Source organism: Streptomyces sp. NPDC045778 (genome assembly GCF_056431945.1).
This window is the reverse complement of record NZ_JBWKJZ010000008.1, coordinates 56,101-109,631: the sequence shown is the minus strand read 5'-3', so window position 1 is coordinate 109,631 and position 53,531 is coordinate 56,101. Positions and strand designations below refer to the sequence as shown.

Annotated in this window: 62 protein-coding genes (2 of these 62 only partly in view); 29 read left to right on the top strand and 33 right to left on the bottom strand. The window is 73.9% G+C overall.

The genetic code is table 11. The annotated features are described in order from the left end of the window. The 4 genes from AC07GB_RS12920 to AC07GB_RS12905 form a co-directional block, all read right to left on the bottom strand. Nucleotides 1–163, bottom strand: partial view of an RNA polymerase sigma factor gene (locus AC07GB_RS12920; protein WP_478844524.1) — the 5' end (the start) only. It extends 419 nt beyond the left edge of the window; only the first 163 of its 582 coding nucleotides appear in the window; it begins with the start codon at nt 161–163; its stop codon lies off the left edge, out of view. Beyond that, nucleotides 141–419: a hypothetical protein gene (locus tag AC07GB_RS12915; RefSeq protein WP_478844522.1), complete on the bottom strand. Its 279-nt coding sequence runs from the start codon at nt 417–419 to the stop codon at nt 141–143. The genes AC07GB_RS12920 and AC07GB_RS12915 overlap by 23 nt, the downstream gene beginning before the upstream one ends. Before the next feature lie 223 nt (nt 420–642). Then, on the bottom strand, nt 643–909 hold the full coding sequence (locus tag AC07GB_RS12910) for a hypothetical protein (RefSeq protein ID WP_478844520.1): 267 nt from the start codon (nt 907–909) through the stop codon (nt 643–645). Between the two features lie 131 nt (nt 910–1,040). Next, a complete protein-coding gene (locus AC07GB_RS12905) occupies nt 1,041–1,553 on the bottom strand; it encodes a DUF6174 domain-containing protein (protein WP_478844518.1) in 513 nt (170 codons plus the stop codon). Between the two features lie 465 nt (nt 1,554–2,018). Here AC07GB_RS12905 and AC07GB_RS12900 point away from each other — a divergent pair, with 465 nt between their 5' ends. The 6 genes from AC07GB_RS12900 to AC07GB_RS12875 all read left to right on the top strand — a co-directional run bounded on the left by AC07GB_RS12900 (nt 2,019) and on the right by AC07GB_RS12875 (nt 7,550). After that, a complete protein-coding gene (locus tag AC07GB_RS12900; RefSeq protein ID WP_478844516.1) occupies nt 2,019–2,591 on the top strand; it encodes a GNAT family N-acetyltransferase in 573 nt (190 codons plus the stop codon). 106 nt (nt 2,592–2,697) lie between these two features. Continuing rightward, nucleotides 2,698–3,159: a hypothetical protein gene (locus AC07GB_RS12895; RefSeq protein ID WP_478844514.1), complete on the top strand. Its 462-nt coding sequence runs from the start codon at nt 2,698–2,700 to the stop codon at nt 3,157–3,159. 149 nt (nt 3,160–3,308) lie between these two features. Continuing rightward, a complete protein-coding gene (locus AC07GB_RS12890; protein ID WP_478844512.1) occupies nt 3,309–3,737 on the top strand; it encodes a hypothetical protein in 429 nt (142 codons plus the stop codon). A gap of 139 nt (nt 3,738–3,876) precedes the next feature. Then, nucleotides 3,877–4,962 (top strand): PLP-dependent cysteine synthase family protein, encoded by a 1,086-nt coding sequence (locus AC07GB_RS12885; RefSeq protein ID WP_478844510.1) that lies wholly within the window; start codon nt 3,877–3,879, stop codon nt 4,960–4,962. Nucleotides 4,963–5,012: 50 nt separating this feature from the next. Then, a complete protein-coding gene (locus tag AC07GB_RS12880) occupies nt 5,013–6,239 on the top strand; it encodes an MFS transporter (RefSeq protein WP_478844845.1) in 1,227 nt (408 codons plus the stop codon). Between the two features lie 81 nt (nt 6,240–6,320). After that, on the top strand, nt 6,321–7,550 hold the full coding sequence (locus tag AC07GB_RS12875) for a DUF1015 family protein (RefSeq protein WP_478844508.1): 1,230 nt from the start codon (nt 6,321–6,323) through the stop codon (nt 7,548–7,550). A gap of 45 nt (nt 7,551–7,595) precedes the next feature. On the opposite strand, the gene AC07GB_RS12870 is transcribed toward AC07GB_RS12875, so the two are convergent. Continuing rightward, the gene (locus tag AC07GB_RS12870) at nt 7,596–7,958 is read right to left on the bottom strand and encodes a DUF4180 domain-containing protein (protein WP_478844506.1); all 363 of its coding nucleotides are present in this window, start codon (nt 7,956–7,958) and stop codon (nt 7,596–7,598) included. A 107-nt stretch (nt 7,959–8,065) separates the two neighbouring features. On the opposite strand from AC07GB_RS12870, the gene AC07GB_RS12865 reads away from it, so the two are divergent. Beyond that, nucleotides 8,066–8,542 carry a hypothetical protein gene (locus tag AC07GB_RS12865; protein WP_478844504.1) on the top strand — a complete coding sequence of 159 codons (477 nt, stop codon included), beginning with the start codon at nt 8,066–8,068 and terminating at the stop codon, nt 8,540–8,542. Nucleotides 8,543–8,665: 123 nt separating this feature from the next. Here AC07GB_RS12865 and AC07GB_RS12860 read toward each other — a convergent pair whose 3' ends face one another. Continuing rightward, complete coding sequence (locus AC07GB_RS12860) at nt 8,666–9,247, bottom strand: snapalysin family zinc-dependent metalloprotease (protein WP_478844502.1); 582 nt, start codon at nt 9,245–9,247, stop codon at nt 8,666–8,668. A 425-nt stretch (nt 9,248–9,672) separates the two neighbouring features. After that, entirely contained in the window at nt 9,673–10,293 is a 621-nt protein-coding gene (locus AC07GB_RS12855; RefSeq protein ID WP_478844500.1) for a TetR/AcrR family transcriptional regulator, read from the bottom strand. Nucleotides 10,294–10,451: 158 nt separating this feature from the next. Here AC07GB_RS12855 and AC07GB_RS12850 point away from each other — a divergent pair, with 158 nt between their 5' ends. After that, complete coding sequence (locus tag AC07GB_RS12850) at nt 10,452–11,087, top strand: DUF2867 domain-containing protein (protein WP_478844498.1); 636 nt, start codon at nt 10,452–10,454, stop codon at nt 11,085–11,087. A 14-nt stretch (nt 11,088–11,101) separates the two neighbouring features. Here the strand turns inward: AC07GB_RS12850 and AC07GB_RS12845 are convergent, their stop codons facing one another. The 3 genes from AC07GB_RS12845 to AC07GB_RS12835 all read right to left on the bottom strand — a co-directional run bounded on the left by AC07GB_RS12845 (nt 11,102) and on the right by AC07GB_RS12835 (nt 15,933). Further along, nucleotides 11,102–12,640, bottom strand: a complete 1,539-nt coding sequence (locus tag AC07GB_RS12845; RefSeq protein ID WP_478844496.1) for an ATP-dependent DNA ligase — start codon at nt 12,638–12,640, stop codon at nt 11,102–11,104. Between the two features lie 77 nt (nt 12,641–12,717). Beyond that, on the bottom strand, nt 12,718–14,070 hold the full coding sequence (locus AC07GB_RS12840) for a carboxyl transferase domain-containing protein (protein ID WP_478844494.1): 1,353 nt from the start codon (nt 14,068–14,070) through the stop codon (nt 12,718–12,720). A 105-nt stretch (nt 14,071–14,175) separates the two neighbouring features. Next, complete coding sequence (locus tag AC07GB_RS12835) at nt 14,176–15,933, bottom strand: sigma factor (RefSeq protein WP_478844492.1); 1,758 nt, start codon at nt 15,931–15,933, stop codon at nt 14,176–14,178. A 180-nt stretch (nt 15,934–16,113) separates the two neighbouring features. On the opposite strand from AC07GB_RS12835, the gene AC07GB_RS12830 reads away from it, so the two are divergent. Next, entirely contained in the window at nt 16,114–16,527 is a 414-nt protein-coding gene (locus AC07GB_RS12830) for an SsgA family sporulation/cell division regulator (protein ID WP_478844490.1), read from the top strand. 172 nt (nt 16,528–16,699) lie between these two features. Then, nucleotides 16,700–17,431 (top strand): siderophore-interacting protein, encoded by a 732-nt coding sequence (locus tag AC07GB_RS12825; protein WP_478844488.1) that lies wholly within the window; start codon nt 16,700–16,702, stop codon nt 17,429–17,431. A gap of 37 nt (nt 17,432–17,468) precedes the next feature. Here the strand turns inward: AC07GB_RS12825 and AC07GB_RS12820 are convergent, their stop codons facing one another. From AC07GB_RS12820 to AC07GB_RS12800, 5 genes are all read right to left on the bottom strand, one after another. Further along, the gene (locus AC07GB_RS12820; RefSeq protein WP_478844843.1) at nt 17,469–18,467 is read right to left on the bottom strand and encodes a Gfo/Idh/MocA family protein; all 999 of its coding nucleotides are present in this window, start codon (nt 18,465–18,467) and stop codon (nt 17,469–17,471) included. 14 nt (nt 18,468–18,481) lie between these two features. Then, nucleotides 18,482–19,690, bottom strand: coding sequence for a D-alanyl-D-alanine carboxypeptidase family protein (locus AC07GB_RS12815; RefSeq protein WP_478844486.1), 1,209 nt, complete (start codon nt 19,688–19,690; stop codon nt 18,482–18,484). A gap of 277 nt (nt 19,691–19,967) precedes the next feature. After that, entirely contained in the window at nt 19,968–21,143 is a 1,176-nt protein-coding gene (locus AC07GB_RS12810; RefSeq protein WP_478844484.1) for a carboxylate-amine ligase, read from the bottom strand. A 149-nt stretch (nt 21,144–21,292) separates the two neighbouring features. After that, entirely contained in the window at nt 21,293–21,775 is a 483-nt protein-coding gene (locus tag AC07GB_RS12805; RefSeq protein WP_478844482.1) for a GNAT family N-acetyltransferase, read from the bottom strand. 180 nt (nt 21,776–21,955) lie between these two features. After that, nucleotides 21,956–23,176, bottom strand: a complete 1,221-nt coding sequence (locus AC07GB_RS12800; protein ID WP_478844841.1) for an MFS transporter — start codon at nt 23,174–23,176, stop codon at nt 21,956–21,958. A gap of 167 nt (nt 23,177–23,343) precedes the next feature. Here AC07GB_RS12800 and AC07GB_RS12795 point away from each other — a divergent pair, with 167 nt between their 5' ends. From AC07GB_RS12795 to AC07GB_RS12785, 3 genes are all read left to right on the top strand, one after another. Next, on the top strand, nt 23,344–24,117 hold the full coding sequence (locus AC07GB_RS12795) for an AraC family transcriptional regulator (protein ID WP_478844480.1): 774 nt from the start codon (nt 23,344–23,346) through the stop codon (nt 24,115–24,117). A gap of 176 nt (nt 24,118–24,293) precedes the next feature. Next, the gene (locus AC07GB_RS12790) at nt 24,294–24,719 is read left to right on the top strand and encodes a peptidase inhibitor family I36 protein (protein WP_478844478.1); all 426 of its coding nucleotides are present in this window, start codon (nt 24,294–24,296) and stop codon (nt 24,717–24,719) included. A 74-nt stretch (nt 24,720–24,793) separates the two neighbouring features. Beyond that, nucleotides 24,794–25,387, top strand: a complete 594-nt coding sequence (locus AC07GB_RS12785; RefSeq protein WP_478844476.1) for a helix-turn-helix domain-containing protein — start codon at nt 24,794–24,796, stop codon at nt 25,385–25,387. A 55-nt stretch (nt 25,388–25,442) separates the two neighbouring features. On the opposite strand, the gene AC07GB_RS12780 is transcribed toward AC07GB_RS12785, so the two are convergent. Both AC07GB_RS12780 and AC07GB_RS12775 read right to left on the bottom strand, forming a co-directional pair. Continuing rightward, nucleotides 25,443–26,360 carry a S1 family peptidase gene (locus AC07GB_RS12780; protein WP_478844474.1) on the bottom strand — a complete coding sequence of 306 codons (918 nt, stop codon included), beginning with the start codon at nt 26,358–26,360 and terminating at the stop codon, nt 25,443–25,445. Nucleotides 26,361–26,663: 303 nt separating this feature from the next. After that, entirely contained in the window at nt 26,664–27,422 is a 759-nt protein-coding gene (locus AC07GB_RS12775; RefSeq protein ID WP_478844472.1) for a TetR/AcrR family transcriptional regulator, read from the bottom strand. A 130-nt stretch (nt 27,423–27,552) separates the two neighbouring features. Between AC07GB_RS12775 and AC07GB_RS12770 the strand changes: the two genes are divergently transcribed. The 3 genes from AC07GB_RS12770 to AC07GB_RS12760 all read left to right on the top strand — a co-directional run bounded on the left by AC07GB_RS12770 (nt 27,553) and on the right by AC07GB_RS12760 (nt 30,055). Next, on the top strand, nt 27,553–28,530 hold the full coding sequence (locus AC07GB_RS12770; RefSeq protein ID WP_478844470.1) for an ATP-binding cassette domain-containing protein: 978 nt from the start codon (nt 27,553–27,555) through the stop codon (nt 28,528–28,530). 10 nt (nt 28,531–28,540) lie between these two features. After that, nucleotides 28,541–29,266: an ABC transporter permease gene (locus tag AC07GB_RS12765; protein WP_478844839.1), complete on the top strand. Its 726-nt coding sequence runs from the start codon at nt 28,541–28,543 to the stop codon at nt 29,264–29,266. Between the two features lie 156 nt (nt 29,267–29,422). After that, the gene (locus tag AC07GB_RS12760; protein WP_478844468.1) at nt 29,423–30,055 is read left to right on the top strand and encodes a GNAT family N-acetyltransferase; all 633 of its coding nucleotides are present in this window, start codon (nt 29,423–29,425) and stop codon (nt 30,053–30,055) included. 97 nt (nt 30,056–30,152) lie between these two features. Here the strand turns inward: AC07GB_RS12760 and AC07GB_RS12755 are convergent, their stop codons facing one another. Both AC07GB_RS12755 and AC07GB_RS12750 read right to left on the bottom strand, forming a co-directional pair. After that, entirely contained in the window at nt 30,153–31,019 is an 867-nt protein-coding gene (locus tag AC07GB_RS12755; RefSeq protein WP_478844466.1) for an AraC family transcriptional regulator, read from the bottom strand. A gap of 30 nt (nt 31,020–31,049) precedes the next feature. After that, nucleotides 31,050–32,000, bottom strand: coding sequence for a LysR family transcriptional regulator (locus tag AC07GB_RS12750; RefSeq protein WP_478844464.1), 951 nt, complete (start codon nt 31,998–32,000; stop codon nt 31,050–31,052). Nucleotides 32,001–32,090: 90 nt separating this feature from the next. On the opposite strand from AC07GB_RS12750, the gene AC07GB_RS12745 reads away from it, so the two are divergent. Together AC07GB_RS12745 and AC07GB_RS12740 are read left to right on the top strand one after the other, a co-directional pair. After that, nucleotides 32,091–33,461 (top strand): aspartate aminotransferase family protein, encoded by a 1,371-nt coding sequence (locus AC07GB_RS12745; RefSeq protein ID WP_478844462.1) that lies wholly within the window; start codon nt 32,091–32,093, stop codon nt 33,459–33,461. Nucleotides 33,462–33,580: 119 nt separating this feature from the next. Beyond that, nucleotides 33,581–34,141 (top strand): DinB family protein, encoded by a 561-nt coding sequence (locus AC07GB_RS12740; protein ID WP_478844460.1) that lies wholly within the window; start codon nt 33,581–33,583, stop codon nt 34,139–34,141. A gap of 82 nt (nt 34,142–34,223) precedes the next feature. On the opposite strand, the gene AC07GB_RS12735 is transcribed toward AC07GB_RS12740, so the two are convergent. Together AC07GB_RS12735 and AC07GB_RS12730 are read right to left on the bottom strand one after the other, a co-directional pair. Then, nucleotides 34,224–34,715 carry a glutathione peroxidase gene (locus tag AC07GB_RS12735; RefSeq protein WP_478844458.1) on the bottom strand — a complete coding sequence of 164 codons (492 nt, stop codon included), beginning with the start codon at nt 34,713–34,715 and terminating at the stop codon, nt 34,224–34,226. 10 nt (nt 34,716–34,725) lie between these two features. Beyond that, complete coding sequence (locus AC07GB_RS12730; RefSeq protein ID WP_478844456.1) at nt 34,726–35,550, bottom strand: ABC transporter permease; 825 nt, start codon at nt 35,548–35,550, stop codon at nt 34,726–34,728. Nucleotides 35,551–35,660: 110 nt separating this feature from the next. Here AC07GB_RS12730 and AC07GB_RS12725 point away from each other — a divergent pair, with 110 nt between their 5' ends. From AC07GB_RS12725 to AC07GB_RS12705, 5 genes are all read left to right on the top strand, one after another. Then, a complete protein-coding gene (locus tag AC07GB_RS12725; protein ID WP_478844454.1) occupies nt 35,661–36,746 on the top strand; it encodes an S-(hydroxymethyl)mycothiol dehydrogenase in 1,086 nt (361 codons plus the stop codon). Further along, complete coding sequence (locus AC07GB_RS12720) at nt 36,746–37,393, top strand: MBL fold metallo-hydrolase (RefSeq protein WP_478844452.1); 648 nt, start codon at nt 36,746–36,748, stop codon at nt 37,391–37,393. Before AC07GB_RS12725 ends, AC07GB_RS12720 begins: the two co-directional genes overlap by 1 nt. A 105-nt stretch (nt 37,394–37,498) precedes the next feature. Then, entirely contained in the window at nt 37,499–37,891 is a 393-nt protein-coding gene (locus tag AC07GB_RS12715) for a GNAT family N-acetyltransferase (RefSeq protein ID WP_478844837.1), read from the top strand. Between the two features lie 139 nt (nt 37,892–38,030). Further along, nucleotides 38,031–38,747 (top strand): DUF2470 domain-containing protein, encoded by a 717-nt coding sequence (locus AC07GB_RS12710; RefSeq protein ID WP_478844450.1) that lies wholly within the window; start codon nt 38,031–38,033, stop codon nt 38,745–38,747. Nucleotides 38,748–38,851: 104 nt separating this feature from the next. Next, nucleotides 38,852–39,445, top strand: coding sequence for an isochorismatase family protein (locus tag AC07GB_RS12705; protein ID WP_478844448.1), 594 nt, complete (start codon nt 38,852–38,854; stop codon nt 39,443–39,445). 76 nt (nt 39,446–39,521) lie between these two features. Here the strand turns inward: AC07GB_RS12705 and AC07GB_RS12700 are convergent, their stop codons facing one another. The 6 genes from AC07GB_RS12700 to AC07GB_RS12675 all read right to left on the bottom strand — a co-directional run bounded on the left by AC07GB_RS12700 (nt 39,522) and on the right by AC07GB_RS12675 (nt 44,994). Next, nucleotides 39,522–40,475: a 2-dehydropantoate 2-reductase gene (locus tag AC07GB_RS12700; RefSeq protein ID WP_478844446.1), complete on the bottom strand. Its 954-nt coding sequence runs from the start codon at nt 40,473–40,475 to the stop codon at nt 39,522–39,524. 117 nt (nt 40,476–40,592) lie between these two features. Then, entirely contained in the window at nt 40,593–41,726 is a 1,134-nt protein-coding gene (locus AC07GB_RS12695; protein ID WP_478844444.1) for a lactonase family protein, read from the bottom strand. A gap of 201 nt (nt 41,727–41,927) precedes the next feature. Continuing rightward, nucleotides 41,928–42,863: an AraC family transcriptional regulator gene (locus tag AC07GB_RS12690; protein WP_478844442.1), complete on the bottom strand. Its 936-nt coding sequence runs from the start codon at nt 42,861–42,863 to the stop codon at nt 41,928–41,930. Between the two features lie 55 nt (nt 42,864–42,918). Continuing rightward, a complete protein-coding gene (locus AC07GB_RS12685) occupies nt 42,919–43,845 on the bottom strand; it encodes an NADP-dependent oxidoreductase (protein ID WP_478844440.1) in 927 nt (308 codons plus the stop codon). Between the two features lie 570 nt (nt 43,846–44,415). After that, entirely contained in the window at nt 44,416–44,652 is a 237-nt protein-coding gene (locus AC07GB_RS12680) for a hypothetical protein (RefSeq protein ID WP_478844438.1), read from the bottom strand. Between the two features lie 111 nt (nt 44,653–44,763). Continuing rightward, nucleotides 44,764–44,994: a hypothetical protein gene (locus tag AC07GB_RS12675; protein ID WP_478844436.1), complete on the bottom strand. Its 231-nt coding sequence runs from the start codon at nt 44,992–44,994 to the stop codon at nt 44,764–44,766. A 77-nt stretch (nt 44,995–45,071) separates the two neighbouring features. On the opposite strand from AC07GB_RS12675, the gene AC07GB_RS12670 reads away from it, so the two are divergent. Together AC07GB_RS12670 and AC07GB_RS12665 are read left to right on the top strand one after the other, a co-directional pair. Then, a complete protein-coding gene (locus tag AC07GB_RS12670) occupies nt 45,072–45,407 on the top strand; it encodes a hypothetical protein (RefSeq protein WP_478844434.1) in 336 nt (111 codons plus the stop codon). Nucleotides 45,408–45,481: 74 nt separating this feature from the next. Continuing rightward, the gene (locus AC07GB_RS12665) at nt 45,482–46,168 is read left to right on the top strand and encodes a TNT domain-containing protein (protein WP_478844835.1); all 687 of its coding nucleotides are present in this window, start codon (nt 45,482–45,484) and stop codon (nt 46,166–46,168) included. A 303-nt stretch (nt 46,169–46,471) separates the two neighbouring features. Here the strand turns inward: AC07GB_RS12665 and AC07GB_RS12660 are convergent, their stop codons facing one another. The 3 genes from AC07GB_RS12660 to AC07GB_RS12650 all read right to left on the bottom strand — a co-directional run bounded on the left by AC07GB_RS12660 (nt 46,472) and on the right by AC07GB_RS12650 (nt 47,697). Then, on the bottom strand, nt 46,472–47,002 hold the full coding sequence (locus AC07GB_RS12660; RefSeq protein ID WP_478844432.1) for a GNAT family N-acetyltransferase: 531 nt from the start codon (nt 47,000–47,002) through the stop codon (nt 46,472–46,474). Nucleotides 47,003–47,044: 42 nt separating this feature from the next. Then, complete coding sequence (gene rpmF, locus AC07GB_RS12655) at nt 47,045–47,215, bottom strand: 50S ribosomal protein L32 (protein WP_478844430.1); 171 nt, start codon at nt 47,213–47,215, stop codon at nt 47,045–47,047. 116 nt (nt 47,216–47,331) lie between these two features. Continuing rightward, the gene (locus AC07GB_RS12650) at nt 47,332–47,697 is read right to left on the bottom strand and encodes a DoxX family protein (RefSeq protein WP_478844428.1); all 366 of its coding nucleotides are present in this window, start codon (nt 47,695–47,697) and stop codon (nt 47,332–47,334) included. A gap of 109 nt (nt 47,698–47,806) precedes the next feature. Between AC07GB_RS12650 and AC07GB_RS12645 the strand changes: the two genes are divergently transcribed. The 4 genes from AC07GB_RS12645 to AC07GB_RS12630 all read left to right on the top strand — a co-directional run bounded on the left by AC07GB_RS12645 (nt 47,807) and on the right by AC07GB_RS12630 (nt 50,699). Continuing rightward, nucleotides 47,807–48,322: a cupin domain-containing protein gene (locus tag AC07GB_RS12645; RefSeq protein WP_478844861.1), complete on the top strand. Its 516-nt coding sequence runs from the start codon at nt 47,807–47,809 to the stop codon at nt 48,320–48,322. Then, nucleotides 48,208–48,486, top strand: a complete 279-nt coding sequence (locus tag AC07GB_RS12640) for a helix-turn-helix domain-containing protein (RefSeq protein WP_478844426.1) — start codon at nt 48,208–48,210, stop codon at nt 48,484–48,486. Before AC07GB_RS12645 ends, AC07GB_RS12640 begins: the two co-directional genes overlap by 115 nt. Nucleotides 48,487–48,657: 171 nt before the next feature. Further along, on the top strand, nt 48,658–49,491 hold the full coding sequence (locus AC07GB_RS12635) for a MerR family transcriptional regulator (RefSeq protein ID WP_478844424.1): 834 nt from the start codon (nt 48,658–48,660) through the stop codon (nt 49,489–49,491). Then, on the top strand, nt 49,488–50,699 hold the full coding sequence (locus tag AC07GB_RS12630) for a glycosyltransferase (protein ID WP_478844422.1): 1,212 nt from the start codon (nt 49,488–49,490) through the stop codon (nt 50,697–50,699). Before AC07GB_RS12635 ends, AC07GB_RS12630 begins: the two co-directional genes overlap by 4 nt. A 69-nt stretch (nt 50,700–50,768) precedes the next feature. Here the strand turns inward: AC07GB_RS12630 and AC07GB_RS12625 are convergent, their stop codons facing one another. From AC07GB_RS12625 to AC07GB_RS12615, 3 genes are all read right to left on the bottom strand, one after another. Further along, nucleotides 50,769–51,797, bottom strand: coding sequence for a glutathione S-transferase family protein (locus AC07GB_RS12625; RefSeq protein WP_478844420.1), 1,029 nt, complete (start codon nt 51,795–51,797; stop codon nt 50,769–50,771). Further along, nucleotides 51,794–52,039 carry a hypothetical protein gene (locus AC07GB_RS12620; protein WP_478844418.1) on the bottom strand — a complete coding sequence of 82 codons (246 nt, stop codon included), beginning with the start codon at nt 52,037–52,039 and terminating at the stop codon, nt 51,794–51,796. The genes AC07GB_RS12625 and AC07GB_RS12620 overlap by 4 nt, the downstream gene beginning before the upstream one ends. 80 nt (nt 52,040–52,119) lie before the next feature. After that, nucleotides 52,120–53,531 carry the 3' portion of a cytochrome P450 gene (locus AC07GB_RS12615; protein ID WP_478844833.1) on the bottom strand. Its footprint extends 94 nt past the window's final position, so the window shows 1,412 of its 1,506 coding nt (coding positions 95–1,506); its start codon lies beyond the right edge, outside the window; the stop codon is at nt 52,120–52,122.

Below are 53,531 nucleotides of genomic sequence, written 5' to 3'. Positions count from 1 at the left end.
CCTGCGCCTCGCTCCAGGAAGCTCCGTGGAACAGCAGGAACCGCACCAGGGCCGGGTACTCCGTCTCGTGCAGTTCCTCGGCCAGCTCCCGCCCGGGCAGCGCGACCGTGTCGGCCTCCAGGGGCCGCGGCGGGCTCAGCTCAGCGCTCGCGGTCTCCTCCACGACGGCCACCCCCGATCGCCGGGGCCGAGGGACGGCCAGGACGCGCCGCGACCCGGGGGGGCGCGTGCCGCGCCGTGGCGACGACCTGTATGTCATGGCCGTCGCGGGACTCCCGCAGCGACGCCCACGGGGCGGCGCAGCGCACCCGCTCGGTCAGGGCCTCCTGGGTGATGCGTGCCAGCTCCACCTCCCTGCCGAGCCACTGGCGGACTGTCTTCACCACGCCGCTGACGACACTGACGAGCACTGTCGTCACTGCCCCGGCCACCACAGGATCCACGCGCGTGCCCTTTCTCGTCCCCGCGCCGCCACCGCGCGGCGCCGCACGCTCAACAGTGGCGTTGTAGCGGAGAGTTGTGACATGGCGCTGGTCACCTCACGGTGGCGCCTGAAGGCGCGGGGCGACGAGGGGCGGGAGGCTGGCACACGAAACGCGGCGCCCCAGTCTCCTGGGGCGCCGCGTCGTCGCGCGCGGGACGTCAGAGAGCGCCCGCGCCCTTCGCGACCTCACTGGCCTTGCCCGCGGCCCTGGTGGCGTCGGCCTTCTTCAGCTTCCCCGCGGTCTCGTCCACGGTGCCGACGACCTTCTTCACGTCGACGGCGTCGAGCGGGGTCTTGTTCCCGGTGACGGCGGTGTCCAGCAACTGCTGTCCTCCGCCCAGCGGTTCGGCGGCGACGGCGGGAGTCACGGCCCCGAGGGCCAGCGCGACGCCGACGACACCGACGGCGGCCTTGGCGATCTTCACGATCGTTCTTCCTTCCCGGCAGCGGCGGCCTGCGGAATACGACGGCCATGCCGTCGGAGCGTCAAGGTCGGACACTCATCTCGCCCTGCCGCAACACGTAACACCTCCTCGACCGGAAAGGTGACCGTTCGTCACCCGTTCGGCTCTGCTGCGCCGAGCGTCCTGTAGGCGCTGATGACGTACAGGGCCTCGTCGTCGATCGCGGCCTTCTCCCAGTCCAGGGTGATCCGCTTCGGGTGTCCGTCGGCCGCGTACTCGACCTCGGCCGTGTGCGCCTTCTCGCGCCTGGCCTGTTCTGCCTCCTTCAACAGCTCACCGATAGTGGGTACTTGGCCGGGCAGGTCCTTGACGACGCGACGCCCGCTGTCGTCGAGGCCGACCGCCTCGCGCACCTTCCCGTCGCGCACCGTGACGCGGAAGGTCCCGATGAGGGACCGCTCCCCCTCACCCGACCTGAGCGTGTACGCGTAGAAGGAAGGCTCCTTCCAGCCGGTGCCGCCCGTCGACGGGTCGGGCGCGGGCCGCGCCTTCGTCACGTATCGGGAGGGCTCGTCCCCACAGGCGGCGGTCGTGCCCAGCACCCCCACGACCAGGACGGCGGAAGCCAGGAAGCGGACGGGAAGACGAGGGTGTGCGGCGGTCATGTCGGCCCTTTCGACGACGGATACCGCTATGACGCCGACAGGGCGGGGAACGTTCGAAGCGCGCGCGGGGTGGTGCCGCCGGGCGTACGGCGGTGACCGGGCCTTGCCCGGTCACCGCCCTGCACGCCGTGTCCGCCGCCGACGTCATCCGTACCCACGGCCTGGGCCCCAGCACCTGTGAGCGACCCGAGCCGCGCGAGCGGGGTGGCGGCGCGCGGGCGCGACAGCGCGGCTGTGCTGTCCGCAACCACTCGAAACTGACAGCCGTAGGCCTTTCTACCGGCTCCGCGAGAGGCCGCCCGTGCCCGCGCGGAGCCTTTCTCTGCCCGCTTGTGACCGGGAGAGAGCCCTCGCCCCCGGTGTTCAGCCGGGCGGGGGGACCGGCGCGCGGCGGACAACTGCCCGTTCCGGCTTGCAGTTCGCCCGTATCGTGCCCGTCTGCCGGTGGCATGACATCGTGGGCCCATGGTCATCAAGGTGCGCCCGGCGTCGGCCTTCGAGGACGTCCGCACGCTGCTCGGCCCGAAGTCGCCGGGGGCGAACGTCTGCTGGTGCCTCAGCTACCGCATCCCCTCCAAGCTCAACAACGAGCTGCGCGGCCCCGCCCGGGGCGAGTACGTCGCCGAGCTGTGCCGCGCCGACCCGCCGCCCGGAGTGGTCGCCTACGACGGTGACGAGCCGGTCGGCTGGGCCGCAGTGGCGCCGCGCGCGGCCACCTCGTTCGCCCGCAGCCGGAAGATCCCGCACGTCGACGACCTGCCGGTGTGGTCGCTGTGGTGCGTCCGCGTGCGCCCCGGCCACCGCAAACAGGGCATCTCGCATGCCCTGATCGCCGGCGCGGTCGAGTTCGCCCGCGACCGGGGCGCGCCGGCGATCGAGGCGTACCCGCTCGACAGCGGAGACGCCCGGGTCGACCTCACCATGGCGTACGCCGGGATCCGCAAGAACTTCGAGCGGGCAGGGTTCACGCACGCCGCCGACACCACCTCCGTGCTGGCGGGGCACCCCCGGGTCCTCATGCGGCTGGACCTGCGCTGACCTGGCCGACCACGGCTGTGTAGTGGATTCGGTCATTTGCCTGGCGCGATGACGCTGTTTCGGGGGAGTTGAAGGAGTGACGCCCGGGGCTGGCTAGGATCACGGCGTGGTTACGGTTTGGTCACCCCGGCGCATGGCGCGGGCCCGTGCCGCGGCGCGTCCCGGTCCAGGGACAGGTCCGCTGCTGCGGCTCCTGGCGCTCGCCGTGCTGCTGTTCGCCGTGGCCCTCACGCACGGGGCGAGCCCCGACAACGCGGGCGCGCACCTGGTCACCAGTGCCGTGTCCGTGCCGAGCACGGCCGAGGTCCCGCCCGCCGGCAAGGCGGAGCCGTCCGCCCTCGGCACCGCTGACGTACGCCACCAGGACCACGGCCCCGCGCATCCGGACGAGCAGTGCGCCTCCGGACAGCCCGCCCAGGGACCGGCCCTCGCACCGCCCTGCCTTGCGGCCTCCGTCGGGCAGCCGGACGCCCCCGGGCACCCGTCCGCCGTGCGGGGCTCCGGCGCGGCCGAGTACACGGTCACGCCGTCCGTGGCCGTCAAGACATCCGTGGTCCACCAGGTTTAGCCCGCGACACCGGCCCCCCTGCCCTCCCGTCCATGACGGCGGGAGCGGCCGTCGCCGGTGGCCGCTCGCTTCCCCCCACCCCCCACTCACATCCGTCGCCCGCTCCTGAACGGCCGCCGCCGTCCAGGAGACGTGCGACCGGAGGACCCGTGTCCGTACCCACCCGCCTGCCCGCCCGCCCCCGGCGGGTGCGCCCACAGTGGCGGCGAAGGGCCACCGCGCTCGTGCGCGGCAGTCTGCTCACCGTCATGGCGCTGTGCGCCCTCGTGCACGGACCGCTCGACGAGAACCGCGGCCCCGCGCGCCCGCCCGCCGCGGCCCCCCTCGCCGCTCCCCCCACCCAGGACGCCGCGCCCCACAGCCCCCACCAGCACCACGGCTCCGAAGAGTGCGCCCCGGACGGACCCCTGCGCACCCCCGCCGCCCCGGTGGACCAGCCACCCACCGGAGCAGGCACCCTCATGGCCGCCGCGGCCCTTCCCGTCCTCGGCGGGCCAGGGCCCCGCAGACCGCAGCGGCGCCGAAGAACACGTACGGGCAGGACAGCCCTCGTCCGCACGGCCCGGTGGCGCATCTAGACCGCTCGCCCGCAGCCGCACCCCGGCTGCCGCGCCCGCGGCCCCGCACGCACGGACGCCCGTCCACCGCGAGGCCGCGACGCGAGAGGGACACGCACCGCGCATTCGTCGAGCGAGAGCGAAAGAGATGCAGTCACTCATGAACACCGCCAGGACATCCGACCGTTCCGCCCTCTCGGCCCTCGTGGGGGACACGCCGTTGCTGCGCGTCTCCGAGCCTTTGGCACCCGCCGGGCACGGCTTCTGGGCCAAGCTGGAAGGCTTCAACCCGGGAGGCATCAAGGACCGGCCCGGACTGCACATGGTGGAGCGCGCCCGCGCCCGGGGCGAACTGCGCCCCGGCGGCCGGATCATCGAGTCCACCAGCGGCACCCTCGGCCTCGGCCTGGCCCTGGCCGGTATGGTCCACGGCCACCCCGTCACCCTCGTCACCGACCCCGGCCTCGAACCGTCCATGACGCGCCTGCTCACCGCCTACGGAGCGGGCGTCGACATCGTCGCGGAGCCGCACCCCGCCGGCGGCTGGCAACAGGCCCGCCGCGACCGCGTCAGCGAACTGCTGCGCGCCCACCCCGGCTCGTGGTGCCCCGACCAGTACAACAACCCCGACAACACCAGCGCCTACACCCCGCTCGGCCTCGAACTGGCCGCCCAGCTCGGCCACATCGACGTCCTCGTGTGCAGCGTCGGCACCGGCGGCCACTCCGCGGGCGTCGGCCGCGTCCTGCGCCAGCTGTACCCGGACATCGACATCGTCGGCGTCGACACCATCGGCTCGACCATCTTCGGCCAGCCCGCCCGCACCCGCCTCATGCGCGGCCTCGGCTCCAGCATCTACCCCCGCAACGTCGCCTACGACACCTTCCGCGAGGTCCACTGGGTCGCCCCGCACGAGGCCGTGTGGACCTGCCGGCGCCTCGCCGCCTCCCACTACGCCACCGGCGGCTGGAGCGTCGGCGCCGTCGCGCTCGTCGCGGGCTGGCTCGCCCGCACCCTGCCCGCCGACACCCGCATCGCCGCGATCTTCCCGGACGGACCGCAGCGCTACCTCGGCACCGTGTACGACGACGACTACTGCGCGCGGCACGGCCTGCTCGCCAGCCCGCCCCCCGCCGAACCCGAGGTCATCGGCCGCCCCGACGAGAAGGAGGTGCACCGCTGGACCCGGTGCGCCGAGGTCGTCGACCCGCTGACCCTGACCGCGGAGCCGGAGGCGGGCCGGTGAAAGCCACCCTCGTCCACCTGCGGTCCTACGAACGCAGCGTCCAGCTCCTGATGGTGAATCAGTTCACCATCAACCTCGGCTTCTACATGCTGATGCCCTACCTCGCCGCCCACCTCTCCGGCACGCTGGGCCTCGCGGGCTGGCTCGTCGGACTCGTCCTCGGCGTACGCAACTTCAGCCAGCAGGGCATGTTCCTGGTCGGCGGCACGCTCGCCGACCGGTTCGGCTACAAGCCCCTGATCGTCGCGGGCTGTGTGCTGCGGACCGCGGGCTTCGCGACGCTCGGCCTCGTCGACTCGCTGCCCGCGCTGCTCGCCGCGTCGGCCGCCACCGGCCTCGCGGGCGCGCTGTTCAACCCGGCGGTGCGCGCCTACCTCGCGGTCGACGCGGGGGAGCGCAGAGTCGAGGCGTTCGCGCTGTTCAACGTCTTCTATCAGGCCGGGATCCTGCTGGGCCCGCTGGTCGGCATGGTCCTCACCGGCGTCGACTTCCGCGTCACCTGTCTGGTGGCGGCCGCGATCTTCGCCCTGCTCTCGGTGGTGCAGATCCGCGCGCTGCCCGTCCGCGGCGGGCAGCGCGCCCAGGGGGCGGGGGAGCGCGTGCTCACCCAGTGGCGGGGCATCCTCAGCAACCGGCCGTTCCTGCTGTTCTCCACCGCCATGATCGGTTCGTACGTCCTGTCCTTCCAGGTCTATCTGGCGCTGCCCCTGGACGTGCGCAGGCTCGGCGGGGACGGGCAGTTCGGCACCGTGGCCGTGGCGGCGCTCTTCGCCGTCAGCGGGCTGAGCACCATCGTCGGCCAGACCAGGGTCACGGCCTGGTGCAAGGCCCGCTACGAACCCGGCGAAGCCCTCGTCAGGGGCCTGTCCGTGATGGGCGTCGCCTTCGTGCCGCTGCTCCTGGCCACCGCGGTGCCCGTGCCCGGCTCCGGGGTCGCGCTGTGGGCCCTGGCCGCCGTGCCGCCCGCGCTCGCCGCGCTGCTCCTGGCCCTCGGCACGATGATCGCCTACCCGTTCGAGATGGACACCATCGTCCGCCTCTCCGGGGATCGCCTCGTCGCCACCCACTACGGCCTCTACAACACCGTCTGCGGGATCGGCATCACGCTCGGGAACCTCCTCACCGGCGCCGCCCTGGACGCGGCACGTGAGGCGGGGCTTCCCGCGCTGCCCTGGGCCGCGCTGCTCGCGCTCGGCCTCGGCTGCGCGAGCGCCCTGTACGGCCTGCACCGCACTGGCCGATTGGCGCCGCCCGCGCCCCGGCCCGCCGCGGCCTGACCCACTGACCCGTGGCAGAAGGGGGCAGACGCCGTCTGACGTCTGCCCCCGGCAGGCCGCGCCATCCCACAGGAGTGCCCCATGTCCACCTACGACCCGACCGCGCCCGACCCGACTCCGCCGCGCCTGCGCCCCTTCCGGGCCGTGCGCTACGACGAGGACCGCGCCGGTGACCTGTCCGGACTCGTGGCCCCGCCCCACGACGACCTCGACCCGGCCCACGCGCGTTCCCAGCGCGTACGCCCGCACCACATCGCCCGTCTCCTCTACGCCTCCGACCCGCAGGCCGCGGCAGGCCAGTTGCGGCGCTGGCTGCGGCGCGGCGTGCTGAAACGCGACGAGCGCCCCGCCCTGTACGTCTACCAGCAGCAGCGCGGCGCCCGGATCCTGCAGCGCGGCGTGATCGGCGAACTGCCGCTTCCGCATCCGCGGGGCCCGGCACGGCCCCTGCTGCCGCACGAGGGCGTGTCCGCCCACGTCGTACGCCAGCGCGCGGCCCACATGGCGGGGCTGCGCGCCCAACTGGAGCCGCTGCTCCTGACGTACCGCGGTACGAGGTCGACGGGCACGCGGATCACGCACCACATCACGCGCCGCACGCCGACGGCCGTCGCCCGCGTCGGCGACACCACCCACCTGGTGTGGGCGTGCCACGACGAAGCCGAAACGGCCCTGCTGAGCGCGGGCGTGGAAACCGATCAGGCCCTCATCGCGGACGGCCACCACCGGCACGCCGCCTGCCTGCGCCTGGGCGCGGAGCGGAGCAGCCCCTGGGCCAGCAGCCTGGCCCTGTTCGTCGACACGGTCGCGTATCCGCCGCGGCTCTCCGCGATCCACCGGGTGCTCCCCGGCCTCGACCCGGAGAAGGCGGCGACCGCGGCCGCGGAGGTCGCCCGCGTCCGGCCACTGCCGCAGGGGCCGCGGGGGCCCGCGCCGGACGAGGTGGTCCTCGTCGGCGGGGGCCGGGCCTGGGCCGTCAGCGACCCTGACCCCGAGGCCCTGCGTGATGCCCTCGCGGGGCGGCCGCCGCAGTGGGCCGGGCTTCCCTCGGCCGTCAGTGACCATCTGCTGATCGACGCCGCCTGGTCGGTGCCGGAGCTGCCCGGCGCCGTACGCCACCAGCACGACGCGGCCAGGGCGGTCGCGGCGGTGGCGGCGCCGGGCCGGGGCAGCGCCGTGCTGCTGCCCGCGCTCCGGGAGGAGCGGGTACGGGAGTTGGCGCGGGCCGGGGTGCTGCTGCCCCGCAAGTCCACGTCGTTCGGCCCGAAGCCGGCGATCGGGCTTGCGCTGCGGGTCCTCGGCCTGTCGTGACGCGGGGGTCGCGGGCCGTCGGTGCGGCGGGGCCCGGTGCGGCGGTTATCCCTTCAGCCGCTCCCGCAGCTCCTCCGTGTCCGCCAGGAACCACGTTTGGCGCCCGCGGTTGCTCTCCCGCACGAAGTCCCGCAGTGCCGAACTGGCCTCGGTGTGGCGGGAGATGTCGCCGACCACCGCGAGGCCCACGCGGTAGTTCACGAACTTCTGGACGATATCGCCCGCGACCCGCGTGCGCAGCTGGAAGAACTCCTCGCCGAGCCGTGCGGCCGGGATGACCACCCACTGGGCCCCCTGATAGGAGGCATTGCCGACGAGATCCAGGACGTCCCCTTCGCCACGGATGGTCTCGCCCTCGGCGGCGCAGGTCAGAACGGGTACGTCGTGGATCGACTCAAGAGCGCTCATGACCTGAAGACTAGTTCCGCCCGCTCCGGCGACCGTCGGGGCCCTCCGTGGCACAGCCCGTACGCGGACGTCATGGCTCCAGCACACGGGCCGGTCACGCTGGTCACATGACGACGACCACACCGGCTCGGCACCGGACGGCCCCCTGGCGGCGCAGGCGGCTGTGCTGGGCGGCGCTGCTCTTCCTGACCGGGGTCCTCGTGCTCACGTTCTTCGCGTATCCCGGGCACACGTTGGTGACGCGGATGTACAAGCAGGGTGTGGCCGTCGATGCGGAGACGGTGGCGGTGACGACCGACGGCGACGGCCGCACCAGCCGCGTCACCGTCCGGTTCCGCAAGCCTGAGGGCGGCCCTCCGGTCACGGCCGACCTGGCCGAGGCGCCCCCGCTGCCCCGGGCGGTCGAGGGGCGCCCGATCGAGGTGACGTACGACTCGAAGGACACGTCCGACGTGCTGAGCCGGGCTCAGATGCGGCGCCTGGCCCCCGAACGGCACCCCTTGGGGGTGGGCGGTACGGCGCTGATGGCCGTCGGAGCCCTGGTCGCGACGACGACGGTGCGCCGGACGCGGGAGGCGGCATGAGGGACGGACACATCCCCCGGGGGTGATGGCCCCCCGGCCGACGGCCTCGGTGACGCCGCCGGCCTGATGCCCGACCGTGCGGCGCACGGTCGGGCATCGTCGTGCCTGGGGCTGCGCTTGGGGCTACCGCGCGTCGACCAGTACGCGGCCGTCGGTGGGCGTGTGCGCTGCGGCGCCGTTGCGGTACGCGGCTTCGACCCGTGCTTGTTCGGCGGCGTCGGGCACCGCGTTCTTGCAGCTCGTGCCGGCGCTGGAGCCCGACATCAGCTGGGAGCACGGGCCGGGCTTGGTGTCGGGCAGGCCGAGGTTGTGGCCGATCTCGTGGGCGGTGATGCGGGTCTTGTCGTGGCCTTGCGTGACCGCCTGCTGGCCGAGTTGGACGACGCCGCGGCCGCCGGGGCGGACCGGGCCCAGGGTGGCCTGCGGCCAGCCGCTGGTGGCCACGATCTGGATCTCGGCCCGGGTGCCGGGCGTGGCCTTGACCAGCTTGACGTTGTCAACGTTGCCGTTCCACGAGGCGACTCCGGCCGCGATCGCGGCCTCCCAGCCACCGGCCCGGCTGTCGTCGTACCGGAGTGTCACCACTGCGGCGTCGCTCTTCGCGGTGGTGGGATCCGGCGCTGCCACGGCGTTCGCCGCGGGCACCGCGGTCAGGAGGACCGCCGTGGCGGTACCCGCGAGACCCAGGCGTATGGGGTGCAGCATGGTCGTCTGTCCCTTCGTTCTGTGGGGGCTCGGCTCCGCCAGGAACCGAGTAAAGGGAAGGAAGGGTGGCGTGATCAGCAAGGCCCCGCACCGACCGCCGACCGACCGGCGGCAGGTGCGTGTGGGAGGGGACGAGGGCGTACACCCGGGACGTACGTGAGCACCCGAGCGCACACGCCGCGGAGACGTCAACTCGGGCCAGGGGGCTGGGCATACGCCGCTCCATTCCACACCACCGACGCTCGTGCGAGACGGTACAGCGCCGAACGCGCGCAACAGCAGCCCCAGGACCGGAAATTCTTTCGGAGCGGCCCTTCACCTCGCCGCTCACCTCAGCGGCGCCCCGGCCGAGCGCCGCACCTGCACGAGGGAGCACCGGACATCACGGCCCGGGGGCAGGCGCCCTCCGGACGAGGACGCCGTGCTCAGGGCACCGGTCGAACCGGGAGGGCCGCGCCGACGAGGGCGAGTGCCGCGTCCAGGAGTGCGTCGGTCAGGGTGGGGAGTTGGTCGGAGGGCTCGGACAACAGGAACAGCCAGGCGAAGACCGGGCCGACGAGGAGGGCGTTGAGGGCGGCCGGGTCGGGGCGGGTGGTGAGTTCGCCGCGCGCGGTCGCGCGGTCCAGGATCTCCGTGAGGGTCCGGCGCTGGTCCCCCACGTACTTCTCGTCGAAGCGGTCGCGCAGGTCGGCGTCGGCGTGGAGGTCGGCGAGGAGCCCGGGGACCGTCCCCGGCGGCGGGGCGGTCATGGCGTCCGCGACCTCGGCGAGCACGGCGGCCAGGTCGGCGCGGAGCGATCCGTGGTCGGGGGCCACGGCCAGGAACTGGTCCGGCAGGAGGACGTCGAAGATCATCTCTTGTTTGGTGGCGTGGCGCCGGTAGATCGCCGCCTTGCCGACACCGGCTCGCGCGGCCACCTCCGCCACCGTGAGCCGCGCGTAGCCGACCTCGGTCAGCAACTCGCCGACGGCCGAGGCGATGGCGTCGTCGACGCGGCCGTCCCGGGGGCGGCCCCCCTGGTTGCGCGCTTGCTTTCGAGCAGACATGGGAGCATCATACGGAACCAGGAGTAACGAAACCAGGAGTTCCAGAACTAGCGGTTCCGTTTTCTCTGGTGAGGCCGCGGTGGCGGCGCGCCCTTCAGGGCGTGGTCACCGGGCCCCGGCCCCACCGACAGGGCACTCCGGCTCGGAAGGAATGACCGATGCGCATCCCGAAAGCCGCCCACACCGCACAGCCGTGGCGGATCCACGAATTCACCCAGGGCTTCCGGATCGAGGACGTGTGGTCGTTCCGCGCGCCCGACGCCGGGCCCGACGACTTCCCCGTCATGATCGAGGCGCTGAAGACGGCCTACGACATCCGGAAGGACCCGGCCGCGGTCCGGTTCCTGTTCGCGCTGCGCTGGAAGCTCGGTGCCCTGCTCGGCTGGGACGGTCCCCGGGCCGGTCTGGGCGGCCGGGTCGCCTCGCTGCGCGACGGCCTCCCGCCCGACCTCGCCCGGACCGCGGACGACGCAGTCCCCTGCACCGACCCGTTCTCCGAGGTCTACCAACTCGACGACGAAGCGGCCCGCGAGCTGGGCAACAGGACGGTCCACGCCATCATGCACCTGGGCTGGATGCGGACCGGGAGCGGAGCCTACGAACTGCGCATGGCGGCGCTGGTCAAACCCAACGGCCTGTTCGGGCGGCTCTACATGGCCGGCATCCTCCCCTTCCGGTACCTCATCGTCTACCCGGCCATGACCCGCCAGTGGGAGCAGGCCTGGCTCGACCACGGCCGCCCGCGTCGGCGCGCCGCGGGCGCCGCGCGCGAAGAGGCGCCCGGCCCGGAGTGAGCCGCGCCGCGGGCTCAGCCCTGGTGCTGCTCCAGGACCGTGGCCACGGTGTCGGCGTCCGCCGGCCCCTTGTCCTCGCGGTACCGGACGACCCGGGCGAACCGCAGCGTGACGCCCGCCGGATAGCGCGAGGACTTCTGCAGTCCGTCGTAGGCGATCTCCACGACCAGCTCGGGGCGGACGGTCACGACGAAACCGTCGTCGCTGAGAGCCAGTTCGCGCAGGCGCTCGGTCTGCCAGGCGAGCATCGCGTCCGTCATGCCCTTGAAGGTCTTGCCGAGCATGGCGAACGTGCCGTCCGGGCGCCGGGCGCCCAGATGGAGGTTGGAGAGCTTGCCGGTGCGCCGCCCGTGGCCCCACTCGGCGGCCAGGACCACCAGGTCAAGGGTGTGCACGGGCTTGACCTTCAGCCACGAGGCGCCGCGGCGGCCCGCGCTGTAGGGGGCGTCGAGACCCTTGAGGACGACGCCCTCGTGGCCGCGCGCGAGGGTCGCGGCGAAGAAGTCGTCGGCGGCGCGGCGGGCCTTCTCGTCGGCCGGGTCCTCGACGGTCACGCGGCGTACCCGCATCGGCTCGGGCACGAGCCGCGCGAGCACCGCGTGCCGTTCGCGCAGCGGCAGTTCGAGCAGGTCCTGGCCGTCGACGGACAGCGCGTCGAAGAAAACAGGGGACAGGGGCAGCTCGGCCGCCGCGGCGGCCACGTCGAGACGGGAGCCGACGCGCCCGGCGATCTCCTGGAAGGCCCGCGGACGCCCGGCCGCGTCGAGCGCGATGATCTCGCCGTCGAGAATGAACCGGGAGCCCGCCAGCTCGACCGCGAGAGGCGCCAGTTCGGGCAGGCGGTCGGTGATGTCGTCCAAGGTGCGCGTGTAGACGCGTACGTCGTCGCCGTCGCGGTGCACCTGGACGCGGATGCCGTCCAGCTTCTCCTCGACCGCGCACGGCCCGAGCTTGTCGATTCCCTCGCCGACGGTCGGCGCGCTGTGCGCGAGCATCGGCTGGACGGGGCGGCCGACGGTCAGCCGGAAGTCCGCGAGGGCGTCCACCCCGCCTTCGAGCACCACGCGGGCCACCGGTGTCAGGTCACCCGCCAGCATCACGGCCCGCCGCACCTCGGGCGCCGGGGCCCCGGTGGCCCGCGCGAGCCCCTCCACGGCCACCGCGTCGAGCGCGCCCTGGCGCACCTCCCCGGTCAGCAGCCCGAACAGCAGCTTCTGCTCGTCCGCCGTGGCCGCGCCCAGCAACTCCTGGACGAGCCGTCGCCGTTCCGCCTGCGCCCCCGCGCCCGCGACCGCGGCCAGGGCGGTGAGCGCCGCGTCCACGTCCGCCACCGCGAGCGACGGCTCGGCCGCCGGGGCGACGGGGTCCTTGAGCGCGTTCCAGCCCACGCCGATCCGCCCCTGGGGCAGTCGTCCCGCCAGATAGGGAATGACCAGGGGCACGTCGGCGGGCTCGGCGGTCCGGAAGAGGTCGGACAGCAGCGCGACCTTCCGTGACCGCGCCGCCGTCGCCGCCACCTCCTTGGAGACCTCCGCTACCCGGGCGAACAACATGCGGCCATCCTGCAACGCGGGGCCCGATCCCGCACGGCGGGCCGCACGGCGCCGCGCCCCGGCCGGGCGGCCCGCGGTCAGCGCGCGACGATGCCGCGCACCACGCCCAGGTCGACCAAGTCCTGGGGGCGAAGGCGCAGTTCGTCCGCGAGGCCGGGTGCGTCCGCGCGCGGGCGCTTGAGGATGGCGGCCGCCGCCTCGGGGGCGATCACCGAGAAGTAGCTGTCCGGCGCCGCCCAGGTGCGGCCGGGCGCGGCGAGGGCGAGCGCGCCGCCGGAGCCGCCCTCGCCGATGACCAGGCTGGTGACCGGGGTGCGCGCGGCGGCCACCGCCGCGAAGACGTCCGCGATGGCGGCGCCCGCCCCGGCGCGCTCCGCGGCGGCGTCGTTCGCGGCCCCTGGCGTGTCGATCAAGGTGAGGACGGGCACGGCGAGCCGGTCGGCCAGTCGGATGAGCCGGGCCGCGGTGCGGTACCCGGCGGGCAGTGTCGGGGTCCCGCACTGGGCGACGTACGCGACCGCCCGGCCGTCCCGGAGGCCGAACCCGCAGCGCAGGCCCGCGTCCGTGCCGCCGCACCGGTCCCCGCTGACCTCCTCCCGGGAGGAGAAGTACGCGTCGAGGTAGGCGTCCGCGCGGGGGCGTTCGGGCGCGCGGGCCCGGAGCACGGCCTCCCAGCCGGTGCCGGACGGCCGCGCGTCCCCGAGCGCCCGCGGCGGTGCGACGGGTCCCCGCGCGGGCGAGGTGAGCAGCCGCAGCCAGTGCCCGAGGCGTCCGCGCAGCTGGTCGTGCGGTACGACGGCGTCGACGGTGCCCGCAGCCAGCTGCCCCTCGGCGGTGTACGCCGCCGGGTCGGCGTCCGGCGGCCTGACCCGCGAGCCCGCGAAGCCCACCTGCGCGCCCGGCAGCGCGAGCACGACGTCGGCCCCCGCGCCGAGGGTCGCCCAGCCGCCCCCGGTGGTCGGGTCGCACAGCACCGCGAGCTGCGGAAGGCCCGCCGCGCGGTTGAGCGCCGACTGGGCCGCCACGCGCTGGAGTTGGGTCAGGGCCCGCATGCCCTCCTGCATCCGGCTGCCGCCGGTCGCGATGAGCGAGACGAGCGGAAGCCGGTGCGCGCGGGCTGTCGCGTACGCCGCCTCCAGGCGGTCGCCGGTCCGCTCGCCGAGCGAGCCGCCCAGATAGCGGAACTCGAAGGAGACCAGGACGGCACGCACACCCTCGACGACCGCCGTGCCGCACACGACGGACTCCGTCTCGCCGGTGCGCTCGTACGCCGAGGCGCGCGCGTCGTCGTACCCGGACCAGCCGAGCGGGCCGTCGGGCCGCGCGGCCCTCGGCGGTTCTTGGAGTTCGGTGAAGTCGGCGGTGACGGCGGCGATGGCCTCGCGCGCGGAGACGCGGTCGGCGGCGTTGGACGCATGGGGTGAGGACACGCCTCGTACTCCTACCTGGTCTGTTCCCTTCCGTCGAGTACCTGCCTGTACGCACGCGGGGCCTCACGCCGCCGGAAGGCGCAGGCCGTTCGTCGGGCGGCTCGCTCAGGGGCGGTGGCAGATGAAGACGGGGCCGGCCCAGTGGTCGCAGACGGGGCCCGTGGTGGGTGGCGGGTCGACGGGGGTGGGGGTCGGCGTCGGCTCGGGCGGCAGGGTGGGCTCGACCGGCGTCGGCGTGGGGGTGGGCTCCGGAGGCACGGTGGGCGAGGGAGTGGGCGTGGGCGTCGGGGTCGGCGTGGGCTCCGGGGGTGGCGTCGGGCTCGGCGTGGGTGAGGGCGTGGGGGATGGCGCGGGCGGCTCGGTCGGAGCTGGGCTCGGTGTGGGTGAGGGCGGGGGCGTGGGCGTCGGCTCCGGAGGGCGCGGGGGATCCGGCTGCGGGACGGGCGGGACCGACGGCAAGGGGGCCTCGGGCGCCACAGGCACCACGGGAGTCACGGGCGGGACCTGCGGCACGGGCGGAGCCTGCTCAGGCCGCTCGGGCCGCGCGGCCGGGGCCGGCGCCGGAACCTGGGGCTGCTCAGCAGGCTGGTCCGAAGCTCGCTCCGCGGGCTGCCCAAGGGGCTGCTCAGGCCGCGTCTGCGAAGCCTCCGGCGCCTCGGGCCCGGGCCCGGTGCGCTCCTGCGCCGCGCCTCCCGGCGCCTCCGGCTCCGCCACCGCGCCCGGCCGGGGCTCGGGCGCGGCGACGTCCGAGGCCTTCTCCGGCTCCGAGGCCTTCCCCGGCGCGTCCACCGGGCGGGAGGCCGCGCCGCTCTCCGCCGTCGTGGCGCGGGCGGGGGCCGTCGAGTGCCCCGTGCCGCTCAGGACGAGGCTCGCCGCGACGGCGGCTCCGGCCACCGTGGTGCCGACGGCCCCGACCACGGCCACGGGAAGCTTCCCGCCCGCGGTCAGGGCGTGACGCAGGCCGTGCAGCAGCCCCCCGGAACCGGGCGCGCTCCCGCCGGAGGCGGCTACGGCCCCCGCGCCGGCTCCCGCCGCGAGCGGCACCAGGAACTTGCCCGTGCCGCCGAGGACGAACAGGAGCAGGGCGGGCCCGACGAGGGCGGGCAGCCGGTGGTTGGCACGGGTCAGCAGGGCGAGGCGCGCCCGGCAGTCGGTGCAGCCGCCGAGGTGGGCGGCCAGCGTCTCGGACTGCCGGGGCGAGGCCTCGCCGCGTATGTGCGCGGGCATGCGGTCCCAGTGGGTCTCGCAGGCCGGGTTCTCGGGCACCCCCGGGTGCGCGCGCAGGAAGGCCTGGCGCATGCCCTCGCGAGCCCGGTGCAGCAGCACCGCCGTGGCGCCGCGGCCCGCGCCGATGCTGCGGCCGATCGCGTCGAGAGGCTGGCCCTCCGCCTCGGCGAGCCACAGCGCCGTCACCCAGCGCTCGGGCAACTGACCCAGGACCCGCGTCAGGAGGTCGACGGAGGACACGCGGGCCGCCGGGTCGCCCTCCCCGTCGGCGACGGTGGTGACGTCGACGGCCTCGGGCACCCACGAGGCCTGCGGGTCGTGCGGGGTCTCCTTCGCGGCGGCCTGCCCCACCGACACCGCGAGGTGCCGCACGGTCGTCATCAGGTACGCCGCCACGTTCTCGATCTCGTGCCCCGCGGCCAGGCGCCGCCAGACGCGGAAGTGCGCCTCCGCGACCAGGTCGTCGGCGACCCAGGCGTTGCCGGTCAGCGAGCGCGCGTACGCCACGAGACGCGGGTGCTCGGCTTCGTAGACGCGCGCGTACGCGGCCGTCACGGCCCCGGACGCGGCAGCGGCGGTCTCGGAAGGAACTCCGGTGGGAACGCCCGGGGGGACGTCGGCGGGGACGTCGGACATGACAGGACACTCCTGTCCCACTGCGGGGGTGGTGGGTGAGTTCGAAAGACTAGGTGAGAAATGTCGGACATATCAGGGAGAGGTGACACAGGTCACAGTGAACTCTTCATGCACTCCCGTAATGCGGGCACCCGTTACCGGGTCGTAGGGGTAAGGAACCGGCAGAAGTGGAGCCCGACCATGGCCGTCACGCTCGAGCAGTCCGCCCGTGCTCGCTTGATCACTCCCGAGGGCCGTGAGCGTCCGATCCCCGTGACGCTGCGCTATCAGGCGAGTGATCCGCTCGCGGTGCAGGTCACCTTCCCGCCCAAGGTGTCCCTGGATGGCGCCGAGGTGACATGGGTCTTCGCCCGCCGCCTGCTCGAGGAGGGTCTGAGCGCCCCGGCGGGCGCGGGGGACGTGCACGTCTGGCCGTGCGGCCGCGCGCGCACCGTCCTGGAGTTCCATGCCCCGCACGGCCTCGCGCTCGTACAGTTCGACCGGGCAGCGCTGCGGCGCTTCCTGATGCGCACGTACGCCGTCGTGGGCGCTGACGGCGAGGAGGTGGGGCTCGATCTGGATCAGAGCCTGACGGAACTCCTCGGCGGCGTCTGAGGCGACGGAGCCCAGCCCCCGCGCAGGCGGAATCCGGCCCCTGGGGGCGGGACCCGACCCCTAAAAATAGGTTAGGCTAGCCTAACTCGATCACGTGCGCCCGTTGTTCCACGTGAAACGGGCGTTTCAGGATCTCAACGGGCGTTTCAGGATCGCAGGGGAGGAGACCGGGGTGGGCCACGGCTGGGAAGGCGTCGTCCTCAAGTTGTTCCGAGGCAAGGACTTCCGGTTCACGGTGACCGGTGCCGAGGACGTGACGGACCACTACCGCCGCATTCACGTCACCGACGGCGGCATGCTCGCGCAGACCGGTGTGCACCCCACGATGTGGGCACGGCTGTGGTTCGACAACGCGGGCAAACCGCACCAGCGCGCCTACACCGTCGTCGGCCCCGACCCCGAGGCTGGCACGTTCAGCCTGGAGTTCGCGCTGCACGACGGCTGCGCGAGCGAGTGGGCGCGCAAGGCGGGGCCCGGCGACACCATCGAGGCGACCGTGCAGGGCACCGGCTTCGAGCTGCCGCAGCCGGAGCCGTCGCGGCTGCTCGTCATGGGCGACGCGGCCTCGCTGCCCGCGGTGAACTCCCTCTTGGAGGCGATGCCGGGCATCCCCGCGACGATCTGGTTCGAGACGCAGCACGCCTCGGACCGCGAGCTGCCCCTGGGTGTCGACCCGGCGCTCCACGAGGTGCACTGGATCGAACGACAGGCCTCCGGCGCCGCCCTGGTGGAGCAGGCCAAGGCGGGTCTCGCGGCGGCCGTCGACGGCGCGCCCGACGTTTACGCGTGGATCACCTGCGACACGACGACCACCCGCGCCCTGACGGCGTACGTACGCAAGGAACTTGCGCTGCCCAAGAGTCGTGTCCACGCGCTCGGCTACTGGCGGCCGGGGCGCGGCTGACGGCTTCGGCCTCCGGTGGCGGTGCGCGGGCGGCCGGTCAGGGCCGCTCGGCGAGGTCCACGGCGATCCGACGCCCGGAGCGCAGCGCCCGCGCCCCCGCGTCGGCGACGGCCGCCGCCGCGTACCCGTCCCAGGCGCCGGGTCCGCTGATCCGCCCCTCGCGCGCCGCTCGCACCCACGCCTCGACCTCGCGGTCGTAGGCGTCGGCGAAACGCGTCAGGTAGTCCTGCGCGATCTCCTGGCGCGCGGCGCCCCGGGAGCGTACGGCCATCGCGTGCTCGTCTCCGACGCGGGCCGTGCCCCGCTCGCACACCGCCTCGCACGTCACCTCGTAGCCGAAGCCGCAGTTGACGAAGGCCTCCACGTCGACGAGCGCGCCGCCGTCCGTCTCCAGGAGCACCAGCTGGGGGTCGAGCAGCCCGGCGGGCGCACCGGACGACGGCCGGGGCCGGGCGACGGTCACCGCCGTGATCTCCTGGCCGAGCAGCCAGCGCGTCGCGTCGATCTCGTGGGACACCGTACTGCTGAGGAGCATCGCGGACGTGAAGTGCGGGGGAGAGGACACATTGCGGTGCCGGCAGTGCAGCATCAGCGGCCTGCCCAGGTCACCGGCGTCCAGGAGCGCCTTGAGCCGCTGGTACGCGGCGTCGTAGCGGCGCATGAACCCCACCTGGATGAGGGCGCGCCCGGCCCGGGCCTCCGCCTCGACGACCCGCAGCGCCGCCCGGGGGTCGGCTGCGAGGGGCTTCTCGCACAGCACGGGCAGGCCCCGCGCGACGGCGGCGAGCAGCGCCTCCTCGTGCCGGGCGTCCGGGGACGCCACCACCGCGGCCCGTACCCCGGGCTGATGGAGCGCGTCCAGGGCGTCGGCGTGCACGCGTACGCCGTCGAGCCCGGCCGCGGCCCGCTCGGCCCGCCCCGTGTCGGGATCCGCCACGGCCACCACGCGCGCCCCGGCCGTCCGCGCGAGCCGGCGCACATGGTCGGCGCCCATGTGGCCCGCGCCCAGGACGGCCACGCCCAGCGGTTCGGCCACTCCCAGCGGTTCGGTCACTCCACGAACTCCCTTCCCGCGCCCGGCCGTCGGGCCACCGTAACCGCACGCCGCCGCACGATCACCACGCATCCGGCCAGGAGCACCGCGGCGCCCGCCCCGACCAGCACGAGAGCGGGCCAGGCGGAGCCGTCGTCGGACTCCGTCGCGGGCGCGAACGCGGCCGACGCCACGGCGGCGTTCCGCGCCCGGTCCGGCGCGGTACGGGGCTTCGCGGGCAGCAGCGAGCCGACCGGCCGCACCCGGCCCGACGCCGCGAAACCCCAGTCGAGCAGCCGCCGGGCCTCCTCGTACACGGCGTAGCCGCCGTTCCGCGGGTTCATCACCGTCACCACGAGCGTGTGGGCGCCCCGGTGGGCGGCGGCGATGAGAGTGTTCCCGGCTTGGCTGGTATAGCCGTTCTTGACGCCGATCAGGCCGGGGTAGCGGGCCACGCCGCCCGCGCCGGTGAGCAGCCGGTTGGTGTTCTGGATCGGGTACGACCAGCCGCCCGCGGGGAAGGAGGCCACTTCCGTCGAGCAGTAGCGGGCGAACTGCGGGTCGGCGAGGCCCGCCCTGCCGAACACCGCCAGGTCGTACGCCGAGGAGACCTGCCCGGCCGCGTCGTAGCCGTCGGGCGAGACCACGTGGGTGTCGCGGGCGCCGAGCGCGCGGGCCTTGGCGCGCATCTGCCTGACGGTGCGGTCCATCCCGCCGTTCATCGCGGTGAGCACGTGCACGGCGTCGTTGCCGGAGCTGAGGAACACACCGCGCCACAGGTCGGCCACGCGGTAGCTGCGCCCCGCCGAGACCCCCACCAGGCTGCTGCCGCCGCCCACGCGGGCCAGTTCGGCCTCGGTGACCGTGTGCCGGGTGTCCGGGTGCAGCCGGGGCAGGGCCGCAAGGGCGAACAGTGACTTGAGCGTGGAGGCGGGCGGCAGGCGGCGGTGCGCGTCGCGGGCGGCGAGCACGTCGCCGTTGCGCGCGTCGGCCACCACCCAGGACAGCGCCGAGACCCCGCCCGGCAGCGGCGGGGCCGCCGAGCCCGGCCGCACCTGCGTGCCGGCCCGGTCGAGCAGCGTCGAGGTGTACGCGGGCTGCCGCCCGGGCGGAGTGGGCTCGGCACACGCTGCGGTGCCGGAGAGGCAGACCAACGCCCCGGTGGTGAGGGCCGACGTGCGGAAAAGAGAGCGGCGCAGGGCGGACGGCAGAAAACTGATGGTCATTCAGCCACCGTAGGAGCGGGCTCCCCGCCCCGCAGATCGGCTTGGCCCGGCCGGGGTCACCAGGCGCTCGGGATCCGCCAGTCGGGCGGTGCGAACGGCCCGCGAGAGGACGGCAAGGGCGATCGCGCCGCACGCCGCGTCGCTCAGCAGATCGGCCGTCAGGGAGCCGCCGCTCTCCCGGCGTACGGGCAAGCGGGCGCCGCCCGGCGGCGCCGCGGCCGGAAGTCGACGTCGTGGCGACCGAAGTCGGAGCGGGGCGGGCGCCGGAGGGGAGGGCTCAGGTGACGAGGCTGGAGACGAGGTGGTCGATGACGTCCACGGGGCTCCCGCGCCGCCGGTACGCGGCCCGCTGGCGATCGGCGCCGCTGCCCTCGGCCTGGCGGCGGGACCAGGCGGCGCGCACGAGGGGGAGGTCACCGTGGCGTTCCAGCGCGGGCCGGGCCCGGCTCAGGAGGTGTGCGGCCTGGGTGGCCGCGGGCACGAGGCGCCTGGTGGACAGGTCGATGCCCGCTCCGCCGAGCCCGTCGCGCGCGGCCCGCCAGCACGCGGCCCGCAGCATCTCCGGCGGCGGGCGCAGCGGCGGCACTCCGGCCTCGACGGCCCGCAGCGCCCCGCACACCAGCGCGCGGACCACACCGGCCAGCAGGACGACGTCGTTCAGGGTGGTCGCCGCGTCCGCGACGCGGACCTCCACCGTGGGCACGTGGTGCGAGGGCCGGATGTCCCAGTACAGACCGCCGCGGTCCAGGAGGGTGTCGGTGGCGATGAGGTCGTCCACGAGGTCCTCGAAGTGGCTCGGGGACTCGAAGTACGGCGGCGGCCCCGCCACCGGCCAGCGCCCCCAGACCAAGGTGCGCCAGCTCGCGTACCCGGTGTCCTCGCCGTACCAGTACGGGGAGTTGGCCGTCAGGGCCACGAGCACGGGGAGCCACGGCCGCAGGTGGTTGCTCACCCGCAGCGCGGTGGGCAGGTCGGGCACCCCGACGTGGATGTGGCAGGCGCAGGTGCTCTGCTCGTAGTCGAGGGCACGGAACTGCGCGAGGCTCTTCGCGTAGCGCGGCGTGCTGGTGAAGGCGGGCGGCACGGGGTGCCCGAGGACCGGGGTGCCGCTGGAGATCACCCGCAGGCCTTGCCGGGCCGCGGCCCGTGCGATGCCGTCGCGGGTGGAGCGGATCTGGGCGGCCAGCCCGGCCAGCTCGGTGTGGGGGTCGGTGCGGCCCTCGACCTGGTAGCGCGTGATCTCCGTGGAGACCCGGTCCTTGAGTTCACCGGCGGCGTCGGCCACGACCTTGTCGGCGTGGGGGCTCAGCTCCCGGGTGACCGGATCGACCAGCAGGTACTCCTCCTCGACGCCCACCGTGACGGGCGGTGCCGACCGGGCGCCCGCCCCGGACCCGTCGTGCGCCGCCGCCGGCGGATCGACTTCCTCTGCCAGTTCCCCGGGGTTTCCCATAGGGGCCATGGTGGCAGCTGGAGGAAAGCCTGGATCTGACGGAATATCGCCAAATACGTCGTGGGTGGGGAGGAGGGCCCCGGCCCTCACACCGCCGGGGTCATCGGCCCGTGTGCCGGAGCCGGCCGGCTCCGGCACACGGGCGCGGGTCAGTCGCCGACCGCGGCCCGGTAGCGGGCGGTGGTCGCGTCCTCGTCACAGCGCCGCAGCCCGGCCTTCTCCAGGACGCGGACCGAGGCCGGGTTGGACAGTTCCACCGTCGCGTGCACGGTGTGGACTTCGGGGTGGCTCAGGGCGAACTCCACGACGGCGCGGGTGGCTTCCGGCGCGTAGCCGCGGCCCCTGCGGGACGGCACGACGCCGTAGCCGACCTCCAGGACGCCCTCGGACGGCGGCCAGAACAGGCCGATCGAGCCGACGACGAGCCCGCTGTCGTGCTCGACGATCAGCCGGTGGCCGTACGGGTGCAGGCCCTCGGGGTGCTCGGTGAGGAACCCGGCGATGACGCCGTCCCCCTCGGCGGGGAAGTCCTCCGCCCAGTCCGCGAGCCGGGTGCCGTCCACGACGGCGGCCAGCTCGGCGGACGACCACCCGCGCAGCACGAGCCGGTCAGTGACCAGGTCTGCCCCCACCGGCGAACAGGAAGAGACGGGCGCGGAGGCAGAAGCGGAGGGAGCGGAAGGAGAAGGTGAGGCGGAAAAGGGAGAGAAAGACACGTGGGACTCCTGGTCGTTCGGACGACCGGGCCGCTCACTGTCCTCGCGCGGCCCGGACTTGGGCATGCCGATGAAGGGCCTGGCAGGCCATATTCATCAACCCCCCTCGTCGGAACGGCAGTCGCGGGCGGCCGTGGAGGCCGCGCCCGCCGGGTGATCGTAACAAGGCGGCTCGTCGGCCGGCGCCGGGGCGGGGGTCTCGGGCTGGGCGGGCTCGCGCAGCGGCCGCAGCAGGAGCCAGCCGATGGCGGGCAGCGCGATGAGGGGCGCCAGGGCGGTGCGCAGCGAGGTGGTGTCGGCGAGGGCGCCGATGAGAGGGCTGGCGACGCCGCCGACGCTGACGGTCAGGCCGAGGGTGACCCCGCTCGCGGTACCGACACGGCTCGGCAGGTAGTCCTGTCCCAGGGTGACGTGCAAGGAGAAGGGCACGTACAGGCCCGCCGAGGTGAGCGCCACGAACACGTAGAGCGGCGGTCCGGGGACCAGCACGACACCGGCGACGGCGAGCACGCTCAAGGCGTAGGACCACCGCACGACGGCGACGCGGCTGTAGCGGGTGGCGAGCCGGCCACCGGCGACTGTGCCGACGGCGCCGCCGATGTACAGCACGAACAGACCGGCCGTGCCCGCGACTTCACCGCCGCCGACGCGCTCGCGCACGTACAGCCCGATGAACGCGCTGAGCCCGATGAACACGATCGAGCGGCACACGATGGCGCCGGACAGGCGGAGGAAGGAGGCCCAGTCGTCGGCGCCGGAACCCTGGGCGGCGCGGGCCGCCGCCGTGGCCGCGAGCGGCGCCCTGACCTCGCGCAGCGCCGCCGCGCACAGGGCCGCTCCGGCGAGGGCGGGCACGACGAGGAGCGGCGACGCCCGCAGGCCGCCGGTGGCGACGACGGCCGCGACGAGCAGCGGAGCGGTGGCGAAGCCGATGTTGCCGCCCAGCGAGAACCAGCCCATCGCCGTGTGGCTGCCGCGGCTGGCGACGCGCGCCACCCGCGCGGCCTCCGGGTGGTAGGCGGCGACACCGATGCCGGACACGGCGACCACCGTCAGCGTCAGCGCGTACGAGTCGAAGACGCCGCTGAGCGCCACACCGGCGCCGCCGACCACCGAGCTGACCGGCAGCAGCCACGGCAGCGCCCACCGGTCGGTGAGCGCCCCGAACAGCGGCTGCACCACCGACGAAAGGAGCGAAGCGGCCAGGACGACGCCGGAGGCGGCGGCGTAGGTATACGCGCGCTCGGACACGAAGTACGGGACCAGGGCGGCCACGGCTCCCTGGTAGACGTCCACACAGGTGTGACCGAGGGACATCAGGGTCAGGGGCCTGTTGCGAGGAGAGGGCTTGGACACGCACCGATCGTCGCGCCCTCGCCCGCCGTCGGGCTTCCGATAAAATGCCAAGGTTTATCGATTATCAGCCAGCGGGACGCACGTATCCGCCGGCGTGGCGCACGCCGTACGGAGAGGTCGCCGAGCCCATGCGGAGAGCCGCACCCCTGCCGGAACGGGAGGCCGTCCGTTACACCCCCGTGGCCCCGACCCACGTCCGGGTCCTCGCCCCGGGGGACCGCATCGACGCGCACCGGCACGACGACCACCAGATCGCCTACGCGGGCTCCGGGGTCGTCGCGGTCACCACGGACGCCGGTACGTGGTACGCGCCCGGCACCCGTGCCCTCTGGGTGCCCGCGGGCACCGTCCACTCCCACCGGGCGTACGGCCACCTGGAGATGTACTTCGTCGGCCTGCCCGCCGACGACAATCCACTGGGCCTGGACGAGCCGACCGTCCTCGCCGTGAGCCCGCTGCTGCGCGAGCTGATCATCGAGTACGCCCGCGGGCCCAAGGACGACAGCGCGGAGCGCCGCCGGCTGCGCGCGGTCCTGCGCGACCAGCTGCGCGCCTCCCCGCAGCAGCCGGTGCGCCTGCCCACACCCACGGATCCGCGCCTGGCGGCGGTCTGCGCGCTGGTCCACGACAACCCCGCCGACCCCCGCACCCTCGCCGACCTCGGCGCCGCGACCGGGGTCGGCGAGCGCACCCTCAGCCGCCTCTTCCGTTCCGAGCTGGGCATGACCTTCCCGCAGTGGCGCACCCAGTCGCGGCTCTACCACGCCTTGCGGATGCTCGGCGACGACACCCCCGTCACCGCCGTCGCGCACCGCTGCGGCTGGTCGTCGACGAGCGCGTTCATCGACGTCTTCCGGCGCTCGTTCGGCTACACGCCCGGCACCCACCGGCGGCGCGCCTGAGCCGGGGCGCCCGCCCCCCGGCGCGCCCTGGAGCCGTGCCAACTCCCGTACGCCCCACGTGTGGGGGATCGCGACACACCGAGCGGATCACCAAACCTGGGGGGACCACGGCCCGCGTGCCACCGTTCCGTTGGCCGCGGCCCGCGGACTCACGGGCCCCCGAGCGAAGGATCGGCATGCGCAAGGTGAAGACGATGAGGAAGAGGCTCTCCGCGCTGTTCGTCGCGGTGGCCGCCACGGCTGTCACGGCGGCCCCGGTCTCCACGGCCCACGCGGCCGACGGGTACGACCGGTGCCCTGCCGGCTACTACTGCATGTTCTCGGGTCTCGACGGGACCGGCGACATGATCCAGCTCAGGGGGAACACCCCGGACCTCGCGGCGCTCGGCATGAACGACCGCGCCAAGTCGGACTGGAACCGGACGCCGTCGACCATCTACCTCTGGTCCGACGCGGGCTACGCCGGCTGCACGGCCGTGACCTCCTCCGGCCCGACCGGCAAGGGCAACTTCTTCCCCGCCTACCAGAACTTCTTCAGCTCGGTGCAGTTCGACGGCCCCGGCGGCCCCAGCTGCGGGACGTCGCCCGGCGAGGAGGGCTGAGCCTCCCGGGGCGGGGGCGCCCGGGCTCCGGGGGCGAAGGCGCGGGACGTGACCGGCGGTTCTAGGATGCGGTCATGGCTGATCCGGACCCCTCGCCCCGCACGTCCCCCAGGGACCCGGAACTCGGCTTCCCGCCCCCCGGCGCGGTACTGCACCGGCTGCGCACGCAGCGGGGCATGTCGCTGCGTCAGGTGGCCGCGGAGTGCGGCCTCTCCGTGTCCTTCCTCGCATCCCTTGAGCGCGGCGAGACCGACATCGCCCTGGAGCGGCTCGGGCGCCTCGCCAAGGTGTTCGGGCACGACGTCGGTTCGTTCCTCGGCTTCTCCCGGGGCCGCGCCACGCCCTCGGTGTACCCGAGGGAGGAGCAGGAGACCCTGCGCCGCGCCCCGGGAGTCGTCTATCGCGTGCTGCGCGCCCCCGAGCTGGGCTACCAGGTGGTCACGGGGGACTTCGCACCGCACAGCGGCCTGGCCGAGGACCTCCAGCACGAGGGCACCGACTTGGTGATGGTCACCCGTGGCACCCTCGTCGCCCGCTACAACGGCGTCGATCACGAACTGCGCGCCGGGGACTGCATCCAGTGGGCGGCGGGCCATCCGCACACCTTCCGCAACGACGGCGACGAGCCCGCGCAGATGGTCGTGGTGCTCTTCTCCAGCCTGTACTGACACTCGCGGACACGGCGGGCCCGGGCCCCGGTGCGCCCGGACCCCCGGTCCTCGGTTAGCGGCTTGCCGCGGGCGTGCGGTGCTTCTCCGCCGCGGGCTTGGGCAGGGTGCAGCCCGGCCGGTTCAGGTCGATCTTGTTGCCGGTGCCGACGCAGGGGACGACGATGTACGTCTGCTGGGCGTAGCCGATGTTCGGGCGGACGGTGACGTTGCCGTTCTGGTCGACCTCGCAGGGGTTGTTGTCGGTGCAGCGCTGGCCGCTCTCATTGATGGTGTTGTTGACGGCCACGACCTTGCCGGTCTGGTCGTCGATCACCGGAGAGCCGGAGGTGCCGCCGATGACCTGGCACGGCTGGGTGTAGCGGAGGGAGTCCTTCCAGGTCCAGCGGCCTTCCTTGAGGCGGTACGCGAAGCCGTCCACGTTGCACTTGTACATCCGCTTCCAGTAGCCGGACGCGACGGTGATGGCGCGGCCGGCCTGCGGGTGCGCGGCGTCGATGTCGAGGGCCTTGATGCCGTAGCGCGTCTCTATGTCGCGGTAGGTGCTGGTGAGTTCGTACAGCGACACGTCGGTGTCCGTCATGGTGCCGTACGCGATTTTGCCGGCGCGCACGGTGCCGGCGTTGCCACCGCCGGCGTTGAGGAGGGTGAAGCTGCGGGTCGACGGGCGGTCGACGATGACCTGCCCCGGGCCGGGGAAGCCGGTCTCCAGGCAGTGGCCGTTGGACAGGACGAGCGCGCGGTCGGTGGGCTGCGAGCTGGGCACGCGGACGACAGAGCCGGAGCAGTTGCTGAGCGCCACGGTGCCCGCGAAGGTCACGGCCTTGGTGTTGACCTTGGCCTTGGCGGCGGGCTGTGTCCGTACGACCTGCTTGTCGGCCGTCGGCGCCTCGTTGCTGACGGCGGCGGCGGGCAGTGCCGTCGCGCCGAGGAGCAGCGCGGTGAAGACGGCACCGACGAGAGGCTTGTTCATGTGGGGGTCCCCTCTGATGGCTGTGTGACCGAAGGTGCTTCGGTTTTGTCATGCGCATCCTTAAGGGATCCTGCTGCCAGGACAAGACCGCGTACGGTCAAGTACGGGGGAGGGGCGCGGCGTTGGGCGTGGGCCGGCTCGCTGGGGCGCGGGTCGACCGCGCCAGTGCGTGAGCGAGGGCGCTGCCGGGGTCCGTCGGTGCGCTCCGGGCGGTGCGGTCCCGGCGGTGCTGTTCCTCGGCCCCCCACCGGCCCGGTGTCAGGCCCGGCCGCGCTGCTCCCTGGCCCCGCCCCCGGCCCGGTGCTAGGCCCGGCCCTGTCGGTCGACGAGGGCCTCCACGCCGTCCAGGACGACGTTCAGGCCGAACTCGAACTCCGCGTCCGGGGCGTCGGCCGTGTGCAGGGCGTCGGAGGCGAGGACGCGCGTGACGGCCGGGTGGCGCCGGGCGTCGGTGAGGGCGGCGAGGGTGCGCCGGTAGCGGCTCATGACCTCGTCGGGGGTGTGGCCGCCCGCCGTGAAGGCGGCGTCCAGGTCGGACATCAGCGTCGCCTCGTTGCGCACATAGCCGCCGACCAGCATGAGCACGCCGAGCTTCGTGCCCTCGTCGAGGCCCGTGCCGTCGAGGGTCGCGAGGCCGTACTCCATCCACGCCACGGAGCGGGGGCTCGCGGGCGGGCCGGAGATGGGGATGCGCAGGAGCCACAGGTTCGCGTGGAAGATCTCGCGCTGCGCCCACGCCCACCGGGTCATGCCGGCGCGCCACCCCGCGGCTGAGGGTGCCGCGTCGGGCGGCGGGGGCGTGACCGCCTCCTGCATCAGGACGTACAGCTCGTCCTTGGCGCCGACGTACCGGTAGAGCGACATCGGGGCGACGCCGAGCTGCTTGGCCACGCGGCCCATGGACACGGCGCCGATGCCCTCGGCGGCGGCGATGCCCACCGCCGCGTCCACGATGCGGTCCAGGCTGAGCCCCGGCTTGGGCCCTTTCGAGGGGCGGGCCCGCAGCCCCCAGGCCGTGGCGAGGCTCGCGGGCAGGCCGGTCTCCTCGTCCGTCGCCGCCATCCGCGTCGCCTCCCTCTGTGCGCCCCGAGACGCTCCTCGGGCCTCCGGCTTGACGCACATCCTAGTTCTGCGTAACCCTTACGTAGTAATGCGTAAGGGTTACGCAGTAGAAGACCGGGAGGGCGAGGTCATGTCTGACGCACCCGCCATCGAGGCCGTGGGTCTCCGCAAGGCGTACGGAGAGGTCCAGGTCCTGCGCGGTCTCGACCTCAGGGTCCGGCGCGGCACCGTGTACGCCCTGCTCGGCCCGAACGGGGCGGGCAAGACCACCGTCGTGCGCATCCTGGCCACGCTCACCACCGCCGACGCGGGCACCGCGAGGGTCGCCGGACACGACGTGCGCGCGGAGCAGGCCCTCGTCCGCCGGGCCATCAGCCTCACCGGCCAGTTCACGGCGGTGGACGAGAGGCAGACCGGCGCGGAGAACCTGCGGATGATGGCCCGGCTCGCCCGCGCGCGGGACGGCGCCCGGGCCTCCCGTGCCGAGGCACGCGCGCGTGCGGCCGAACTGCTCGACCGCTTCGACCTCGTCGACGCCTCCGACCGTGTCGTCAGGACGTACTCCGGAGGCATGCGGCGGCGGCTCGACCTGGCGGCCTCCCTCGTCGGCGCACCCGAGGTGATCTTCCTGGACGAGCCGACGACGGGGCTCGACCCGCGCAGCCGCCAGCAGTTGTGGAGCGCGGTGCGCGCCCTGGCGGAGCGCGGCACGACGGTCTTCCTCACCACGCAGTACCTCGAAGAGGCCGATCAACTGGCCGACCGCGTCGCCGTCCTGCACGGCGGCGAACTGGCCGCCGAGGGAACCCCCGACGAGCTGAAGCGGCGCGTCGCGGGCCACCGCCTCGACGTCGTCCTCGCCGACCCGTCCGCCTACCTGCGGCTCCTGCCGCAGGCGGTGCACAGCGATCCCGCCACCCGCACCCTGGGCTTCGCCACCGACGGCGGCGCGCCTCACGTCCGGGCGCTGCTCGACGCGTTGGACCCGGCCGGCACGGACATCGAGCGGTTCTCGCTGCGCACGGCCACCCTCGACGACGTCTTCCTGACGCTCACGAAGCCCGCGCGTCCCGCCGCGCCCTCTCCCCAGGAGGCCACCCGTGTCTGACGTCCTCATCATGACCGGCCGGTGCGTCCGGCTCAGCCGCCGCAACACCGACGCCCTGCTGACGGCCCTGGCACTCCCGGTGATGATGCTCCTGATCTTCGTGTACTTCTTCGGCGGGGCCATCGACACCGGCACGGAGTACGTCACCTACGTCGTGCCCGGCGTCCTGCTGCTGTGCGCGGGCTTCGGTTCGGCCGGGACCGCCGTGGCCGTCACCGAGGACCTCAAGAACGGCGTCATCGACCGGTTCCGCTCCCTCGACATCGGCGGCACCCCCATCCTCGCGGGCCACGTCCTCGCCTCCACCGCCCGCAATCTGCTCGCCACCGCGCTCGTCCTCGCGCTGGCGTTCGCGATCGGCTTCCGCCCGTCGGCCGGGCCCGGCGCCTGGCTCGCCGCGATCGGTCTCCTGGTCGTCTACATCGCCGCGCTCTCATGGGTGTCCGCGGCGGTCGGCCTGCTCGTCAGGTCCACCGAGGCGGCAGGAGGCTTCACCTTCCTCGTGAGTTTCCTGCCCTACCCGAGCAGCGCGTTCGTACGGACCGACAGCATGCCGTCCTGGCTCCAGGGGTTCGCCGCGCACCAGCCCGTCACCCAGGTCATCGAGGCGGTACGCGGCCTGCTGCTCGGGCAGCCGGTGGGCTCCACGGCGTGGGTGGCGCTCGCCTGGTGCACGGGCATCCTCGCCGCCTCGGTGGCGGTCTCGGGGGTGCTGTTCAAGCGGCGCACGGCCTAGGCCCGCCGGCGAACCGGCCGATGCCGCAAGGGACTTCGGGACTCCGACGGGGTGAGCGCCAGTGAGCGATATTCTGCTCCTGTGTACTATTTATCGTACGAGCCTCGTGGGTGACGCATCCGCGGGGCCTGGGCGCGACGACTTCGGGAGGACAGCGTGGTTCCGGAACTTGTCAGGACCTGGGCGGCGGGCTGGGCCGTGTCGCGGCGGACGCCGCCGCCGGTGGAGCTGCCGTGGGGGACCTACCTCCACGTGGGCGTCGCCGGTCAAGTGGGGCGCCATGTGCTGCCGCACGCCGCCGAGTCCGCCGTGCGCGCGGCGGCGGCCTCGGTGAGCGTGCCGGACACCTGGCTCAAGGTGCCCGGGGAGGCGGAAGAGGTCGAGCCCTGGCTGCCCGCGGGCTGGGTGGTCGACAAGGAGGAGTGCGGCTACTTGATGTCCGTGGACCTCCGGGCCACGCACCCGGCCGCACCGGACGGCTGCACCGCGTCGGTGGAGACGCGTGACGGGGTGACCTTCGTGCGCGTCCACGACGAGGCGGGCGCACCGGCCGCCCAGGGGCAGATGGCCGTCCTCGGCGAGGCCACCGTCGTGGACCGCGTCATCACGGACGAGGCACACCGCCGCCGAGGCCTCGGCAGCCACGTGATGCGCCTCCTCGCCGACGAGGCACTGGCGCGCGGCGCGTGCCTGGGCGTCCTGGGCGCGACCGACGAGGGCCGCGCCCTGTACGAGGTCCTCGGCTGGAGGCTGAGCGCCCCGCTGGCGGCGTGCGTCTACCGGCCGTGATCCGGCGCGCGGGCCCGCCCGGGAACCGGCCTCCGATGTGATCACGCGTGAGGGCGTGGCCGGGGCCCTGGCCACGCCCTCACGCGGTGCCGTCCGCTCAGCCGGCGGCCCGCTCCACGGGAATCCAGAGCTTCGCGTCCGCGTGCGCCTGGTCCTCGGAGACGTCCACCCGCAGGATTTCCGGCCCGGGCCTGCTCCGGTACGGGTTCGACGGGAACCACTGCGTGAACACGTCCCGCCACAGGTGCTGGAGCGCCTGCGGGAACGGGCCGGAGTTCTCGAAGACGGCCCACGCTCCCGCGGGCACCGCGAGGACGTCCAGGTCCTCCGGCGGCTCCGCGCTCGTCACGACCCCGTGGTAGTAGTCCAGTTCGGTCCCCTCGGCACGGCTGGGGTCGAGCTGGTCGCTGACCCCGACGATCCCCGCCGGCTCCTGGTCGGACAGCGCGCTGACGCGCCGCAGCGTCTCGGGGCCGATGCCGCGGATGAACGCGGCGATAGCGGGGTTGGCCCCTTCGTGGACGAGCGGGACGCGGGCCTTCCTGCCCACCACGCGGAACGCGTCCTTGTCCACGATCCGGTATCGCATGCTGCTGCTCCCTTCGACGACGAGTCGGAAGGACATCCGGGGCTGGGAGCGCAGCGCCGCCTTGGTGCGGCGGGCCTCGCTCGGCCCCACACCGTGGACGGCGCGGAACGCGCGCGCGAAGGCCTCGCCCGAGCCGTATCCGTAGCGCACCGCGATGTCGAGCAGCGTGCGCTCACCCGCGAGCACCTCGGCGCCCGCCGTCGACATCCGCCGCAGACGGATGTACTCCGACAACGGGATGCCCGCCAGCGCCGAGAACAGCCGCCGGAAGTGGTACTCCGACGTCATGGCGACGCGCGCCAGCTCGCTCACCTCGATCGGCGCGTCGAGATGCGCCTCGATGTGCTCCATGGCCTCGTTCAGCCGCTCCAGCACCCGGATCTCCTTCCCTTTCGATCACTCACGTTAGGAAGGGTCCGTCCCGCCCGACCCGACATCCTGTGCCCGATGCGGTCGGGTGCCGGAGGGCAGCGCCAGGCCGGGCCCGCGCAGGGTGTCCAGGACGGCGCGGACCGCCGCGCGCGGGGGCGCGCCGCGGCGGACCGCCGCCGTGATGGTGCGCGAAACGGGAGTCGCGAGTTCGCTGGTGGCGACGGCGTAGCGGCCGTCCACGGCCAGGCCGGGCAGCAGCGCGATCGACAGACCCGCCTCGACGTGCTGGAGGGCCATCAGGTAGTTGCTGAACCGGCACACCACCCGCGGCTCGAACCGCGCCTGGCGGCACAGCCGCAGCGCGAGGTTCGCCATGTACGACTGCGGCATGTCGAACGCCCACGCCTCGTCCGCGAGGGCCGCCAGGTCCACGGCGCCCCGCCCGGCCGCCGGATGCCCGGGCGGCACCACCAGCAGGATCGAGTCCGTGGCCAGCGGTACGAGGTCGAGATCGGGGCCCAGCGGCAGCTCGTCGAAGTCCGTGGTCGTGATGATGACGTCCGCGTCGCCGCCCCGCAGCGCGGGCATGCTCTCGTGCGGCTCCAGCTGGAGCACCTCGACATCGAGGTGCGGATGCTCCCGCGCGAGCCGCGTCACCGCCGGTACGGCCAGGGTGTGGATCGCGCTCTGGAACGCCCCGAGGCGCACGAGCCCGGCCGGTTCCTCGCCGAACCCGCGCAGCTCGGCCTCGACGCTGTCCATGTGGTCGAGGATCGCCCGGGCCCGCCGCGCCAGGATCAGGCCGGCCGAGGTCAGGCGCACCCGGCGGCCCGTGCGCTCGATCAGCCGGGTACGTGTCTCCGTCTCAAGCACGGCGAGCTGCTGCGACACGCTCGACGGGCTCAGATTGGCGGCCTGGGCGACCGCCCGGACGGTGCCCAGCGTGTCCAGTTGAGTGAGCAGCCGCAGTCTCCAGGGGTTCATCACCCCTCCATTGTTGTGCGGTTCTGCCGAACAGGAAAGCCGGAATTGTGAGATGGACGTGTCGCTCGGGGGCGACCTACCGTCGGCCGCATGGCTGTTTCGACCACCCCGCCGCGCTCCGTCCCCCCGTCCTGCGCCCCGTCGCGCTCCACCCCGCCGACGCCGGCGGCCTTCTGGGCCGATGCCGAGCGTCATCTCGTGCGGTACGGCGGCGCGTTCACGCCCGAGATCATCGACCGGGCCGCGGGCAGCTTCGTGTTCACCGCGGACGGCCGGAAGATCCTCGACTTCACCTCCGGCCAGATGAGCGCGATCCTCGGGCACTCGCACCCGGAGATCGTCGCGACCGTCCAGGAGGGGATCGCGACGCTCGACCACCTCTTCAGCGGCATGCTCAGCCGCCCGGTCGTCGACCTCGCGCGGCGCCTCGCCGAGACCCTGCCCGCGCCGCTGGAGAAGGCGCTGCTCCTGACGACCGGCGCCGAGTCGAACGAGGCCGCCGTGCGGATGGCCAAGCTCGTCACCGGCAAGCACGAGATCGTCTCCTTCGCGCGGTCCTGGCACGGCATGACGCAGGCCGCCGCGTCCGCCACGTACAGCGCGGGACGCAAGGGCTACGGCCCGGGCGCGCCCGGCAACTTCGCCATCCCCGTGCCGAACGCGTACCGGCCCGACTTCACCACGCCCGACGGCACCCTCGACTGGCGCCGCCAGCTGGACTTCGCCTTCGACCTGATCGACGCCCAGTCGACCGGCAGCCTCGCGGCGTGCCTCGTCGAACCCGTCCTCAGCTCGGGCGGCATCATCGAGCCGCCGCCCGGCTACTTCGCGGCCCTGCGCGACAAGTGCCGCGAACGCGGCATGCTCCTGATCCTCGACGAGGCCCAGACCGGCCTGTGCCGCACCGGGACCTGGTACGCGTTCGAGCGCGACGGCGTCGTACCCGACATCCTCACGCTGTCCAAGACGCTCGGCGCGGGGTTGCCCCTCGCGGCCGTGGTCACCAGTGCCGAGATCGAGCAGGAGGCGTACGAACGCGGGTACCTGTTCTTCACCACGCACGTCGCCGACCCGCTGGTGGCCGCCGTCGGCAACACCGTCCTCGACGTCCTGGTCCGCGACGGGCTCGACGAGCGGGCGCGGACCCTCGGCGCCTTCCTGCGCCGGGGCCTTGTGGACATCGGCGAACGGCACGAGGTCGTCGGCGACATCCGGGGCCGTGGCCTGCTGGCCGGGCTCGAACTCGTCGTCGACCGGGAGAGCAAGCGCAGTTCCGGCGAGCTGGGCGCGCGCGTCACCCGGCGCTGCCTCGAACTGGGCCTGCACATGAACATCGTCCAGCTGCCCGGCATGGGGGGAGTCCTGCGGATGGCGCCGCCGCTGACGGCCACCGAGGACGAGCTGTCCCTGGGCCTGACGATCCTCGACCAGGCGATCGGCGAGGCCCGCGCCGGGCTCTGAGCGGCGGCGCTCCGGCCCCGTGCGGCGACGGCGTCCTCTCCCGCGCCTCCCGCGCCTGCGTGCGGCAGCCCGGCATAACTCCCTGGCGAGACCGGGCCCGCGCGGACGACGATGGGGCCATGAATGATCAACCCACCCGCTGGACCCAGGCGACCGTCTACCCCGACATGTGGGCGGACCCGGACAAAGACCCCCGTAACAGCGAAGGGAGCGCGCCGGACGGCGAGCTGGCGACGTTGCAGGACTTCCTGACGAACTACCGTCACACGCTGCGGATGAAGTGCGAGGGCCTGGACCCGGAGCAGCTGGCCCGCCGGTCGGTGCCGCCGTCGACGATGTCGCTGCTCGGCCTCGTGCGCCACCTCGCCGAGGTGGAGCGGGACTGGCGCGGCTGGCTCGGCGACGACGACCCGCTGCCGAAGCTGTACGGCAGGCGTGACGGGGACTTCGACGGAGCCGTGGCCGAGCAGGCCGTGGTCGACGCGGCGTACGCGGACCTGGAGCGCGAGCAGGCAGAGACCGACGCCGCGCTGGCCCGGTATCCGGACCTGGGCACGCGCGTGGGCAAGGACAACATCTCGATACGGGAGCTGCTGGTGCACCGCGTGGAGGAGTACGCCCGCCACTGCGGGCACGCCGACCTGTTGCGCGAGTGCGTGGACGGGCGGGTCGGACAGTGACCGCGTGCCGCGGCCTTCGCGCCACGGCCGGTGGAAGCCCGCCTCCCGGCGGCCGCGTCCACCGGCCGTGGCGGCCCGGCGGTCAGGCGGGCAGGGCCGCCTCGACGGCCGCCACGACCTCGGCCGACTCGGGCTCGGTCTGCGGGGAGAAGCGGGCGGCGACCGTGCCGTCGGGGGCGATCAGGAACTTCTCGAAGTTCCAGCGGATGTCGCCGGTGTGGCCCTCGGCGTCCGCCGCCGTGACCAGGTGCTGGTACAGCGGGTGCCGCCCGGCGCCGTTGACGTCCACCTTCTCCGTCAGGGGGAACGTCACGCCGTACGTCGCCGAGCAGAACTCGGCGATCTCCTCGGACGTGCCGGGCTCCTGGCCCATGAACTGGTTGCAGGGCACGCCGAGGACGGTGAAGCCCCGGGCGGCGTACGTCTCCTGGAGGCGCTCAAGGCCCGCGTACTGCGGGGTGAGGCCGCACTTGGAGGCGACGTTGACGATCAGGACGGCCTTGCCCAGGTACTGGGGCAGGTCGGCGGGGCCGCCCTGGAGGCTCTCGATCTCTACTGCGTCGTAGACAGACATGCTCGGGAGCCTACGCTCCGGCCGCGCCGGACGCGGAGCCGGGCCGGGCGGGCTCCGGCGGCTCGTCGCGGTGCAGCCTGCCACGGGCGACCAGCTCGACGGTGGCGGCCACGGCGACGGCCTGCACGGCCATCAGGGCGATGAGGACGAACAGCTGCACCGCGCCCGCCTGCACCGGCGAAGCGCCGCCGAGCAGCATGCCGACGAACGCCCCGGGCAGCGTGACGAGGCCGACGGTACGGGTCTGGTCGAGCCCGGGCAGCAAGGCGTCCGACGCGGCCGGGCGGCTGACTTCGAGACGGGCGTCGTGCGGAAGCAGACCGAGGGCGAGGCCCGCCTCGAACTCGCCGAAGCGCGTGTGAAGTTCGTCAAGGGCACGGCGCCCGGCGAGCACCGTGGCCGTGAGCGCGCCACCGATGAGGATGCCCGTCACCGGGATCATGGCGATGCCCCGTACCGGCACGAGACCGCTCGACGTGAGGACCGCGACGACCGGCACGACGGGTGTCGCGAGGGGCACCGCCGCCCACCACCAGGTGCCGTTCGGCGTGATGCGGCGCCCCGCCGTACGCGTGGCCACGGCGAACATGAGCAGCAGAAACGCGAACAGGGCGGCCGTGTGGTGGATCACCCAGCCGATGAGCGAGGAGACGACGGCCAGTTGGGCCGTCGCCCGCGCACCGGCCACGGCGATCTCCCGGGCCCGGCCCCGCGACCCTTCGGGCGAGAGCCGGAACACCGCCGCCGCCGAGGCCGCCGCCAGAAGCAGGACCAGCAGGACGACACCCAGCGTCACATTGACGGGCAGCAGCGTCTGAGCAGCGAGTACACGCACAGGCACACCCTAGGCGCGAGGGCCGTAGGCTCCTTTCTACCGACGCGTTCGTCCTCTGGTGGGGCGATTGCGCCGGAAGGACGTACGCAGCGACAGAAGGGCGACCAGTCATGGCGCAGCAAGTGCGGGGCGTGATCGCACGCGCGAAGGGCGAGCCGGTACGGATCGAGACGATCACCGTGCCGGATCCGGGGCCTGGGGAAGCTGTGGTGAAGGTCCAGGCGTGCGGGGTCTGCCACACCGACCTGCACTATCGCGAAGGCGGGATCAACGACGACTTCCCGTTCCTGCTCGGCCATGAGGCGGCGGGCGTCGTGGAGTCGGTGGGGGAGGGCGTCAGCGAGGTCGCGCCGGGCGACTTCGTGATCCTCAACTGGCGTGCCGTGTGCGGCCAGTGCCGCGCCTGTCGGCGGGGCCGCTCCCAGTACTGCTTCAACACGCACAACGCGCGGCAGAAGATGACCCTCGCCGACGGCACCGAGCTGGCGCCCGCGCTCGGCATCGGCGCCTTCGCGGAGAAGACCCTCGTCGCGGCCGGGCAGTGCACCAAGGTCGACCCGGCCGCGTCCCCGGCCGCCGCGGGCCTGCTCGGCTGCGGAGTGATGGCCGGGCTCGGCGCGGCCATCAACACCGGCGGGGTGACCCGCGGCGACTCGGTGGCCGTCATCGGCTGCGGCGGCGTCGGCAACGCGTCCGTCGTGGGGGCCCGGCTCGCCGGAGCCGCGAAGATCATCGCCGTCGACATCGACGACAGGAAGCTGGAGACCGCGCGCGGCCTCGGAGCGACCCACACCGTCAACTCCCGCTCGACCGACCCGGTCGAGGCCGTCCGGGAGCTGACCGGTGGCTTCGGCGCCGACGTCGTCATCGACGCCGTCGGCCGCCCGGAGACGTACGAGCAGGCCTTCTACGCCCGTGACCTCGCGGGCACGGTCGTCCTGGTGGGCGTGCCGACCCCGGACATGCGCATCGACCTGCCGCTGCTCGACGTCTTCGGGCGCGGCGGCGCGCTCAAGTCGAGCTGGTACGGCGACTGCCTGCCGTCGCGGGACTTCCCCATGCTCATCGACCTCTACCGGCAGGGGCGGCTCGACCTCGACGCGTTCGTGACCGAGACGATCGCGCTCGACGAGGTGGAGAAGGCCTTCGAGCGGATGCACCACGGCGACGTGCTGCGCTCGGTGGTGGTCTTCTGATGGCCCCCGCGACCGCGGGCCCCGTCCGCGTCGAACACCTCGTCACCTCCGGCACGTTCTCCCTCGACGGCGGCACGTGGGACGTCGACAACAACGTCTGGATCGTCGGTGACGACCGCGAGGTCCTGGTCATCGACGCCGCGCACGACGCCGACGCCATCGCCGCGGCCGTGGGCGCCCGGCGCGTCGTCGCCATCGTGTGCACCCACGCCCACGACGACCACGTCGACGCCGCGCCCGCGCTCGCCGAGCGCACCGGCGCGCCCGTGCTGCTGCACCCGGACGACCTGGAGCTGTGGAAGCTGACCCACCCGGACCGGGCACCGGACGGCGAGCTGTCCGACGGCCAGGTGCTGAGCGTCGCCGGCACGACCCTGACGGTCCTGCACACCCCGGGCCACTGCCGGGGCGCCGTCAGTCTGTACGCGCCCGGACTCGGCACCGTGTTCACCGGCGACACGCTGTTCGCGGGAGGCCCCGGCGCCACCGGCCGGTCCTTCAGCGACTTCCCGACGATCGTCGAGTCGATCCGTGAGCGCCTGCTGACGCTGCCGCCGAGCACGGTGGTGCGCACCGGCCACGGCGACACCACCACCATCGGCTCGGAGTCCGGCCACGTGGAGGAGTGGATCGCGCGCGGCCACTGACCGAAGCGGCGCTCTCGCGGAGGCCACCTGCGGACATGTTCCGCCGGTGGCCTTTTCCACGCTGCTAGCCTGTAGCAGGTGAACAGCAATACTGCCCCTTACGAAATGCATGCGGAGACGCCCTCCGTCGAGACCTACCTCCACCTTCGCGCCGCGTCCGGCCTGAGTCCCCGGACGGTCGAGCAGGCCGCGGCCGGGCTGCCCCACACCTGGCACGCGGTCACCGTCCGCGCCGGGGGCGAGCCCGTCGGCATGGGCCGCGTCGTCGGCGACGGCGGCTGCGTCTTCCAGATCGTCGACATGGCCGTCCTGCCCGAGCATCAGGGGCGGGGCCTGGGCAGGCAGATCATGGACGCGCTCGTCGACGAACTGGAGCGCCGGGCGCCGAGGGGGGCGTACGTCTCCCTCATCGCGGACGGCGGCGCGCGCTACCTGTACGAGAAGTTCGGCTTCCGTGACACGGCGCCCGCGTCGATCGGGATGCACCGCCGGGTCTGACACCGACCGACACGACACCCTGCCAATCGTTACGACACCCTGCCGATCAGGGATGGGTGACGCGCCGCAGGTCACGCGTGCTGGCCGCACTCCCCGATCTCCGATAAGTTAGGCAAGGCTTACCTAATGGAGGTTGAGGATGGGTGTCCGACACATCAGCACGACCATGCCCGCGGCAGCGGCGCGCGCCCGCTCCGTGCTCGCCACTGCCTGGTCCTGCGCGGTGACCACGGAGATCGGCAGGGACGAACTCCTCGGCGCCCACAGCGTCACCGAGCGGGGTGCCGTACGCCTCGACCCGCCGGAGGACAGCGCCCTCTCGGCCGCCCTCATCTGCGCGCCGCGCGGCGAGCCGTCCACCCTCGTGGAGTTCGCGGACGTCTCGCCGGTGCCGGTGCGCGACCGGGTGCGCAGCCGCCTGTGGCTCTCGGGCTCGCTCACGGCCACCCGCGACGAACTCCTCTTCCGGCCGACCACCGTCGTGCTGCACGACACCCACGGCCGCGTCGGCATCGACCTCGAAGAGTTCGCGCTCACCGACCCCGACCCGCTCGCCCACGCCGAGTCCCGGCTGCTCACGCACCTCGCCGACTCCCACCCCGACGCCGTCGAGCAGCTCACCCGGCTCATCGCCGCGGAGAGCCTGCACGGCGTCGTGAACGTCAAACCGCTCGCCATCGACCGGCACGGCCTCACGCTGCGCCTCGAACGCGTCAGCAGCCAGGCCGACGTACGTCTGCCCTTCCATGCCCCCGTCGAGGACCTGGGGCAGGTCACCGAGCGGATGCACGCCCTGCTCACGAAGGCGCGTCTGCTGCGCCGCCCCGCGCTGCGCCCGGCGCCGCCGGAGTCCTGAGGTCGTCCTCGCGCCGAACCGCTGTTCCCCGTGGGGGAGATGGGGCGCCGTTCATCGAAGGGGCGGTTACCGGTCACGGGGGCGATCCAGGCATGATGGGCACCATGAGCGCGCAGAGTAAGTCTTTGCCCAACGATCCGGTCGAACCGGTTCAGGCCCTGATCGTCGTCGACATGCAGTCCGCCTTCGTCTCCGGCGACGATGCCGTCCCCGACGTCGAGCGTGTGCTCCAGCGCACGGAACAGCTCATCGCCAAGGCCCGTGCGGCCGACACCCTCGTCGTCCAGCTTCAGAACGACGGCCCCGAAGGCGCCACCGACGAGCCGGGCACGCCCGGCTGGCGGCTCCACCTGCCAGTGGACGCCGATCGTGGCGAGGTCGTCATCCGCAAGGAGTTCGACGACGGCTTCGAGGAGACCGAGCTGGAGGAACTGCTGCGCGAAGAAGGCGTCACCTCCCTCGCCATCTGCGGCGTCATGTCGGAGATGTGTGTGAGCGCCACCGCTCGTACCGCCCTTGACCTGGACTTCCGCGTGGTCATGCCGCACGACGCCCATGGGACGTACGACATCCCCGCGGCCGAGGGCATCAGCGACGTCGTACCGGCGGCGACCGTGTCGCGCGTCGCCGAGTGGGCCCTCGGCGACGAGGTCGAGATCGTGCCGAGCGCCGACGACGTGAGCTTCATCGCGCCCTGAGGCGCGCCCTGAGGAAGGGCGCCCGCCGTCGACCGCCCGTGCGGCGGCCGGCGGCGGACGCCGGCGGGGGAGGAGGTCAGGACCCCGCAGAGCGCGCCGCGAGGACGCTCGCCACCTCGTACAGATAGCGGTTGACCGGCGTCGGCGTCCCGGTGCGCTCGCCGAGCCGGACGACCGAGCCGTTCCAGGCGTCCAGTTCGGAGGGGCGGCCGGACAGGATGTCGCGCTGGAGCGACGAGGTGCCCGCGGCGGGCTGCTGGTCGATGAAGTCCAGCGTCCTGGTCACGATGTCCTCCGGCAGTGGCACGCCGTGGGCCGCCGCCAGGTGCTGGATCTCGGTCATGCCCTCGACGAGCAGCCGCCGTGTCCCGGGCCGGGAGCGCAGCACTCCGAACGACGCGTCCGTCACCGTGCCGAGGCCGCCGAAGGGCACCACGAACAGGAACTTGGCCCACAGCTCCGCCCAGATGTCGTCCGGCACGGCGGCGGCCACGGACGCGCCGGTGAGCGCGGACACCAGGCGCGAAACGCGCTCGGACGCGCTGTTGTCCCACTCCGCGAACGCCAGCGCCGCGGGCCCGCCCACATGGCGCACGCGCCCCGGCCCTTCGAGGTGCGCGATGATCTTCGCGGTGCCGGGCAGGACCGCGCCGCGGCCGACCTCCTGGGCCACCTGCTCGGGGGCCTCCACGCCGTTCTGGAACGTCACGACGGCCGTGCCGGCGCCGACGAGCGGCTTCAGCGCGGCGACGGCGGACGGCAGTTGCCAGGTCTTGACGCACAGCAGGACGTAGTCGACCTCGCCGATGTCCCCGGTGTCGTCGGTCGCGTGCACCGGCGCCACGGCGAAGTCACCGGCCGCGCTGTCCACGCGCAGACCGTCGCGCCGCAGGGCCTCCAGATGGGCACCCCGCGCGACGAAGCGCACGTCGTGCCCGGCGGCGGCGAGCCGCCCGCCGAAGTACCCGCCGATCCCACCGGTGCCGATCACCGCGACCCGCACCTGCTCCGCCGCTGCCTTCCCCACCATGGAGAACCTCCCCTTGATTCCCGGTCGTCGCGCCGGGCGGCCAGGGCCCGGATCAGGCCACCCTATGCCGGGGCCGCGGGCGCGGCCCGCTCGCCCCGGACAAGGGCCAGCGCCCCCCTACAAGGGCAGCGCGCACACCGCCATGGGCGACGCGAACGGCTCGCCGGTCAGGATGAGTTCCCCCGTGCCCTCGTCGACGCGGAAGACGCTCACCGAGCCGGACCGCTGATTGCTGACGAACAGCAGCCGCTGCGCGGGCGAGAAGGCGAGGTGCCGGGGGAAGTCGCCGCCCGCGGGCACCGTGCCCAGGAGTCGGAGCTGGGCCCCGTCCCGCTCGACGGCGTACCGCGCAAGCGAGTTGTGCCCCCGGTTGGCGACGTACGCGAAGCGGCCGTCGCGGGTCACCAGGGGCTGCGCGGGATAGTTCGTGACGCCGGGCGGGGTGCCCGTGGGCTGCGGCTCACCGGGCGTCAGGCGCCCGCTCGCGGGGTCGTAGGCGCAGGGCACGACCGTGTTGTCCAGCTCGTTGGCGACGTAGGCGAAGCACCCCGACGGGTGGAAGGCGAGGTGGCGCGGCCCCGAGCCCGCGCGCAGCGTGACCCGTGTGACCGGGCGCAGCCTGCCCGCTCCCGAGTCGAGGCGGTACGTGTACACGGTGTCGGTCCCGAGGTCCACGGCCAGGACGTGGCGGCCGTCCGGGGACGTCACGATCTGGTGGGCGCGCGGGCCCTGCTGCCCAGGCCCGGGCGCCGGCTCGGAGTGCGTGACGAGGTCGGTGCGCTCACCGAGCGCCCCCGACTCGTCGATGGGGTGCACGGCCACGCTGCCGGAGGTGTAGTTGGCGCTCAGGAGCCAGCGGCCGCTCGGGTGCACCGACAGGTGACAGGGCCCGTCGCCTCCCGTGCCGCGCGTGCCGAGGACCCGGTGGGCGCCGTCGAGGGAGAGGGCGACGGCGGTCACGCCGCCCGGCGACCGCTCGTTGACGCAGTAGAGGGTCCGCCCCGAGGGATGCGCCGTCAGGTAGGACGGGTCGAGGACTCCGGTCAGCGTCCCCGCGCCGGTGACGCGGCCCGTCGTCTCGTCGTACGTGGCGATGCCGATGCCGGTGCCGCCGCCCGGCTCGGAGGTGTAGGTGCCGAGGAAGAGGGGCCGCCCGCGGCCTGGCAGGGGCGCGGCCCCGGCGGACGTGGTGGTGACGGCCGTGGCGGCGGCCGCGGCGAGTGTCGTAGCGATGAACCGGCGTCTGTCCATGCTGCACCTCGTGTGTCAGGAGTGACGGAAGTGGCGATGTGGCAGACACCTTGGACCCTGCTCGGTTGAACAGGCAATAGCCGCAACATGGGTTGCATCATGTGCAACGCGGACAAGGGGGTGAAGTGCGGCCCCTTTGCCCCCTTTTACGAGGGGCCCGCCCGGCCGGAACCGCCGGCGGACAGGCCCCGCGGCAGGGGCTCAGACGGCCGCGCGCGAGCGGCGGCGGTAGCCGCCCGGGGCCTGGCCGTACTCGCGCTTGAACGCCTTGGCGAAGGCGTATTCGGAGCCGTAGCCCGTGCGAGCGGCGACCGTGGTCAGCGGGGCCTCGGACTCCCGCAGGAGCTGGGCGGCGGTCGTCATGCGCCAGCGCGTCACGTACGCCATCGGCGGCTCGCCGACCAGCGTCGCGAAGCGGCGGGCGAAGGCCGCGCGGGACAGGCCCGCGCGGTCGGCGAGGGACTCGACGGTCCACTGCGTGGCCGGGTCCGTGTGGATCGCGTCCAGGGCCGGGGCGACCGCGGAATCGCTGAGCGCGGCGGCCCAGCCCTTGGCGGCCGCGGGCGGCTGCTCCTCGAGCCAGGCCCGCAGGATGTAGAGCAGGAGCGAGTCGATCAGGGCGGGGACGATCCCGGCCGAGCCGATGCGCGGGTGCTCCAGCTCGGTGCCGAGGAGCTGGACGGCGGCGCTCAGCTCGGGGTGGCGGCCGTGCCCCGTGGACAGGTGGACGACCTCGGGCAGCTGGCTCACCAGCGGATGCGGCCGCCCCTGGTCCAAGTGGTAGTTGCCGCACAGCAGACTCGTGCGCGGACCGTCGCCGCCCAGCGTGACCGTGCCGATGGGTGAGCCCGGACTGAACTGCTCGGCCCGCTCCTCCTCGGCCGGGGTCGACGGGTGGTCCGCGAGCACGTGCGCGGTGCCGTCCCGCAGGAAGACCACGTCTCCGGGGCCGAGGGCGAGGGGCCGCGGGTGGGGCGCGCCTACGGGGATCAGCCAGCAGGTGCCGCGCAGCACCACGTGGAACCCGGCGCCCGCGACGGAGGGCAGACGCAGGCCCCAGGGCGCGCGCCCCTCGGTGCGCACGGATGTGGGTTGCCCGGTCCGCATCGAGCTCAGCGCCTCGGTCAGGATGTCCAACGCCCCGCCCCTTCGTCGTCGTACACGATCGGGCCGCCACGATACGGCCCGTCGATCAAGAGACGGTCAACACCACCTTGCCCTGGGTGCGACCGGACGCGACCAGCTCGTGCGCCTTCGCGGCGTCGGTGAGGTCGAACGTCGCCGAGACGTGCGGGCGTATCCGTCCGGCGTCCACGAGCCGGGCGATCGCCTCCAGGGAGGCGTAGTCCGGCTCCACGGAGACGCCCGCGAAGCGGCGGCCCGCCGCCTCGACGGCCGCGGCCAGCTCCTGGTTCCCGTGCTCCATGATGCTCACCAGGGTGCCGCCGGGGCGCAGGACCGACAGCGAACGGGCGCCGTCGGACGTGGAGTCGAAGACCACGTCGAGGTCCTCGACCACCTCGGTGTAGTCGGTGGTGCGGTAGTCGATGACCTCGTCGGCGCCCAGGCCGCGCACGAACTCGTGCTTGGGGCCGCTGGCCAGGGCGGTCACGTGCGCGCCCCGCGCCTTCGCGATCTGCACGGCGAAGTGCCCGACGCCGCCCGCGGCACGGTGGACGAGCACGCGCTGGCCCTCGCTGAGCCGCGCCGCGTCGACCAGGCCCTGCCACGCGGTGAGGCCGGCGAGCGGTAGCGAGGCCGCGTGCACGTGGTCGACGGCGGCGGGCTTGCGGGCCACCTGCCGCGACGGCACGGCGACGTAGTCCGCGTACGCGGTGGCCGCACGCGGGAAGAACGGCATGCCGAACACCTCGTCACCGGGCTTGAACCGGGCACCGGGAGCCGCCTCCTCGACGACGCCGGAGATGTCCCAGCCCACGCCGTAGGGCGGCTCGCCGAGCAGCGGGTAGGCACCCGCCCGGACCGCCAGGTCGACCGGGTTCACGCCGCTGGCGCGCACACGGACGAGGACCTCACCGGCGAGCGGCGCGGGCCGCTCTGTCTCGACGGTCTCCAGGACCTCGGGACCGCCGAAGGACTGCTGGACGACTGCGCGCATGACTCAATCTCCTACCGACTGGGGGCCCGGTCCGCGGTGGTGATCCGCAGCCCTGCCCGGCGTGTTGATGTGCTCAACCCTAGGAAGATCGAACGATCCGTTGAATATCCTGCGCGCTCTCAGAAATGTCCCATCGTCTCGCGCGGGGGGAAGACTGGGCCATCCACGCGGGCGGTGGCCGGGGCGCGGGGCCGCACCCGGCCACCGCCCGTGACGCGCCGTCGGATGCGCCCCGGGGCTGCCCCGTTCTCCGCCGCGCGGCGGAGGCGGGTGCTCCGGGGGAGCGATGTGCCGGGTCCCCCGCTCCGGGGAGGCTCGGGAGCGCGGCCGCCCTGGTCGCGTGCCGCCCGCCGACCCGGAGGACACCGTGACGCTCCCGACCGACCTTCCCGACTCCCCGGCGTCGCCCGCGCGTTCGCGCCCGCACGGCGCTGCCACCAGGGCGCCGTGGTGGCGGTGCTGGCCCGCCTGGGCGCCGCGTGCCGCCGCCGCGTGGGCGGTCCTGAGCGCCGCCGTGGAAGCGGTCTGGGCGGCCTCCGGCACCGGCGTACCGCTGGCGGGGGAGCGCTTCTACCCGCCCGCCGTGCTGCTCGGCATGGCCGTCGCGGGCCTTCTCGCCGCGGGCGTGAGCCTGGCCTCGACGCGGAGGCTCACCGGGCGGGGCCGGATCGCGGTCGGGGTGGCGTTCGGCGTGCTGATCCCCGCGCACGGCTGGACCGTGCCGGGGGTGCCGCCGACCTTCGTGACGCTGGCCTCCGGCTCGGGCGTGGACAGCGCCACCGGCCTGGCGCAGCTTGTCCTGACCACGGGGAGCACGGTCCTGCTCGCCATGGCCGCCGTGGCCTACCGCCGCCGCGTCAAGGGCCGTTGCCCCCGCTGCGGCCGGGCGCACCCGGGCCTGGCCGACGGGCCCCTGGCCTATCCGGAGCCGTCGCCCGCGCCGCGCCGGACCAGGGCGACGGCGTACCTCCTGCTGGGCGGCCTGCTGCCGTGGGCCGGGGTGAAGACCGTCTGGCTGTGCGGCGGTGACGCGATCGGCGTGCGAGCGGAGGCCTGGCGGAAGGAGGTCGAGACGGAGTCCTCCGGCGCGTCCCGGGCCCTCGCCGGCGTGGGGATCGACGTCACGGTCCTGGCGGCGCTGCTCGGCATCTTCCTGCTCCTGGGGGCTGCTGCACCGCTGGGGGCAGGTCTTCCCGCGCTGGGCGCGGCCCCTGTCCGGGCGCCGCGTGCCGCGGCTGCTGCCGCTGGTCCCGGCCTGGCTCACCGGCACGGGACTCGCCTGCTACGGAACGCTCCTGACGCTCGGCGCCGCGCTCATGGGGGCCGGTGCCCTGCCGCGCCCGGAGCCGCGGGGCGTGTTCACCACCGCCTCCGGGCTCACGTGGATGGTGGCGTTCGGCGGCCTCGCCTTCGGCGGGCTCGGCTGGGCGCTGCTGCTCGGCGCGCGCTCGTACGCGGCCCGGACCAGGCCCCGATGTGTTCTGGCCGAAGAGGCGTCACCAGGCATGTCATATCGGTCAGTCAGCCCTTCGGCACCCCTGATCGACCGTCTGTACGGGTGAACCTTTGTTCCCGCGCCGCCGTGCGGGAACAGGCATGAGCGCAGACGAGGAGCCACTGAGTGGAGCACAGCCGTGTGATCCGGATCCGTACGACCCTGGCCGCGATGGGAGTGACGGCCGCGTTCGCGACGGCCGTGGCGGCCGCCCCCGCCGCGACCGCGGCCCCGGCGCCGAAGCCGCCGACGGCGGCCGGCGCGCCGCACGAACCGTGCACCGGCGCCTACCGGGACGACGCGCGCCTCGGCCCCGCGTGGCTGCCCAAGAAGGGGCAGCGGCCGGTCGGCCCGCTCCTGAAGGGCTGGAAGCGCTCCGGGAAGCTCGCACCGTCCGTGTTCCTGAAGAAGTACTGGGAGGGCCCGGCCACCACCGGCGGCTGGAAGTACCCGCCGAACGACGGCTTCGAGACCGTCAACGGCCAGGTCGACAAGGACCGCGAGACCCTGGAGGCCGGTGAGCGCCTGGACCGCTTCGGCTCGGAGTACGGCTCATTCCTCGCGCCCGCGGGCGACTCCTACGCCGAGCGCTCCCTGCCGCCGCAGAACCTCACCACCCGCGAAGGGGCGTACGCCTGCGACTACCGGGTGTACGAGGTGGCCAAGCCGTTCGACGTCTGGCAGGGCGGCATAGCGCCCTGGTTCGAGCAGCCCGGCGGCGGGGAGCAGATCAAGCTCGACCCCGCCTTCCTCGACCCGGGCGAGGGGCAGCGCCTGAACGTGAAGTGGCTCCTCGACCACGGCTACTTGAAGCCCGCCAAGGCCTGACGGCGGGAGCGTACGCACCGTGGACGTCCACCAACTGCGGTCCGCGCTGCGCGCGTCGGGCGTGGCCGACGGCTACTACTGGATCGAGGGCGTCCACGAACCGGCCCCCCGCCCCCGGACTTCGTGTACCTGCGCGGCGACGGGCACGGGGCGTGGGAGGTCGGCACGTACGAACGGGGACGGAGGCATCCGCTGGCACGAGGCCTGGACGAGGCCGAGGCGTGCCGGCGGATGCTGCGGCTGGTGATCTGAGGGGGCGCCACGGACACGAGAGGAACGCCAGGAGCCGGTCCGCCTCCGCGGTCACATGGGGAACGACAGGAGCCGGACCTCTCCCGCAGGCCAGTCCGCCCCCTCCCGGAGCGGCGTCCACATGGTGCGCAGCGGCATCACCACGGGCCCGTCGGCCTGCTCGACGTACACGTCACGGTCGAGCGCCCGCCAGCCGAGACGCTCGTACAGGGCGACGAGCGGCGGACGGCAGAAGAGGAGCCCGAGGCGCGGCCCCATCGTCCGGGCGTGGTCCAGGGCGGCGGCCACGGCGACCCGGGCGAGGCCGCGCCCGCGCACGTCGGGCGCGACGGCCACCCCGCCGATGCCCACGACCTCGGTCGTGGTGGCGCCGATCGCCATCGGCACCCGCAACAGGCCGGTGTGGGCCACGAGGCGGCCGTCGAGGCGGACGCCGAAGTGCTCCTCCTTGGGCAGCCAGGTGAGGCCGGTGTCCGCGACGCCGAACGGGTCGGGGCCGTCGCCGAGGATCTGCTTCTGGTCGGCGGGGGTGTACTCCGCGAGCCGTACGGCCGTCGCCGGTCCGGACAGATGTTCAGTCATTCCGGCATGATCCCGCAGCGCCGGGGGAGCGGGTCCGCCGGGTCAGTGCTCCCCGGGGGCGAGGCCGCGTTCGTACGCCTTGACCAGGCGCTGCGGCACGAGACGCGTGACGCCGTCGACCGTGACCGGCACCAGCTGGGCCGTGGTGGCCTTCCACTGGGCGCGGCGGTGACGCGTGTTGCTGCGGGACATCTTCCGCTTGGGGACGGCCATGGGGAACCTCCTGGGCGTGGGGTGGGCGGACACTCGGACCGTACATGAAAATGGGTTCCATTAACAAAAGTGGTCTCGCGGTCGACGGCCGATCCGCGGGGTGGACCTCGGCCGTCTCACGCCGTCGTCGCGACGGCCACCGCCCACGCGATGTAGGCCGCGTTCACCGTCACGCGCGCCGCAACACCCCACCCGGTGTACAGGATCCCGGGCCGCGTACGGAGGTGGCGGAGGGCGTCGAGATGCGTCGTCTGGAACGCCGTCAAGAGCACGGCGGCCGACCAGCCGCCCACCGCGCGCGTACACGGCACGGCGAGCAGGACGGCGAGGGCCAGTTCCGCCGGCGCGCTGACTGTGACGATGGCGGCCGGGCGCGGGAGCCAGTCGGGGACGAGGGAGCGGAAGTAGGCGGGGAAGGCGAAGTGCGCGACGGTGGTCACGGACAGGAACAGGGCGAGGGCCAGGGCGGCCAAGGTGGTCATGTGCCGATGATCGGAACGGGCGCGGGCCCGCGTATTGAACAGAACGGCTGGCGGGGGCGGCGGAACGCGACGGCGGGGTCGGTCGCTCGCGGGAAGCGGAGCGACCGCTGTGACGCGTGACCGGGGCGGTCCGCCGGGTCCGTGCTTCACCGAGGCGCACGGCCTCAGCCTCTTCGCCGAGCCCTCCGCGTACGAGGTCTCGCGCCACCGCCATCCGGTGTGGAAGGTCGTCCTGCCGCTGCGCGGCGGCGTCCGTGTGGACGCCGGTGCCGGCGCGGGCGTCCTGGTGCCGCCGCAGCATCCGCACGCCTGCGCCACCACCGCGGGTTTCGTCGCCGTGTTCGTCGACCCCTGGTGCGTACGGGCGGACCCGGCCGGGCCGACGTGGCTCGACGAGCGGGAGGTGGCGCGACTGCTCGACGCGTGGCGCGAGGGCGCGCCGGCCCTCGGGCGCGAACTCGCCGTCGTCACCGGGGGCCCGCCCCGGTCGACCCACGCGTGGTGCACGCCGTGCGGGCGAGCGCCCGGGCGGAGCGGCTCGACGGCGTGGCCGCCGAGGTCGGACTCTCCCCGGGGCGGCTGCGCGCCCTCGTCCGTACGGAGGTGGGGATTCCGCTCGCGGTGATGCGGCGCTGGCAGCGGCTGCGTACGGCCGTGGACACGCTGCTCACCGACCGGAGCGCCCTCGCGGACGCGGCCGTCGGCGCGGGCTTCGCGGACCAGGCGCACCTCACCCGCACCGCGCGGGCGCTCGCCGGGCGCACGCCCGCCTCGCTGCTGCGGCGCTGAACCCCGGCGACCGGCGACCGGCGGTGGCACGGCGGCCGTCGGTGGCCCAGTGGCCCGGCGACCGGCGGTGCCCCGGTGGGCGGAGGCCGGCAGTGGCGGCGCCGCGGCGCCCCGGTTGACCCTCACGTCACGTCAGGCCGCACGCTGGACGCCGACGAAAGGGCAAGCGCCATGAGTTACACCGTCGGGCAGGTCGCCGGCTTCGCCGGGGTCACGGTCCGCACCCTGCACCACTACGACCGGGCCGGGCTGCTCACGCCGAGCGAGCGCAGCCCGGGCGGCTACCGCCTCTACAGCGACACCGACCTCGCCCGCCTCCAGCAGGTCCTGTTCTACCGGGAGCTGGGCTTCGCGCTCGACGAGATCGCGGAGATCCTGGCGGACCCCCACGCCGACGCGCTCGACCAGCTGCGGGCCCGGCACAAGGCGCTGCGGGAGCAGATCGGCAAACTGGAGCGGCTCGTGGCGGTCGCCGAACGGGCCATGGAGGTGCAGCAGACCGGCGTGCGGCTCGGCCCGCGCGAGCGGTTCGAGGTGTTCGGCGAGATCGGCTTCGACCTCAGCTACGCCACGGAGGCGGAGCTGAAGTGGCAGGACAGCGCCGGGCACCGGCAGGCCATGGCGCGCGCCGCCGAGCACTCCAAGGAGGACTGGGCCCGGCTCATGGGCGAGGCGGCGGCCTGGCGCGCCGACGTCCTCGCGGCCTTCGACGCCGACGAGCCCGCCGACGGGCCCACGGCCAGGGCGCTCGCCGAGCGGCACCGGCAGCACATCACCCGCTGGTTCACGGACTGCCCGCCCGACATGCACCTGCGCGTCGCCGACGACTTCGCGACCGACCCACGGGCCTTCGCCCTGCTCGTGCCCCCCGGGCAACAGCGGCCGGGCCTCGCGCGGTACCTGTGGGAGGCCGTCCGCGCGAACGCCGCCGCACACGTCCAGGAGAACCATCACCCTAAACCTGAGGGTGAGAGTGACATACCGTCAGCCGAAGGATGCCGATGAAGATTCTCATCACCGCGGCCGGTTCGTACGGCGACATCGCCCCGTACACGGGCCTCGGCGCCCACTTGGCCGCGGCGGGCCATGACGTCACGCTCGCCGCCCCCGCCGTCTTCGAACGCCTGGTGCGCGCCTCCGGCCTGGGGTTCCGCGTCCTTCCCGCCGACCCGGGAGCGAGTGGGCCCGCCGCGCGCCGCAAGGATTTGATCCGGACCGCCCGCGCGTTCGTACGACAGCTGGGCGCCGGAGTCGCCGATGCCGCGGAAGGCGCCGACCTGCTCGTCCTGTCCGCCACCACGGCGCCGCTCGGCTGGCAGCTCGCGGAGGCCAGGGGCGTGCCGGCCGTCGGTGCCTACCTCCAGCCCGCCCATCCGACCCGGGACTTCGCGCCCGTGGTGAGCGGCGGGCGCTCCCTCGGCGCCGTGGGCAACCGCGCGGCGGGCCGCCTCGCGCTGCGCATGGTCGACCGCGTCTACGCCGACGCGATCCGGGACCTGCGGGCCCGGCTCGACCTGCCCGCCGCCACGCCCGCCGCTGTCCGCGCCCGGCAGGAAGCGGGGCACTGGCGGGTGCTGCACGGCTTCTCACCGGCCGTCGTGCCGCGCCCGGCCGACTGGCGCGCCGGGCTCGACGTCGTGGGGAACTGGTGGCCGCACCTCGCCCCCGGCGCCCGGCTGCCCGCCGCCGTCGAGGAGTTCCTGGACGACGGCGCACCGCCCGTGTTCATCGGCTTCGGCAGCATGGCGGCGGGCCAGGGCGAGCGCCTGGGCGAACTGGCCGTCGCGGCCCTGCGCCGAGCCGGCCTTCGCGGTGTGCTGCAAACCGGGCGGGCCGGTCTCCGGGCCACGGGCGAGGGAATCCTGACGGTCGGTGAGGTGCCGCACGCCCTGCTCTTCCCGCGCATGGCGGCCGTGGTCCACCACGCGGGCGCGGGCACCACGGCGGCGGAGCTGCGGGCCGGGGTGCCCGCCGTGCCGGTGCCCGTCGCCGCCGATCAGGCCTTCTGGGCGGCCCGGATGACCGCGCTGGGCGCCGCGCCCGGCCCCGTCCCCTTCAAGAAGCTCACCGCGGAACGCCTCGCCGACGCCCTCACCCGGGCTGTCCGCGAGGGCGCGCACACGGCCGCCGCGCAGGCCGTCGCCCGCGTGATGGCGACGGAGGACGGAGCGGGACACGTCCTCAAGGCTGTCGAACGCGTCGGGTGCGCCTGAGGGGAGAGCCGTCCCCCGGCGGCCCCGTGCTGATGGCCGCCCTCACGGCTGCCCCGTCAATGGCCGTCCTCACGGCTGCCCCGTCACCGGCACCTCCTCGCCCTCCGGCACCGGCCCCGGCGCCGTCCCGTCGCCGAACGGGCGTCCGCCGAGCTGCTCGCGGTGATGCGGTGTCAGCCATCCGTCGAGGTCGGGCCCGAGGGGCACGATGCCCGTCGGGTTGATGCCGGTGTGCACCTGGTAGTAGTGCCGCTTGATGTGGTCGAAGTCGACGGTGTCGCCGAAGCCCGGCGTCTGGTAGAGATCGCGGGCGTAGGCCCAGAGCACCGGGTCCTCGGACAGCTTCCAGCGGTTGCACTTGAAGTGGCCGTGGTACACGGCGTCGAAGCGCACCAGGGTCGTGAAGAGGCGGATGTCGGCTTCGGTGATGCTGTCGCCGACCAGATAGCGGCGGTGCGCGAGCCGTCGGGATGTCTCCTCAAGGCGGTGGAAGACGTCTCGGCACGCGGCCTCGTACTCGCTCTGGGACGAGGCGAATCCCGCGCGGTACACGCCGTTGTTCACGTCGCGGTAGATGCCGTCCATGACGTCGTCGATCTCGTCCCGCAGCGGCTGCGGATACAGGTCGGGCGCACCGGCACGGTGCAGGTCCCGCCACTGTGTGGCGAGGTCGAGCGTCAGCTGCTGGTAGTCGTTCGTCACCAGCTTGCCGCTCTCCACGTCCACCAGGGCGGGGACGCTCACGCCGCCCGGATAGCCGGTCTCCCGCGCGTCGTACGCCTCACTGAGATAGCGGATGCCGAGGACCGGGTCGCGGCCGTCGGGGTCGAGGGTGAAGCGCCAGCTCCGGTCGTCCTGGAGGGGGTCGACGACCGCCAGGGACAGCGCGCCCTCCAGGCCGAGCAGACGCCGGGAGACGGCCGCGCGGCTCGCCCAGGGGCAGGCGCGGCTGATCACCAGGCGGTAGCGCCCCGCCTCGACCGGCCAGCCGTCCCGCCCGTCCTTCGTGACGCGGTCGGCGAAGTGGCTCTTGGAGCGCTTGAAGGGCTTCTTGCCGTACGCCGCGTTGCTCCGCGCCGTGTCCTCTCCGCCGGTCACCGCACGCTCCCCTCGCGCGCGGGGGCGGGCAGGGGCGTGAGGTCGTAGATGCGGTGGAGCAGCGCCGCCTCGTTGCCCGCGAGGCCCGCCCTGCGCAGGGCGTCGTCGGCGTCCGCGATCGGCACGGCGAGCAGGGCCGCGGTCTGCGGAGTGACGGGGTCGGAGAGCGCGGCCCGCGCGGTGTGCAGCAGCCGCAAGCAGGCCTGGGCGGCGGCCAGTTCGGGATACGTCGTGCCGGTCATGTCGCTTGGCTCCTTAGCCCGCGGGTCCAATGAGTGAAGGTGCAACCTCCACTCTTGCGCACGGGTCTGACAATTGCCCCTCAAGCGCCCCGCGCGTGCCCGTCCGTCACCCCGGGAACGCTCCTGCGGGTGAGCCGCAGCCGCAGGCCCCGGGGCATCAGCGTGAGGCGCTCGGTGACCCGCAGCCGGTAGCCGGGCTCGGGCAGCAGGTCGTAGCGGCGCAGCAGCAGCGCGAGCACCAGCGTCGCCTCGTGCAGCGCGAACTGACGGCCGATGCAGGCCCGCGCGCCCGTGCCGAACGGCTTGAAGGCGTGCGCGGGCCGCCCCCGCACGGCCGCGGGCGCGAACCGCTCCGGGTCGAACTCCTCCGGCCGCTCGCCCCACACCCCCGGGTCCCGGTGCAGCAGCACGGCCAGGACCACCGCCCAGGCGCCGCGGCGCATCGGATGCACGCCGCCGAGCACGGTGTCCTCGCGAGCCTCCCGCGAGAAGGCGGGCGCCGTCGGCCACAGCCGCAGCGACTCGTCGAGCACACGGCGCACGTACCGCAACTTCGCCACCTGTTCGTACGCCGGTGACCGCGCGTCACCCCACACCTGGTCCACCTCGTCCCGCGCGCGGGCGAGCACTTCGGGGTGCCGCGCCAGATAGTGCAGCGCGAACGACAGGGCGCCGGACGTCGTCTCGTGCCCGGCCACCAGGAACGTGATGACCTGCCGCCGGATGTTCTCGGCCGAGAGGCGCTCGCCGGTCTCCGGGTGCGCGACCTCCAGCATCCGGTCCAGGAGGTCACCGCGGGCGCCCGAGGGGTCCGCCGCACGCCGGGCCGCCACCACCTCGTCCACGGTCCGGTTCAAGTACGCCATATGGGCGGCGTTGCGCTGCTCGGCCCCGCGCAGCAGCACGGGCGCGAGCGCGGGCGGCACGACGTTGCGGCGCTGGGCGTACGAGAGCGTGCCGACCATGGCCGTCACGAACGGGTGTGGCCGGGCGCGCTCGAAGGAGCCGAAGTCGTGCCCGAATCCCGTGCGGGCGATCGTCTCAAGCGTCAGCTTGGTCATGTCACCGGGCACGTCGACGGCCCGGCCCGCCGCCGCTTCGGCGTCCCAGCGGGCCGTCAGCTGCTCGGCGACGTCGAGCATCAGGGGGTGGTAGCCCGCCATGGCGTCCCGGCTGAAGCCCGGCGCGAGGATGTCGTGCGCGAGCTGCCAGTTGGGCTCGTGGTTGTACGCCGTGAACAGGCCGTCCCCCGCCACCGGGCGCAGATTGGCAACGCCGAGTCCCACGTGCTTGGCGAACCGCGACTCGTCGGCCAGCTCGCCCGCGAGCCGGGCGCCCCACACGAACACGATCTCCTTGCCGAAGACCTTGCGCCGGAAGATCGGCCCGAGGTCGGCCCCGATCCGCATCGAGTCCTGGAGCGGCGTGCGCGGATCGACGCCGAGCACGTCCCCGAGCAGCGGCACGCGGCGCGGCGGACGCGGTATCCGGT

Excerpts from the sequence above, each read along its gene's own strand:
- AC07GB_RS12905 (WP_478844518.1), bottom strand. The coding sequence starts at position 1,553 with ATGACCGCCGCACACCCTCGTCTTCCCGTCCGCTTCCTGGCTTCCGCC.
- AC07GB_RS12900 (WP_478844516.1), top strand. The coding sequence starts at position 2,019 with ATGGTCATCAAGGTGCGCCCGGCGTCGGCCTTCGAGGACGTCCGCACG.
- AC07GB_RS12885 (WP_478844510.1), top strand. The coding sequence starts at position 3,877 with ATGAACACCGCCAGGACATCCGACCGTTCCGCCCTCTCGGCCCTCGTG.
- AC07GB_RS12880 (WP_478844845.1), top strand. The coding sequence starts at position 5,013 with ATGGTGAATCAGTTCACCATCAACCTCGGCTTCTACATGCTGATGCCC.
- AC07GB_RS12875 (WP_478844508.1), top strand. The coding sequence starts at position 6,321 with ATGTCCACCTACGACCCGACCGCGCCCGACCCGACTCCGCCGCGCCTG.
- AC07GB_RS12870 (WP_478844506.1), bottom strand. The coding sequence starts at position 7,958 with ATGAGCGCTCTTGAGTCGATCCACGACGTACCCGTTCTGACCTGCGCC.
- AC07GB_RS12865 (WP_478844504.1), top strand. The coding sequence starts at position 8,066 with ATGACGACGACCACACCGGCTCGGCACCGGACGGCCCCCTGGCGGCGC.
- AC07GB_RS12860 (WP_478844502.1), bottom strand. The coding sequence starts at position 9,247 with ATGCTGCACCCCATACGCCTGGGTCTCGCGGGTACCGCCACGGCGGTC.
- AC07GB_RS12855 (WP_478844500.1), bottom strand. The coding sequence starts at position 10,293 with ATGTCTGCTCGAAAGCAAGCGCGCAACCAGGGGGGCCGCCCCCGGGAC.
- AC07GB_RS12850 (WP_478844498.1), top strand. The coding sequence starts at position 10,452 with ATGCGCATCCCGAAAGCCGCCCACACCGCACAGCCGTGGCGGATCCAC.
- AC07GB_RS12845 (WP_478844496.1), bottom strand. The coding sequence starts at position 12,640 with ATGTTGTTCGCCCGGGTAGCGGAGGTCTCCAAGGAGGTGGCGGCGACG.
- AC07GB_RS12835 (WP_478844492.1), bottom strand. The coding sequence starts at position 15,933 with ATGTCCGACGTCCCCGCCGACGTCCCCCCGGGCGTTCCCACCGGAGTT.
- AC07GB_RS12830 (WP_478844490.1), top strand. The coding sequence starts at position 16,114 with ATGGCCGTCACGCTCGAGCAGTCCGCCCGTGCTCGCTTGATCACTCCC.
- AC07GB_RS12815 (WP_478844486.1), bottom strand. The coding sequence starts at position 19,690 with ATGACCATCAGTTTTCTGCCGTCCGCCCTGCGCCGCTCTCTTTTCCGC.
- AC07GB_RS12810 (WP_478844484.1), bottom strand. The coding sequence starts at position 21,143 with ATGGGAAACCCCGGGGAACTGGCAGAGGAAGTCGATCCGCCGGCGGCG.
- AC07GB_RS12800 (WP_478844841.1), bottom strand. The coding sequence starts at position 23,176 with ATGTCCCTCGGTCACACCTGTGTGGACGTCTACCAGGGAGCCGTGGCC.
- AC07GB_RS12795 (WP_478844480.1), top strand. The coding sequence starts at position 23,344 with ATGCGGAGAGCCGCACCCCTGCCGGAACGGGAGGCCGTCCGTTACACC.
- AC07GB_RS12790 (WP_478844478.1), top strand. The coding sequence starts at position 24,294 with ATGCGCAAGGTGAAGACGATGAGGAAGAGGCTCTCCGCGCTGTTCGTC.
- AC07GB_RS12785 (WP_478844476.1), top strand. The coding sequence starts at position 24,794 with ATGGCTGATCCGGACCCCTCGCCCCGCACGTCCCCCAGGGACCCGGAA.
- AC07GB_RS12780 (WP_478844474.1), bottom strand. The coding sequence starts at position 26,360 with ATGAACAAGCCTCTCGTCGGTGCCGTCTTCACCGCGCTGCTCCTCGGC.
- AC07GB_RS12775 (WP_478844472.1), bottom strand. The coding sequence starts at position 27,422 with ATGGCGGCGACGGACGAGGAGACCGGCCTGCCCGCGAGCCTCGCCACG.
- AC07GB_RS12770 (WP_478844470.1), top strand. The coding sequence starts at position 27,553 with ATGTCTGACGCACCCGCCATCGAGGCCGTGGGTCTCCGCAAGGCGTAC.
- AC07GB_RS12765 (WP_478844839.1), top strand. The coding sequence starts at position 28,541 with ATGACCGGCCGGTGCGTCCGGCTCAGCCGCCGCAACACCGACGCCCTG.
- AC07GB_RS12750 (WP_478844464.1), bottom strand. The coding sequence starts at position 32,000 with ATGAACCCCTGGAGACTGCGGCTGCTCACTCAACTGGACACGCTGGGC.
- AC07GB_RS12745 (WP_478844462.1), top strand. The coding sequence starts at position 32,091 with ATGGCTGTTTCGACCACCCCGCCGCGCTCCGTCCCCCCGTCCTGCGCC.
- AC07GB_RS12740 (WP_478844460.1), top strand. The coding sequence starts at position 33,581 with ATGAATGATCAACCCACCCGCTGGACCCAGGCGACCGTCTACCCCGAC.
- AC07GB_RS12735 (WP_478844458.1), bottom strand. The coding sequence starts at position 34,715 with ATGTCTGTCTACGACGCAGTAGAGATCGAGAGCCTCCAGGGCGGCCCC.
- AC07GB_RS12725 (WP_478844454.1), top strand. The coding sequence starts at position 35,661 with ATGGCGCAGCAAGTGCGGGGCGTGATCGCACGCGCGAAGGGCGAGCCG.
- AC07GB_RS12720 (WP_478844452.1), top strand. The coding sequence starts at position 36,746 with ATGGCCCCCGCGACCGCGGGCCCCGTCCGCGTCGAACACCTCGTCACC.
- AC07GB_RS12715 (WP_478844837.1), top strand. The coding sequence starts at position 37,499 with ATGCATGCGGAGACGCCCTCCGTCGAGACCTACCTCCACCTTCGCGCC.
- AC07GB_RS12710 (WP_478844450.1), top strand. The coding sequence starts at position 38,031 with ATGGGTGTCCGACACATCAGCACGACCATGCCCGCGGCAGCGGCGCGC.
- AC07GB_RS12705 (WP_478844448.1), top strand. The coding sequence starts at position 38,852 with ATGAGCGCGCAGAGTAAGTCTTTGCCCAACGATCCGGTCGAACCGGTT.
- AC07GB_RS12700 (WP_478844446.1), bottom strand. The coding sequence starts at position 40,475 with ATGGTGGGGAAGGCAGCGGCGGAGCAGGTGCGGGTCGCGGTGATCGGC.
- AC07GB_RS12695 (WP_478844444.1), bottom strand. The coding sequence starts at position 41,726 with ATGGACAGACGCCGGTTCATCGCTACGACACTCGCCGCGGCCGCCGCC.
- AC07GB_RS12685 (WP_478844440.1), bottom strand. The coding sequence starts at position 43,845 with ATGCGCGCAGTCGTCCAGCAGTCCTTCGGCGGTCCCGAGGTCCTGGAG.
- AC07GB_RS12675 (WP_478844436.1), bottom strand. The coding sequence starts at position 44,994 with ATGCCGAGCAGCGCCGCCAGGACCGTGACGTCGATCCCCACGCCGGCG.
- AC07GB_RS12660 (WP_478844432.1), bottom strand. The coding sequence starts at position 47,002 with ATGACTGAACATCTGTCCGGACCGGCGACGGCCGTACGGCTCGCGGAG.
- rpmF (WP_478844430.1), bottom strand. The coding sequence starts at position 47,215 with ATGGCCGTCCCCAAGCGGAAGATGTCCCGCAGCAACACGCGTCACCGC.
- AC07GB_RS12650 (WP_478844428.1), bottom strand. The coding sequence starts at position 47,697 with ATGACCACCTTGGCCGCCCTGGCCCTCGCCCTGTTCCTGTCCGTGACC.
- AC07GB_RS12635 (WP_478844424.1), top strand. The coding sequence starts at position 48,658 with ATGAGTTACACCGTCGGGCAGGTCGCCGGCTTCGCCGGGGTCACGGTC.
- AC07GB_RS12630 (WP_478844422.1), top strand. The coding sequence starts at position 49,488 with ATGAAGATTCTCATCACCGCGGCCGGTTCGTACGGCGACATCGCCCCG.
- AC07GB_RS12620 (WP_478844418.1), bottom strand. The coding sequence starts at position 52,039 with ATGACCGGCACGACGTATCCCGAACTGGCCGCCGCCCAGGCCTGCTTG.